Source organism: Burkholderia sp. MSMB0856 (genome assembly GCF_001524645.2).
GTDB classification, from domain to species: Bacteria; Pseudomonadota; Gammaproteobacteria; order Burkholderiales; family Burkholderiaceae; genus Burkholderia; species Burkholderia diffusa.
The window spans coordinates 1,320,365-1,376,124 of the sequence record NZ_CP013428.1 but is presented as its reverse complement, the minus strand read 5'-3'; the positions used below and the strand labels follow the sequence as shown (position 1 = coordinate 1,376,124).

Annotated in this window: 56 protein-coding genes (2 of these 56 running past the window's edge); 42 read left to right on the top strand and 14 right to left on the bottom strand. The window is 68.4% G+C overall.

The window, feature by feature from the left end:
- Positions 1-852, bottom strand: partial view of a helix-turn-helix transcriptional regulator gene (locus WS87_RS23700; protein WP_059819193.1) — the 5' portion only. It extends 324 nt beyond the left edge of the window; the window shows 852 of its 1,176 coding nt (coding positions 1-852); it begins with the start codon at positions 850-852; the stop codon falls past the left edge of the window.
- A 241-nt stretch (positions 853-1,093) separates the two neighbouring features.
- Between WS87_RS23700 and WS87_RS23695 the strand changes: the two genes are divergently transcribed.
- Positions 1,094-1,474 (top strand): DUF4377 domain-containing protein, encoded by a 381-nt coding sequence (locus WS87_RS23695; protein ID WP_059819192.1) that lies wholly within the window; start codon positions 1,094-1,096, stop codon positions 1,472-1,474.
- Positions 1,475-1,503: 29 nt separating this feature from the next.
- Here WS87_RS23695 and WS87_RS23690 read toward each other — a convergent pair whose 3' ends face one another.
- On the bottom strand, positions 1,504-2,892 hold the full coding sequence (locus tag WS87_RS23690) for a DHA2 family efflux MFS transporter permease subunit (protein ID WP_059819191.1): 1,389 nt from the start codon (positions 2,890-2,892) through the stop codon (positions 1,504-1,506).
- 282 nt (positions 2,893-3,174) lie between these two features.
- Positions 3,175-3,525 (bottom strand): VOC family protein, encoded by a 351-nt coding sequence (locus tag WS87_RS23685; protein WP_057925050.1) that lies wholly within the window; start codon positions 3,523-3,525, stop codon positions 3,175-3,177.
- 259 nt (positions 3,526-3,784) lie between these two features.
- Between WS87_RS23685 and WS87_RS23680 the strand changes: the two genes are divergently transcribed.
- The 9 genes from WS87_RS23680 to WS87_RS23640 all read left to right on the top strand — a co-directional run bounded on the left by WS87_RS23680 (position 3,785) and on the right by WS87_RS23640 (position 13,654).
- Entirely contained in the window at positions 3,785-4,924 is a 1,140-nt protein-coding gene (locus tag WS87_RS23680; protein ID WP_059537661.1) for an LLM class flavin-dependent oxidoreductase, read from the top strand.
- A 131-nt stretch (positions 4,925-5,055) separates the two neighbouring features.
- A complete protein-coding gene (locus WS87_RS23675; RefSeq protein ID WP_059819190.1) occupies positions 5,056-6,249 on the top strand; it encodes an acyl-CoA dehydrogenase family protein in 1,194 nt (397 codons plus the stop codon).
- Between the two features lie 10 nt (positions 6,250-6,259).
- Positions 6,260-8,017, top strand: coding sequence for an FAD-dependent oxidoreductase (locus WS87_RS23670; protein WP_059819189.1), 1,758 nt, complete (start codon positions 6,260-6,262; stop codon positions 8,015-8,017).
- Complete coding sequence (locus WS87_RS23665; RefSeq protein ID WP_059951051.1) at positions 8,017-8,535, top strand: flavin reductase family protein; 519 nt, start codon at positions 8,017-8,019, stop codon at positions 8,533-8,535. Before WS87_RS23670 ends, WS87_RS23665 begins: the two co-directional genes overlap by 1 nt.
- Positions 8,536-8,572: 37 nt before the next feature.
- Positions 8,573-8,764 carry a hypothetical protein gene (locus WS87_RS23660; protein ID WP_059819188.1) on the top strand — a complete coding sequence of 64 codons (192 nt, stop codon included), beginning with the start codon at positions 8,573-8,575 and terminating at the stop codon, positions 8,762-8,764.
- Positions 8,765-8,774: 10 nt separating this feature from the next.
- Positions 8,775-9,824: a ferredoxin--NADP reductase gene (locus WS87_RS23655; RefSeq protein WP_059819669.1), complete on the top strand. Its 1,050-nt coding sequence runs from the start codon at positions 8,775-8,777 to the stop codon at positions 9,822-9,824.
- Between the two features lie 46 nt (positions 9,825-9,870).
- Positions 9,871-11,457, top strand: a complete 1,587-nt coding sequence (locus tag WS87_RS23650) for a FadD3 family acyl-CoA ligase (RefSeq protein ID WP_059819187.1) — start codon at positions 9,871-9,873, stop codon at positions 11,455-11,457.
- 37 nt (positions 11,458-11,494) lie between these two features.
- Entirely contained in the window at positions 11,495-12,268 is a 774-nt protein-coding gene (locus WS87_RS23645) for an SDR family NAD(P)-dependent oxidoreductase (RefSeq protein ID WP_059819186.1), read from the top strand.
- 762 nt (positions 12,269-13,030) lie between these two features.
- Positions 13,031-13,654, top strand: a complete 624-nt coding sequence (locus WS87_RS23640) for a hypothetical protein (protein WP_373557217.1) — start codon at positions 13,031-13,033, stop codon at positions 13,652-13,654.
- A 10-nt stretch (positions 13,655-13,664) separates the two neighbouring features.
- Here WS87_RS23640 and WS87_RS23635 read toward each other — a convergent pair whose 3' ends face one another.
- Positions 13,665-15,251 (bottom strand): hypothetical protein, encoded by a 1,587-nt coding sequence (locus WS87_RS23635; RefSeq protein WP_159085703.1) that lies wholly within the window; start codon positions 15,249-15,251, stop codon positions 13,665-13,667.
- Between the two features lie 563 nt (positions 15,252-15,814).
- Between WS87_RS23635 and WS87_RS23630 the strand changes: the two genes are divergently transcribed.
- The 22 genes from WS87_RS23630 (at position 15,815) to WS87_RS23520 (ending at position 38,568) form a co-directional block, all read left to right on the top strand.
- A complete protein-coding gene (locus WS87_RS23630; protein ID WP_059819183.1) occupies positions 15,815-16,711 on the top strand; it encodes a VOC family protein in 897 nt (298 codons plus the stop codon).
- 9 nt (positions 16,712-16,720) lie between these two features.
- Positions 16,721-17,614: a CoA transferase subunit A gene (locus tag WS87_RS23625; RefSeq protein WP_059819182.1), complete on the top strand. Its 894-nt coding sequence runs from the start codon at positions 16,721-16,723 to the stop codon at positions 17,612-17,614.
- A gap of 10 nt (positions 17,615-17,624) precedes the next feature.
- Positions 17,625-18,422, top strand: coding sequence for a CoA-transferase subunit beta (locus WS87_RS23620; protein ID WP_059819181.1), 798 nt, complete (start codon positions 17,625-17,627; stop codon positions 18,420-18,422).
- 8 nt (positions 18,423-18,430) lie between these two features.
- Positions 18,431-19,357 (top strand): enoyl-CoA hydratase, encoded by a 927-nt coding sequence (locus WS87_RS23615; protein WP_059691345.1) that lies wholly within the window; start codon positions 18,431-18,433, stop codon positions 19,355-19,357.
- Complete coding sequence (locus tag WS87_RS23610) at positions 19,354-20,442, top strand: NAD(P)H-dependent flavin oxidoreductase (protein ID WP_059819180.1); 1,089 nt, start codon at positions 19,354-19,356, stop codon at positions 20,440-20,442. Before WS87_RS23615 ends, WS87_RS23610 begins: the two co-directional genes overlap by 4 nt.
- Positions 20,443-20,467: 25 nt before the next feature.
- Positions 20,468-21,277, top strand: a complete 810-nt coding sequence (locus WS87_RS23605) for an enoyl-CoA hydratase family protein (protein WP_059819179.1) — start codon at positions 20,468-20,470, stop codon at positions 21,275-21,277.
- Positions 21,274-22,443, top strand: coding sequence for an acyl-CoA dehydrogenase family protein (locus WS87_RS23600; protein ID WP_059691343.1), 1,170 nt, complete (start codon positions 21,274-21,276; stop codon positions 22,441-22,443). Before WS87_RS23605 ends, WS87_RS23600 begins: the two co-directional genes overlap by 4 nt.
- Positions 22,444-22,478: 35 nt before the next feature.
- Complete coding sequence (locus tag WS87_RS23595; RefSeq protein ID WP_059819178.1) at positions 22,479-23,546, top strand: acyl-CoA dehydrogenase family protein; 1,068 nt, start codon at positions 22,479-22,481, stop codon at positions 23,544-23,546.
- Positions 23,546-24,697, top strand: coding sequence for an acetyl-CoA C-acetyltransferase (locus WS87_RS23590; protein WP_059819177.1), 1,152 nt, complete (start codon positions 23,546-23,548; stop codon positions 24,695-24,697). The genes WS87_RS23595 and WS87_RS23590 overlap by 1 nt, the downstream gene beginning before the upstream one ends.
- Positions 24,698-24,738: 41 nt before the next feature.
- On the top strand, positions 24,739-25,617 hold the full coding sequence (locus tag WS87_RS23585) for an SDR family oxidoreductase (protein WP_059537721.1): 879 nt from the start codon (positions 24,739-24,741) through the stop codon (positions 25,615-25,617).
- Positions 25,618-25,620: 3 nt separating this feature from the next.
- Complete coding sequence (locus tag WS87_RS23580) at positions 25,621-26,862, top strand: acyl-CoA dehydrogenase family protein (RefSeq protein WP_059819176.1); 1,242 nt, start codon at positions 25,621-25,623, stop codon at positions 26,860-26,862.
- Positions 26,859-28,058 (top strand): acyl-CoA dehydrogenase family protein, encoded by a 1,200-nt coding sequence (locus WS87_RS23575; RefSeq protein ID WP_059819175.1) that lies wholly within the window; start codon positions 26,859-26,861, stop codon positions 28,056-28,058. Before WS87_RS23580 ends, WS87_RS23575 begins: the two co-directional genes overlap by 4 nt.
- Positions 28,055-28,855: an SDR family oxidoreductase gene (locus tag WS87_RS23570; protein WP_059819174.1), complete on the top strand. Its 801-nt coding sequence runs from the start codon at positions 28,055-28,057 to the stop codon at positions 28,853-28,855. Before WS87_RS23575 ends, WS87_RS23570 begins: the two co-directional genes overlap by 4 nt.
- The gene (locus tag WS87_RS23565) at positions 28,855-29,340 is read left to right on the top strand and encodes a MaoC family dehydratase (protein WP_059537737.1); all 486 of its coding nucleotides are present in this window, start codon (positions 28,855-28,857) and stop codon (positions 29,338-29,340) included. The genes WS87_RS23570 and WS87_RS23565 overlap by 1 nt, the downstream gene beginning before the upstream one ends.
- A gap of 17 nt (positions 29,341-29,357) precedes the next feature.
- Positions 29,358-30,563 carry an acetyl-CoA C-acyltransferase gene (locus WS87_RS23560; RefSeq protein WP_059819173.1) on the top strand — a complete coding sequence of 402 codons (1,206 nt, stop codon included), beginning with the start codon at positions 29,358-29,360 and terminating at the stop codon, positions 30,561-30,563.
- Between the two features lie 177 nt (positions 30,564-30,740).
- Positions 30,741-31,700, top strand: a complete 960-nt coding sequence (locus tag WS87_RS23555) for a WD40/YVTN/BNR-like repeat-containing protein (RefSeq protein ID WP_059819172.1) — start codon at positions 30,741-30,743, stop codon at positions 31,698-31,700.
- A gap of 103 nt (positions 31,701-31,803) precedes the next feature.
- On the top strand, positions 31,804-34,275 hold the full coding sequence (locus WS87_RS23550) for an efflux RND transporter permease subunit (protein WP_059819171.1): 2,472 nt from the start codon (positions 31,804-31,806) through the stop codon (positions 34,273-34,275).
- A 69-nt stretch (positions 34,276-34,344) separates the two neighbouring features.
- Entirely contained in the window at positions 34,345-35,424 is a 1,080-nt protein-coding gene (locus WS87_RS23545; RefSeq protein ID WP_059819170.1) for a Rieske 2Fe-2S domain-containing protein, read from the top strand.
- A 290-nt stretch (positions 35,425-35,714) separates the two neighbouring features.
- Complete coding sequence (locus WS87_RS23540; RefSeq protein ID WP_006751843.1) at positions 35,715-35,918, top strand: cold-shock protein; 204 nt, start codon at positions 35,715-35,717, stop codon at positions 35,916-35,918.
- A gap of 462 nt (positions 35,919-36,380) precedes the next feature.
- Positions 36,381-36,644 (top strand): translation initiation factor IF-1, encoded by a 264-nt coding sequence (infA, locus tag WS87_RS23530; RefSeq protein WP_059819169.1) that lies wholly within the window; start codon positions 36,381-36,383, stop codon positions 36,642-36,644.
- A gap of 413 nt (positions 36,645-37,057) precedes the next feature.
- A complete protein-coding gene (locus WS87_RS23525; protein ID WP_059819168.1) occupies positions 37,058-38,323 on the top strand; it encodes an alkaline phosphatase family protein in 1,266 nt (421 codons plus the stop codon).
- The gene (locus WS87_RS23520) at positions 38,320-38,568 is read left to right on the top strand and encodes a hypothetical protein (protein ID WP_059691331.1); all 249 of its coding nucleotides are present in this window, start codon (positions 38,320-38,322) and stop codon (positions 38,566-38,568) included. The genes WS87_RS23525 and WS87_RS23520 overlap by 4 nt, the downstream gene beginning before the upstream one ends.
- Before the next feature lie 97 nt (positions 38,569-38,665).
- Here WS87_RS23520 and dmpG read toward each other — a convergent pair whose 3' ends face one another.
- The 6 genes from dmpG to WS87_RS23490 form a co-directional block, all read right to left on the bottom strand.
- Positions 38,666-39,706, bottom strand: coding sequence for a 4-hydroxy-2-oxovalerate aldolase (dmpG, locus tag WS87_RS23515; RefSeq protein ID WP_059691330.1), 1,041 nt, complete (start codon positions 39,704-39,706; stop codon positions 38,666-38,668).
- Positions 39,707-39,722: 16 nt separating this feature from the next.
- Positions 39,723-40,622, bottom strand: coding sequence for an acetaldehyde dehydrogenase (acetylating) (locus WS87_RS23510; RefSeq protein ID WP_059819167.1), 900 nt, complete (start codon positions 40,620-40,622; stop codon positions 39,723-39,725).
- A gap of 13 nt (positions 40,623-40,635) precedes the next feature.
- The gene (dmpE, locus tag WS87_RS23505; protein ID WP_059697650.1) at positions 40,636-41,418 is read right to left on the bottom strand and encodes a 2-oxopent-4-enoate hydratase; all 783 of its coding nucleotides are present in this window, start codon (positions 41,416-41,418) and stop codon (positions 40,636-40,638) included.
- A gap of 98 nt (positions 41,419-41,516) precedes the next feature.
- Positions 41,517-42,899, bottom strand: a complete 1,383-nt coding sequence (locus WS87_RS23500) for a DUF1329 domain-containing protein (protein ID WP_059691327.1) — start codon at positions 42,897-42,899, stop codon at positions 41,517-41,519.
- A gap of 41 nt (positions 42,900-42,940) precedes the next feature.
- Positions 42,941-44,506, bottom strand: a complete 1,566-nt coding sequence (locus WS87_RS23495; RefSeq protein WP_059819166.1) for a DUF1302 domain-containing protein — start codon at positions 44,504-44,506, stop codon at positions 42,941-42,943.
- 149 nt (positions 44,507-44,655) lie between these two features.
- Entirely contained in the window at positions 44,656-45,435 is a 780-nt protein-coding gene (locus WS87_RS23490) for an SDR family oxidoreductase (RefSeq protein ID WP_059819165.1), read from the bottom strand.
- 138 nt (positions 45,436-45,573) lie between these two features.
- Between WS87_RS23490 and WS87_RS23485 the strand changes: the two genes are divergently transcribed.
- The 6 genes from WS87_RS23485 (at position 45,574) to WS87_RS23460 (ending at position 50,038) form a co-directional block, all read left to right on the top strand.
- On the top strand, positions 45,574-46,419 hold the full coding sequence (locus tag WS87_RS23485; protein WP_059819164.1) for an alpha/beta fold hydrolase: 846 nt from the start codon (positions 45,574-45,576) through the stop codon (positions 46,417-46,419).
- A gap of 62 nt (positions 46,420-46,481) precedes the next feature.
- Positions 46,482-47,270 (top strand): SDR family NAD(P)-dependent oxidoreductase, encoded by a 789-nt coding sequence (locus WS87_RS23480; protein ID WP_059819163.1) that lies wholly within the window; start codon positions 46,482-46,484, stop codon positions 47,268-47,270.
- 38 nt (positions 47,271-47,308) lie between these two features.
- Entirely contained in the window at positions 47,309-48,058 is a 750-nt protein-coding gene (locus WS87_RS23475) for an electron transfer flavoprotein subunit beta/FixA family protein (RefSeq protein ID WP_059819162.1), read from the top strand.
- Between the two features lie 16 nt (positions 48,059-48,074).
- Positions 48,075-49,025, top strand: a complete 951-nt coding sequence (locus WS87_RS23470) for an electron transfer flavoprotein subunit alpha/FixB family protein (protein ID WP_059819161.1) — start codon at positions 48,075-48,077, stop codon at positions 49,023-49,025.
- Positions 49,026-49,028: 3 nt separating this feature from the next.
- On the top strand, positions 49,029-49,559 hold the full coding sequence (locus WS87_RS23465; protein WP_059819160.1) for an acyltransferase: 531 nt from the start codon (positions 49,029-49,031) through the stop codon (positions 49,557-49,559).
- Positions 49,560-49,789: 230 nt separating this feature from the next.
- The gene (locus WS87_RS23460; protein ID WP_059690174.1) at positions 49,790-50,038 is read left to right on the top strand and encodes a hypothetical protein; all 249 of its coding nucleotides are present in this window, start codon (positions 49,790-49,792) and stop codon (positions 50,036-50,038) included.
- A gap of 23 nt (positions 50,039-50,061) precedes the next feature.
- Here the strand turns inward: WS87_RS23460 and WS87_RS23455 are convergent, their stop codons facing one another.
- A complete protein-coding gene (locus WS87_RS23455) occupies positions 50,062-51,228 on the bottom strand; it encodes an MFS transporter (protein ID WP_059819668.1) in 1,167 nt (388 codons plus the stop codon).
- 343 nt (positions 51,229-51,571) lie between these two features.
- Between WS87_RS23455 and WS87_RS23450 the strand changes: the two genes are divergently transcribed.
- The 3 genes from WS87_RS23450 to WS87_RS23440 are packed head-to-tail and all read left to right on the top strand — an operon-like array spanning position 51,572 to position 53,391.
- Positions 51,572-52,216: a DUF1326 domain-containing protein gene (locus WS87_RS23450; protein WP_059819159.1), complete on the top strand. Its 645-nt coding sequence runs from the start codon at positions 51,572-51,574 to the stop codon at positions 52,214-52,216.
- Positions 52,213-53,004 (top strand): DUF2182 domain-containing protein, encoded by a 792-nt coding sequence (locus WS87_RS23445; RefSeq protein WP_059819158.1) that lies wholly within the window; start codon positions 52,213-52,215, stop codon positions 53,002-53,004. The genes WS87_RS23450 and WS87_RS23445 overlap by 4 nt, the downstream gene beginning before the upstream one ends.
- Before the next feature lie 39 nt (positions 53,005-53,043).
- Positions 53,044-53,391, top strand: coding sequence for a copper-binding protein (locus WS87_RS23440; protein WP_059819157.1), 348 nt, complete (start codon positions 53,044-53,046; stop codon positions 53,389-53,391).
- 12 nt (positions 53,392-53,403) lie between these two features.
- Here the strand turns inward: WS87_RS23440 and WS87_RS23435 are convergent, their stop codons facing one another.
- Together WS87_RS23435 and WS87_RS23430 are read right to left on the bottom strand one after the other, a co-directional pair.
- A complete protein-coding gene (locus WS87_RS23435) occupies positions 53,404-53,814 on the bottom strand; it encodes a VOC family protein (protein ID WP_059819156.1) in 411 nt (136 codons plus the stop codon).
- Positions 53,815-53,877: 63 nt separating this feature from the next.
- Entirely contained in the window at positions 53,878-54,339 is a 462-nt protein-coding gene (locus tag WS87_RS23430) for an Lrp/AsnC family transcriptional regulator (RefSeq protein ID WP_059525614.1), read from the bottom strand.
- A 114-nt stretch (positions 54,340-54,453) separates the two neighbouring features.
- Between WS87_RS23430 and WS87_RS23425 the strand changes: the two genes are divergently transcribed.
- Positions 54,454-55,092 (top strand): LysE family translocator, encoded by a 639-nt coding sequence (locus tag WS87_RS23425; protein WP_059819155.1) that lies wholly within the window; start codon positions 54,454-54,456, stop codon positions 55,090-55,092.
- Positions 55,093-55,126: 34 nt separating this feature from the next.
- Here WS87_RS23425 and WS87_RS23420 read toward each other — a convergent pair whose 3' ends face one another.
- On the bottom strand, positions 55,127-55,760 hold the end of the coding sequence (locus WS87_RS23420) for a TonB-dependent receptor domain-containing protein (protein WP_059819154.1). Its footprint extends 1,295 nt past the window's final position; only the last 634 of its 1,929 coding nucleotides appear in the window; the start codon falls outside the window, past its right edge — the gene reads right to left on this strand; its stop codon occupies positions 55,127-55,129.

Sequence of the window (55,760 nt, the reverse complement as noted above, 5' to 3'; positions counted from 1 at the left end):
GCCGAGCGGTGGCTTGCCGGACGGACGCGGCACGGCGATCGCCTGCGCGACCGTCGGCGCGCCGCCCGCGCGCTCCGCGAGCACCTGCCGGATCAGCTTCTGCAGCTTGCGGTTCTCCAGCGGATACGCGGCTTCGAGCGTGCCGCCGCGCACGCGCAGGCCGTCGCATTCGGCGAAGATCTCGTCCGCGACGGAGTTGGTCTTCATGATCGTGCCGCGCTCGTCGAGGATCGCGGTCGCGACAAGCATGCGGTCGATCGTGCTCGCGTACAGCATGCGTTCCGATTCGACCATCCCGAACTTCGCATGCAGGCGCACCGCGCGCTTCAGGTGCGGCAGCAGCGCGTTGCAGACGGCCTTGTCGGTCACCGAGAACGCGCGGCCGTGATGCGAGCGGCACACGCGGAACCGGCATTCGATCCCGTCGGGCGTGCGCAGGTCCGCACCCATCAGGTAGCCGACGTCGAACGGCTCGAGAAACTCGCGATACATCGCGCTGTCGCGCCACACGCCGACGCCGAGCAGCTCGTCGACGGTGACGACGCGATCGCTCGGCAGGTTCACGAACGGATCGAGCGCGTAATAGTAGTTGTTGTACGATGCGACGCCCGGCAGCGGCGCGCCGTGCCCGGACGCATTGATCATCAGCCCCGTGTGGCCGCTGGCGGGCCAGCGCAGGATCATCGTCACGTAGTTCGCGTCCAGGTGCGCGCGGATCCGTTCGAGGGCGCCGCCCCATGGCACGTCCTCCAGCGGGCCTTCGTAGATTGTCGCGAGCAGCGCGTCGAACTGCTCGAGCGTCAGGCTCGATCGGGCAAGGCTCGGGGGAAGGGCCGGGGGCGCCGTGGTCATTGGGGTTGTCTCCTGTTGCCGCCGCCGGGTCGCGATGCGCCGGGCGTGCGGGTGCGTGCACGGGCGTATCCGGACCGCCGGCGGCGGCGCGCAGCGGCCTGCACCGGAATACGGTAGCGCGCCGGCGCACGCGCGACATCGCACGAATGAGGGTGGCGGCACGCCGTTGTAAGCAATTCGTGAACTTTCCCGAAACACCGTTCGTCTAATCGGCCCGCCAACGCTTCCCGAGGAACCCCCGATGATTCGCAAGACCAGAACGCTGCTCGGCGCGGCCATGATTGCAGGCGGCACGCTGCTCGCCGGATGCCAGACCGACGCGGCCGCGACGGACGCGCGCGCGGTGCGCCCGGCCGACGGCCGGCCCGTGACCCGGACCGTGTATGTCGCGCCGCAGGCGGCGCGCTGCACGGGCGTCGCGCCGATGGACTGCCTGCAGGTGCGCAGCAGCCCGACGGAGCCGTGGAGCCTGTGGTACGCCGGTATCGAGGGCTTTGCGTACCAGCCCGGCTATCAATATGTGCTGGAAGTCGATGAATACCGCGTCGCGCAGCCGCCGGCCGACGGTTCGTCGATCCGCTGGGTGCTCAAGCGGGTCGTCGAGCGCCGCCAGGTGAACTGACGGCCGGCCGTGCCCGCCCGCGGCGCCGCTTACGCGGACGGGCGCGGCGCGACCGGCCTCGGCGGCGCGGCGGCATCGATCCGCCGGAACACGACGGACGACAGCAGCGTGACCGAGCCCATGCAGACGAACGACAGCATGAAGCCGTTCGCCATCGAGCCCCAATGCGCGGCGAACACGTTCACGAGCCCGCCGCCGATCGACACGCCGAGCCCCATCGCCAGCATCTGCATCATCGTGAACAGGCTGTTGCCGCTGCCGGCGTCGGCGTGCGACAGGCCCTTCAGCGTCACGGCGTTCATCGCGGCGAACTGCATCGAGTTCGCGGCGCCGAACACGATCAGCAACGCAATCTCCAGCGCCGGCGCGGGCCGTGCCGAGACCAGCGCGAACCCCGCGATCGCGCAGCCGACGATCCCCGTGTTCACGACCAGGAACGTCGCATAGCCGAAGCGTTTCGCGAGCGGCGCGATCCAGCGCTTCGCGATCACGCCGGCGGTCGCGGCCGGTAGCATCATCATCCCCGACCGCAGCGGCGTATAGCCGAGCTGCACCTGCATCAGCAGCGGCAGCATGAACGGCACGGCGCTCGTGCCGATCCGGCACAGCAGGTTGCCGAGCAGCCCCGCACCGAAGTTCGGCTCGCGGAACAATCCGAGCCGGAACAGCGGCTGCGCACGGCGCCGCGCATGGGGCAGGTACGCGAGCGCGCTCGCCACGCCCAGCACGGCGAGCCCGATCGCCCAGCCGCTGCGGTGCGCGGGCATCGGCGGATCGATCGCGAGCGACAGCGCGATCATCGCGACCGACAGCAGCGCGCAGCCGACGAAATCGAACGGCGGCGGCTGCATCGCCTGATCGTGCGGCAGGAAGCGCTGCACCGCGAGGAAGCCGACCATGCCGACCGGCACGTTGACGATGAATACCCAGTGCCAGGAAATCGCCTGCGTGAGCCAGCCGCCGAGTGTTGGCCCGACGATCGGGCCGAGCTGCGCGGCGATCGACACGAACGCGATCGCCGCGACGTACCGTTCGCCCGGCACGCGGCGCAACACCGCGAGCCGCCCGATCGGCAGCAGCATCGAGCCGCCGATGCCCTGCACGGCGCGCGCGACGACGAGCTGGCCGAGCGTGTGCGACGCCGCGCAGCCGATCGACGCGAGCGAGAACACCAGGATGGCGAGCGAGAACACGCGGCGCGTGCCGAACCGGTCGGCGAGCCAGCCGGACGCCGGCGTGAGCATCGCCATCGTCAGCGTGTAGACGACCACGACCGGCTGCATCGCGAGCGGCGACGCATGCAGGCTTTGCGCGATCGACGGCAGCGCGGTGTTGACGATCGTCGTGTCGAGCGACTGCATGAAGAACGCGGCGGCGACGATCCACAGCAGCGCGGAGTGTGAGGGTTCGCGGGACATGACGAAACGGGAAGTGCGGCGACCGGCGCGGAGGCGACGTGACGGGCGACGCGGCCCGGCAGGCTCGCGCCGGCGCACGGCCGGTCTTCAAGCGTTCGATGGTACCGATTCCGGTGGCCATCGGGAAGCTGCCCGACGGCATTGACCGTCATCGAACGTGCCGACGACGCTGCGGGACGCTCGATCCCGTCTGGCTCATGACCCGACACCGACCGTTCCCGCGGCATCCGGCCGGGTTCCCGCCAGCCGGATCGCGTGGCACGCGCGCCACACGTGGCCGCGTCACGCGGCGCGTTTCTGCGAAATCACCAGCAGCGCGCCGTTGCGGTCCTCCAGCACCGCGCGGTATTCGTGCGGCCCCGCCTGCACCGGCACGCGCACCGACGCGCCGGCCTTCACGACCCGCGCCATCGCCGCGTACAGGTCGTCGTCCTCGTCCACGCGCAGCGTGAGCGCCGCGCGTTCGACGATCTGCTCGTCGCCGGCCACCAGCGCGATCGTCAGCGGGCCGCCGTCGAGCGCGCAATAGCGGTCGCCGTCGCGGAACTTCACGTTCAGGCCGAGCCCGTCGACGAACAGCGGCAAGGCCGTGTCGATGTCGTCGACCGGGTACAGCAGCATCGATACCTTCATTCCCTCTCTCCCTCGTCGTGATGTGTACGGTCCGCACCGGGCCGTCGTTCGATGCTAGCGCGCGGTGCCGGCCGCGACGCAGTCTGTTCGGATGACGGTGAAACCCCTCTGTCCCCGCATGCCTGCCGTTACTCCAAACAGACGATGCCCGTGCGGGCCCGCGCGCCGACACTCCCATCCGTGGACCGTCGCTATTCGTCCGTATCGTGCGGGCGGCTGCACGACCCCGACTCGTCCAACATACATGGAGACGCACGCAATGAAGTTTTCCCTCATCTACGAAGCCCAGACCACCGACGCATCGCGCGAGGGCGACCACCGGGTGTTCAAGGAGACGGTCGAGCAGGCGCTGCTGGCCGAGCAGGTCGGTTTCGACACGATCTGGTGCGTGGAGCACACGTCGCTGACCAACTATGCGCACATGAGCGCGCCGGAAACCTTCCTTGCGTACCTGGCCGGGCGCACGACGCGCATCGGCCTCGGTCACGGCGTCGTGTGCCTGCCGCCGGCGATGAACCATCCGATCAAGGTCGCGGAGCGCGTCGCGCTGCTCGACATCCTGTCGGGCGGCCGCGTGCATTTCGGCGTCGGCAAGGGCGGCAGCCAGCAGGAAGCGGGCGCGTTCGGCTACGACCTCAACGAACTGCAGCCGATGATCGACGAGTCGATGTACCTGGTGCCGAAGATGTTCGTGCAGGACGAGATCGAGCACGACGGCACGTACATCAAGATTCCGAAGCGTCCGATCCACCCGAAGCCGTTCCAGGATCCGCATCCGCCGATGTACCTCGCCTGCACGAACACCGACGCGCTGCTGCGTGCCGGACAGCGCGGGATGGGCGCGCTGGTGCTCGGCTTCGGCGGCCCCGACGAAGTCGCGAAGAAGAACGCGATCTATCGCGAGGCATGGGCGAACCGCAAGCCGGAAGACCAGGTCGGCTTCCGCCCGACCCAGCACCTCGCGGCGCTGTGCCCGACGGTCGTGATGGCCGACGGCCAGAAGGCCCGCAAGATCGGCATCCGCGGCCAGCGCTACTTCATGGAATCGCTCGCGTACTGGTACACGGGCGGCGAGCGTCCGGACCCGGCGAAGTGGGGCGACGACCTCGTGCAGGCCGATACCGGCGAGATGGTGATCCGTTCGCGCTTCGCGTCGGAGGAAGTCGTCGTGAACTTCGCCGATCCGGCGCTCGCGATGATGAACCCGAACCACGCGTACGGCACGGTGGACGACTGCATCGGCTACGTCGGCCGCCTGCAGGAGGCGGGCGTCGACGAAGTGCTGTTCCTCTGCCAGATGGGCACGGTGCCGCACGACGCGCAGATGGAGACGATCCGCAACATCGGCGAGCACGTGATCCCGTTCTTCAACAAGGAGAAGGAGCGCGCCTGCGCGTAAGGCGGGCCGGGCCGCGCGAGCCCGAGCATCGTCGGCAGGAGCCCTCGCTCGCGGCGCCGGCCGCGACGAACCACTTAGAGAGAGACCGGGATGAGCGCCGCCGCGCGCGCCCCGTATCACAGGAGACATTCGTGCACCGCGACAACGATTCGAACGCACTGGCCGCCACCCTGATCGCCCGGGCCGAGGCGCTGGCGCCGACGCTTGCCGGCCGCGCCGCGCAGGCGGAAACGCAGGGCCGCATCCCGGCCGAGACGATCGCCGACATGCAGGCCGCCGGCTTCTTCAAGGTGCTGCAGCCGAAGCGCTACGGCGGCTACGAGCTCGATCCGCAGACCTTCTTCGACATCCAGATGGCGCTCGCGCGCGGCTGCATGTCGACGGCATGGGTGTACGGCGTCGTCGGCGTGCACAACTGGCAGCTCGCGCTGTTCGACGAACGCGCGCAGCAGGACGTGTGGGGCAAGGATCCCGCGACGCTGATCGCGTCGACCTACATGCCGGTCGGCCGCGTGACGCCGGTCGAAGGCGGCTTCCGCCTGTCCGGCCACTGGAAGTTCTCGAGCGGCAGCGAACTGTGCGAATGGGTGTTCCTCGGTGCGCTGGTGCCGCCGGCCGTTGCCGGCCAGCCGCCGGAATACCGCACGTTCCTGCTGCCGAAATCCGACTACCGGATCCAGCAGGACTGGGACGTGCTCGGCCTGCGTGCGACCGGCAGCCACGACATCGTCGTCGACGACGCGTTCGTGCCCGCGTATCGCACGCACAAGGCGCTCGACGGGATGATGGGCACGAGCCCGGGCCTGGCCGTCAACGATGCGCCGCTGTTCAAGCTGCCGTTCGCGCAGATCTTCGTGCGCGCGGTGTGCACGTCGTGCATCGGCGCGCTGCAGGGCGCGCTCGACGATTTCACCGGCTATGCGGCCACGCGCGTGTCGGCCAACAGCGGCGCGAAGACGACCGACGATCCGGGTGCGCAGAACGCGTGCGCGAACGCGGCCGTCGCGATCGACGAGATGAAGGTGCTGCTCAAGCGCAATTTCGCGGAACTGATGGCGTCGGTGACGGGCGGGCCGGCCGTGTCGATCGAGCGCCGCGTGCATTTCCGCTACCAGTCCGCGCAGGTCGCCGAGCGCTGCGCGCAGGCCGCGAACGCGCTGCTGCGCTACGCGGGCGGCAACGGCATCTATCACCGCAATCCGCTGGTGCGCCGCTTCCTCGACCTGCACGCGGCCCGCGCGCACTACGCGAACAACGTCGACCGCTTCGGCCAGAACCTCGGCGCCGTGATGCTCGGCCGCGAGAACACGGACTATTTCATCTGACGAGGCCGCGATGAACGACACGCAAGCGCAGCAATACGTGTTCGACGTCGTGGTCGTCGGCTCGGGCGCGGGCGCGCTGCTCGCGGCATGCCGCGCGGCCGACCGCGGGCTGTCCGTCGTCGTGATCGAGAAGACGGCGCTGTACGGCGGCACGTCGGCGATCTCCGGCGGCGGCATCTGGATACCGTGCAACCACCATATCGCGGAACTCGGCGCGACCGATACGCGCGAGGCCGCGCGCCGCTATCTCGACGCGTGCACGGCCGGCGCATCGTCGCGCGAGCGGCTCGACGCGTATCTCGACCAGGCGCCCGCGATGTTGCGTTACCTCGAAACGAAGACGCCGGTGCGCTACCAGGCGCTGCCGAAGTACGCGGACTATTTCCAGAAGCTGCCGGGCGCGATGCCGGGCTATCGCGCGCTCGATCCGCTGCCGTTCGACGGTGCGCTGCTCGGCGACGAACTCGACCGGCTGCGTCCGCCGTCGCCCGGCACGCTGATCGGCGGCCGCGTGGCCGTGACGTCGAAGGAAGCGCACACGCTGTTCTCGCGCGGGCCGGGCTTCATGAAGCTCGCGATCGCGCAATTCGGCCGCTACTGGCTCGATGTCGGCGTGCGTCGCCGCACGCGGCGCGACCGGCGCCTGACGCTCGGCAATGCGTTGATCGGCGGGCTGCGCCGCGCGCTGCTCGAGCGCAACGTGCCCGTCTGGCTCGACACGCCGATGCGCGACCTGCTCGACGTCGACGGCCGCGTGACGGGCGTGCGCGCGCAGCGCTTCGGACAGCCGGTGACGATCGTCGCGCGGCGCGGCGTGATCCTCGGCGCGGGCGGTTTCGAGCGCAACCAGCCGATGCGCGAACGCTACCTGCCGCAACCGACGCAGATGCGATGGAGCGCGACGCCGCCGGCCAACACCGGCGACGCGATTGCCGAAGGCCACCGGCTCGGCGGCGCGCTCGCGCTGATGGAACACGTCTGGGGCGCGCCGACGGTCGGCGTCGCGGGCGAGGAGAAGCAGCGCGCGCTGTTCGTCGAACGCAACCTGCCGGGCTGCGTGATCGTCAACGGCCTCGGCAAGCGCTTCGTCAACGAAGCCGCGCCGTATTCCGAATTCGTGCCGGCGATGTATCGCGACCATGCGCGCACCGGCGCGTGCGTGCCGGCGTGGATGGTGTTCGACGCGCGCTTTCGCCGCAAGTATCCGTGCGGTCCGATCATGCCGGCGCCGATGATGCCCGATTCGCGGATTCCGGACGCGTTTCGCGACGTGCTCGTGAAGGCCGACACGATTGATGCGCTCGCCGCTCGGATCGGCGTCGACGCGGCCGGGCTGCACGACACGCTGCGCGACATGGCGCGTTACGCGGCAACCGGTATCGACGAAGCGTTCGGCAAGGGCGACAACCTGTTCGACACGTATTACGGCGATCCGAGGAACCAGCCGAATCCGTGTCTCGGGCCGGTCGACGAGGCGCCGTTCTATGCGGTGAGGATCGACGCGGGCGACATCGGCACGAAGGGCGGGCTCGTCACCGACGCGCACGCGCGCGTGCTGCGCGCCGACGGCGCGCCGGTCGACGGCCTGTACGCGATCGGCAACACCAGTGCATCGGTGATGGGCGCGAGCTACCCCGGCGCGGGCTCGACGCTCGGTCCGGCGATGACCTTCGGGTTCATCGCCGCCGACCACCTGGCCGCGCAAGCGGCCGACGCCGGCGGCCGATCAGACCGGCCGTCCACGACTGAACTTGACGGAGTCCAATGATGAGCGATCTCACTACCCATCCGCTGCGCACCGACATGCTGCTGGCGATGCGCCGCCTCGCGCGCTCTGTCACGGTCATCAGCAGCGCGCACGACGGCCGGCGCTACTCGATGTCCGCGACGGCGGTCGATTCGCTGTCGACCGAGCCGCCGTCGCTGCTGATCTGCATCAACCGCAATGCGTCGCTGTATCCGCCGCTCGACGCGGGCGCGCCGTTCTGCGTGAACGTGCTGTCGGCACGTCACGAAGGCATCGCGATCGACTGCAGCGGCCGCCTGAAGGGCGAGGCGCGCTTCACGACGGGCGAGTGGCGCACGTCGCCGCTCGGCGTCCCGTATCTGCACGATTCGCAGGCGAGCCTCGTGTGCGAGCAGGACGGCCGTTTCGAATACGGCACGCATACGGTGTTCATCGGGCGAATCCGCGAAGTGTTGATGAGCGGCGACGTCGATCCGCTCGTCTATCTCGACGGCGCATATACGACGCCGGGCGCGCCCGCGAACCGCGCGGCAGCGTGACGGCCGCGCGCTTTACCGCATCGGAAAGAGACGACTCATGACACGCAGACTGAACCGCAATATCGCGAACGATGCGGACACAACGATCATGCGAGCGCTTGTGCAGTTGATCGGCGCTGCGGCAACGCAGGTGCTGAACGCGTTCGCATGCATCGCGCCGGCGCTCGCGTCGAACCCGACACGGGGCAGCGCGGACGAAACCGGCCGGCATGCGGCCGGTGCGGCATGAGGAGCCGGCGATGAGCGATTCCCGTTTTCACCGGCTGACCGTTGCCGACGTCATTGCCGAAAGCGACGACGCATGCTCGTTCGTGTTCGACGTGCCCGCCGCGTTGCGCGATGCGTTCGCGTATCGGCCCGGCCAGTTCCTGACGCTGAACGTGCCGTGCGCCGACGCGACCGTCGCACGCTGTTACTCGTTGTCGAGCGCGCCGGGCATCGACGCGGCACCGAAGATCACCGTCAAGCGCGTGCGCGACGGCCGTGCGTCGAACTGGCTGTGTGACCGCATCCGTGCGGGCGATGCGCTCGACGTGCTGCCGCCGGCCGGTGTCTTCACGCCGCGCACGCTCGACGGCGACCTGCTGCTGTTCGCGGGCGGCAGCGGCATCACGCCGGTGCTGTCGATCCTGAAATCGGCGCTCGTGCACGGCCGTGGGATGCTGACGCTGATCTATGCGAACCGCGACGAGCGCTCGGTGATTTTCCGCGACGAACTGCAGCAGCTCGCGCACCGCCATCCGGGCCGCCTGCGTGTAATCCACTGGCTCGACAGCGTGCAGGGCGTGCCGCAGCAGCGGCATCTCGAGGAACTCGCGCGGCCGTTCAGCCAGCAGGAAACGTTCATCTGCGGGCCGGCGATGTTCATGGAGAACGCGCTCGCCGCGATGCTCGGCCTCGGGCTGCCGCGCGCGCGCGTGCATGTCGAGCGCTTCGCGTCGCTGCCCGACGCGCCGGCGCAGGGCGACGCGACGGCATCGTCCGCGGCGACTTCCGCGGCCGACTCCGGCGATGGCGCGGCGATCGAGACGGTGCTCGACGGCGAGGCGTTCGCATTCGACAGCGCGCCCGGCGAAACGCTGCTCGACGCTATGCTGCGCGCCGGCCTGCCCGCGCCGAATTCCTGCCGAATGGGGCAGTGCGGCGCGTGCATGTGCCGCGTCGAACGCGGGGCGGTGGCGCTCGACGATAACCATGTGCTCGACGACGACGAGATCGCGGCCGGCTGGACGCTCGCCTGCCGCGCGCGGCCCGCGAGCGACGCGCTGCGCGTGGTGTTCCCCGATTGAGCCGTGGCGCGCCGGCGGCGCGCGCGGCAATCCTGTTGCGATGCCTATGACGATGGACAATGAAATCCTCACCACGCCCGCGCTGATCGCGCGGGCTGCCGCGCGCCACGGCGCGCATCCGGCGATCGAGTCGGAGCACGGCCGGCTGACGTATGCGGAACTCGACGCGGCGCGTCTCGAGGCGGCGCGCGCGCTGCTCGCGAGCGGCATCGACGCGGGCGACCGGATCGCCGTATGGGCGCCGAACCTGCCGCAATGGATCGTCGCTGCGCTGGCGATCCATACCGTCGGCGCGATTCTCGTGCCGGTCAACACACGGATGAAGGGCATGGAGGTGGGCGGCATCCTGCATGACGGCGGCGCGCGGCTGCTGTTCTGCTGCGGCACCTTCCTCGGCGAATCCTATCCGGCGATGCTCGCGCCGCATCGGCCCGCGACGCTCGAACGCGTCGTCGTGTTCGACGGCGAACCGCCGTCCGGCGCGCGCGACGAAACCTGGAACGCGTTCCTCGCGCGCGGCGCGGCGGTGCCGCTCGCCGCCGTGCACGAGCGGGAGGCGCAGGTGACACCGGATACCGTGATGGACCTGATGTTCACGTCCGGCACGACCGGCCGCCCGAAGGGCGTGATGACCGCGCACGGCCAGAACCTGCGGGCCGCACAGGCGTGGGCCGCGATCACCGGCGTGCGCCAGGACGACCGCTACCTGATCGTCAATCCGTTTTTCCATACGTTCGGTTACAAGGCGGGCTGGCTCGCCGCACTGTCGAGCGGTGCGACCGTGCTGCCGCATCTCGTGTTCCAGCCCGCCGACGTCTTGCGGCGCATCGCCGACGAACGCGTGTCGGTGCTGCCCGGCCCGCCGACGCTGTATTACGCGCTGCTCGACGCGCCCGATCGTGCGACGCGCGACCTGTCGTCGCTGCGGATCGCGGTGACGGGCGCGGCCGCGATCGCGCCGAGCCTGATCGAGCGGATGCGCGCGGAGCTCGGCTTCGAGACCGTGCTGACCGGCTACGGGCTGACCGAATCGTGCGGGTTCGCGACGCTGTGCCGTCATGGCGACGACGCGGAGACGGTCGCCTTTACATCGGGCCGGCCGATGCCGGGCGTCGAGCTACGCATCGCGGGGCAGGACGGCGCGGCGCTCGGGCCGGACGAGACCGGCGAGATCTGGGTGCGCGGCTACAACGTGATGCGCGGCTATTTCAACCAGCCGGACGCGACCCGCGAAACCGTCGACGCGGACGGCTGGCTGCATACCGGCGACCTCGGCTGCGTCGACGCGAACGGCAACCTGAAGATCACCGACCGGATCAAGGACATGTTCATCGTCGGCGGCTTCAACTGCTATCCGGCCGAGATCGAGCGGCTGCTGGCCGCGCACCCGGCGATCGCGCAGGTTGCGCTGGTCGGCGTGCCCGATACGCGGCTCGGCGAAGTCGGGCATGCATATGTCGTGCTGCGTCCCGGCGCGCACACCGACGCCACCGCGCTGAACGACTGGGCGCGCAGCAACATGGCGAACTACAAGGTGCCGCGGCATTTCACGTTCGTCGAGCAACTGCCGACGAGCGCGGCCGGCAAGGTGCTGAAGTACCGGCTGCGCGCGGGCACCGAAGCGGCGGCCTGACCGCCGGCGCGCGATACGTCACCAACGGGATGAACGCATGAACGACAACGGATTTCCGCAGGGCGCGGTGCTCGTGTTCGGCGGCAGCGGCGGGATCGGGCAGGGCGTCGCGCGCGAATTCGCGTGCGCGGGCGTGCCGGTCGCGCTCGGTTATCGCAGCAAGGCCGACGTGGCCGAGCGTGTCGCGCGCGATCTGCGCGGCACGGGTGTCGCGGCCACCACGCATCGCGTGGACGTGACCGATCCCGCGCAGATCGATGCGGCGCTTGCGGCCGCGATCGACGCGCACAGTCGCGTGCATACGATCGTGTGGGCGGCCGGCCCGTTCGTGAACCAGCGCCATATCGGCGACATGACGCACGACGACTGGCGGCGCGCGATCGAGGTCGAGACGGTTGGCTTCTTCAATGCGGCGAAGGCCGTGTTGCCGCATTTGCGCGCGTCGGGCGGCGGGTCGTTCGTGACGCTCGGCTCGGCCGGGCATCTGCGCTGGCCGGATCGGGATGGATTGTCGGTCGCGCCGAAGGCGGCGAACGAGGCGCTCGTGAGGGGGCTCGCGCGCGAGGAGGGCCGTCACGAGATCCGCGCGAATTCGATTCTGGTCGGCGTGATCGAGGCCGGGATGTTTCCGGTGCTGCTCGAACAAGGACAGTTCGACCAGGCGTGGATCGACGAGACGCAGAACATGCTCGCGCTCAAGCGCTGGGGGAAGGCGCACGATATCGGCCGCGCGGCGGTGTTTCTCGCGTCGGACCACGCGAATTACATCACGGGGCAGCAGTTGAATGTGTCCGGTGGATACGGGTTGTAGCGGATGCATGGGGCCCGCTCGGGCGAGCGGGATCGTCGGCCCACATTGCATGCATCGACGCGCATGACCGGCCATCTCACCAGCGACTGGTTGCGCACGCACCGTCCTCGGTATTCACCCTGACCCGCACCGCACGATCTCGCATCCCAGACCACGCACGGCTGGCGCGAAGTCACGTCGATGAAACATTTTCTTCCGGGCGTGGCGACACACGCGCTTGCCGGCCGTCGCGACTTCGCGTCTGCCGACCGCCGCGCACGCTTGCACGGCGCGCTTCGCTCTGCCAGATGCGCTGCCTCCCGACATCGGGCACGACGCCGAAGCCCCAAAAACAGATGCGTTCCTGAAACATTTCCGTCGATTCCCTCCCGCGTAACCCCGCACGTCAGGCCGCGACGCTTGCCCCGCGCCGATCCGCGCCGCATGGCACATCCCTTGCGGTTAGGCCGGGGCTGCTCGACATAACCGCGATCGATGGCAACCACGAATCGCGGGAGCGGCACGCAACGACATCGAAATATCGGGGATCGGATCGCGCCGCGGGATGGCGGCCGGTCGTGTCGGACGCGCGATGCGTCGTATCGGCGACACGAACGGACACCGCACGTGCGATCCGTCAAACAGCAAGCTTGCTTGCAAGATGTCGTGCCGGGGGACCCGCTGCGCGTGGCGGCATGCGCTGCACGCGGCGGGTCGGCTCGCCCGGCACATGTCGGGGAGACGCCCGTGAAAACGACAGTGAACCAATGGGCAGCGCTGGTGATGGTGTTCGCGGCTGGCGCGCACGCGCAGGAAATCTACCTGCAGGGCGGCACGCAAGGCGTCGGCATCGGCGCGGCCGTGAGCTTCAACTCGGTGCTGGGCGCACACGCGGATTTCAATGCGATCAATCTGACGCATGACTTCACCGTGGCCGGCAATCGCTATCAGGACGACATCAAGCTGCGGCAAGGCGGCCTGTATGCGGACATCTTTCCATGGCGCGGCAGCGGCTTTCGCGCGACGATCGGACTGCGCTTCAACGACGACGAAATCCGCGGCGTGTCGGTGCCGACCAACGGCACCTACGTGTTCGCCGGCAAGCGCTACCCGGCGCTGCCCGGGATGTACGCGGTCGCGGAGGCGCGCTATCCGACCGTGATGCCGTATGTCGGGATCGGTTACGGGCATCGGCCGGCGTCGAAAGGGCTCGGCTTCGTCGCCGACATCGGCGTCGCATACGGAATCCCGCGCTGCTCGTACACGCTGTCGCCGGAACTCGCCGCCGCGGCCGGACCGCAGAAGAGCCAGGTCCTGGCCTCCAGCGGCCTCGACGAACTGAACCGGATGATGTCGCGGTATCGCTGGTATCCGGTGCTGCAGATCGGGATCTCGTACCGGTTCTGAGCCGGACGTGCTACTGGATGCGAATCAGCGCGGCGCTCACCGGTGCCACCTTCACGGTCACCTGCCGATTCGCCACGGCAAGCGTCTGCTGCGGCGTGCCGTTCCATGCGCCATTCAGCGCGACCGCCTGCCCGCCGAACGTGATCGGTGTCCCGCCGTTGTAAATGCCCGGATTGGCGAGCTGGGCGCCCGTTGCGTCACCTGACGAAGCGAGCGTCATCACCGTCGCGCGCGACGCCTGCGAACCGAGCGTGACGGTAACGTTTGCGGTGCTGACCGTATCCTTGTTGTTGATGATGACGTAGGTGGCGCCCTGACTGGTCGCGACCGCGAATGCGCTCACGGCCGCCGTGCTCGCGCTCAGCGTCGTATTCAGGAATTCACCTGCGCCGCCGCCCGCGAAGATTTGCGAAAAGAACAGCAGCGCGTAATAGAGCGGCTGCACGGCCGTGACTTCGCCTTGCGAATCGGCGATCGCGGTATAGCTCGCGACCGATCCGTTGTTGTGGAAATTCAGGCCGCTCGCGCCGTACTGCGCATGCGTGAAGATGAAATCGATCGCCCACAGCGCGCTCGCGAACACGTTGCTGACGCCGGCCGGCTTCGTGCTGTTGAAATACGAATTGGTCTCGTCCATCCGGAACGGCACGCCGGCCTTCTGCGCGGCGGACCGCATGTTTTGCAGGGCCGTGACGAGATTCGCATCGGGGTAGGCGAGCATCCCGGCGATCGAGGGCGCGTTTTCGTTGTAGTTGCTGATGTAGTAGTGCTCGGTCAGCAGTGCGATGTTCCTGCCCTGGCTCGCCGCGAACGACTCCGCCCAGCCCGGCGTGTCGCTGGCGGCGGCCGGCCCGCTGAACACGGCGCCGCTGACGGCGCCCGCGATCGCCTGCGCGAACTGGTTCCATCCCGCGATCGTGCCCTGGGCGACCGTGCCGCCGTTCAGGAAGATGCCGTAGGTGATTCCGGCCAGGTTCGGCGTCCTGCTGTCGCCGTATTGATCGGGCTCGTTGCCGATCTCGAACGCGAGCAACTGTCCGCCGAGCTGCTGCGACACATACAGCGCTTCGTCGGCCGCTTGCGCCGGCGATGCCACCGAGCCGCGCGCACCGGCGAAATTGATCCCGTAGATCACTTTCCATGCGGGACATTGCTTGAGGCACGCGACGAATCGCGCCACGTCGACACGCGACACCTGCCCGCGGATCTGCCCCGGCCCGTTGGGCGCCCACGTCATGCGGTCGACGCTGTTTCCGCCGATGCGCAGCACGCCGCCGCCGAGCGCGTTGAGCAGCCCGATCAGGTTCGTGTTGTCTCCGCGGAAGTAGTTGTTGTTGATGTCGGCTTTCTCGAAGCTGAGGCTCGCGAAGTGGGCATCGAGCGCGGCGGTGCCGGAGGCGGGCTGCTGCACGGCGAGCGTCAGCGAGACGCCGTCAGGGTGCGGGTCCGGCGGCGGTGCGTCGGATCCGCCGCCGCCGCATGCGGCCAGCATCGATACGGCTGCATACGCGCCGAGGCGAATGAAGTCGCGCCGGTTCATCGCCGCCGATGCCTCGTACAGGTCGGACAGCGAAAGCGGGTTTTTTGTAGTTTTCAATTTGTCATCCTCGTAGGCCGTTATTGATATTTATGAAAGACATTAAACGCCGCCTGCGTAACATACCCGTTACAAGGATCGAAGTCCATGATGCGCGTGTCGAAGTTTGTCTCGACGCTTCGCAGTGCGATTCCAGAAAACCGGCGGAAGGCCGGGGCGCTTGTCCCGACAGGGCAGACGCCATGACGCCGGGTTATCGACGACGATTCCCGGTGAGCGGGTAAATGGTTGATTTCTACGCAGAAGAAATAAGCATTCCGGCCGATTTTTTCAGGCATTCCTGACGTTTAGACCGTAAGAAAGATAATCCGCCGGACCGGTTATTCCGGCTGAGCCGAACGCATGTTGTCGGCGTTGTCGCCGATGCCCACGCGTCGTTGCGGCCACGCGTTACCGACGTCGTTTGCGGCGCCGCAGCAACGCGGCATCGTTTCGCTGTGCGTACCCGCCGCGCCACGCTCCCGCTCCCCGCCGGCTCTCGTCCCAACAGACGATGTGACGCCATCCCCGACCGGCCAGAATCCTTTCACGAACAACGGAATCTGAACCTGGAGGAGGCCGACATGATCGATGTCCGTGCGCTCGGCTACGTCGTCGTCGAGGCGACCTGCGTCGATGCGTGGCGCCGCTACGCGGAAGACGTGCTGGGCATGCAGGCGCTCGACGCACCCGACGGCGCGCTGTACCTGAAGATGGACGAGCGCGATTTCCGCTACGTGATCGTCCCCGGCGCGACCGACCGCTATTTCGCGTCGGGCTGGGAGCTGCCCGACGGCGCCGCGTTCGACGCCGCGCTCACGGCGTTGCAACGTGCGGGCGTCGAAACCGTGCGCGCCACGCGTGACGAAGCCGCGCTGCGCCGCGTGCAGGCCATGGCGTGGTGCACCGACCCGTCCGGCAATCGTCACGAGCTGTACTGGGGCGCGCGCTGCGATTTCCGCCGCTTCGTGTCGCCGCTCGGCGTCGCGCGCTTCGTCACCGGCGACATGGGGCTCGGCCACGCGGTGCTGCCCGCGCCGCAGTTCGACGCGACCGACGCATTCGTGCGCGGCGTGCTCGGCTTCGAACTGTCCGACATCTACCGCGTGAAGTTCACGCAGGACCCCGCCGAACCCGAGAAGCGCATTCACTTCATGCACTGCCGCAACGCGCGCCATCACAGCCTCGCGCTGTTCGAGATGGCCGTGCCGTCGGGTTGCGTGCACGTGATGGCCGAAGTCGACTCGATGGACGAAGTCGGCCGCGCGCTCGATCGGGTCGCCGCGCACGACGTGAAGATGTCGGCGACGCTCGGCCGGCACTGCAACGACCAGATGATCTCGTTCTACATGAAGACCCCCGGCGGCTTCGATCTCGAATACGGCTTCGGCGGCCTCACGGTCGACTGGTCTAAGCATGCGGTGTTCGAGGCCACCAAGGTGAGCCAGTGGGGCCACGATTTCAGCATCGGATACCGGTAAGCCAGCACGATGACGATGAAACCTCTCGACAAGACGATGTCCGCGCGCGACGTGGTCGCGCAACTCGCCGACGGCATGACGATCGGCATCGGCGGATGGGGGCCGCGGCGCAAGCCGATGGCGCTGGTGCGCGAGATCGCGCGCTCGAACCTGAAGGACCTGACGGTCGTCGCCTACGGCGGCGCCGACGTCGGCCTGCTGTGCGCGTCGGGCAAGGTGCGCAAGGTGGTGTTCGGCTTCGTGTCGCTGGACGTGATCCCGCTCGAACCGCATTTCCGCCGCGCCCGCGAACAGGGCCGCGTCGACGTGCTCGAACTCGACGAAGGGATGCTGCAGCTCGGCCTGCGCGCGGCCGCCGCGCGCCTGCCGTTCCTGCCGACCCGCGCCGGGCTCGGCACCGCGCTGCTCGATCACGCGCCGGAGCTGCGCACGGTCAGGTCGCCGTACGACGACGGCGAGACGCTGCTCGCGATGCCGGCGCTCGAGCTCGACGTCGCGCTGCTGCACGTGAACGCGGCCGACCGGATGGGCAACACGCGCATCGACGGCCCCGATCCGTTCTTCGACGCATGGATGGCGCGCGCCGCGCGGCGCTGCTACGTGTCGGCGGAAACGGTCGACGCGTCGCTCGCGACCGAAGACCTCGACGCCGCGAAACGCAACCCGTTCGAGCGCTCGCTCGTCACCGGCGTCGTGCCTGCGCCGGGCGGCGCGCACCCGACGTCGTGCGGGCCGGCCTACGGCTGGGACCTGCCGCACCTGCGCGCGTACTGCGCGAGCGCGGAAGACGATGCGAAGACGGCGGCGTACCTGCGCGACGTGGTCGGCCAGGACGAACGCCAGTATCTCGAAGGCGTCGGCGGCCTGCCGCATGTGACGACGCTGCCGTTGCCGATTCTGTAAAGGAGCGCCTGTGAGCGAATCTCTCGACCATTCCCTTGCGGAACTGATGATCGTCGCGTCCGCGCGACTCTGGCGCGACGACGGCGAAGTGCTGGCGACCGGCATCGGCACGGGCCCGCGGCTCGCGGCCGGCCTCGCGCGGCTCGTCTACAACAACGGGCTGATGCTGACCGACGGCGAGGCGTATCTCGTCGAAGAGCCGGTCCCGCTCGGCCCCCGTCCCGACGGCTATCGCGTGAAGGCGAGCGGCTGGATGACCTACGAACGCGTGTTCGACTGCCTGTGGCACGGCCGCCGCCACGCGCTGGTGATGCCGACGCAGATCGACCGCTTCGGCCAGGCGAACATCTCGTGGCTCGGCGACGACTACGCGCGCCCGAAGACGCAGCTGCTCGGTGCGCGCGGTTTCCCCGGCAACTCGACGAATCACGCGAATTCGTTCTTCGTCAGCGGCCACGGCAAGCGCACGTTCGTCGAAGGCGAAGTCGACATGGTCTGCACGGTCGGCTACAACCCGGCGCGCCGGCTGCCCGGCATGAAGACCTTCGTCGACCTGCGCAGCATCGTCACCGACCTGTGCGTGATGGATTTCGGCGGCCCCGACCATGCGATTCGCGTGCGTTCGCTGCATCCGGGTGTGAGCTTCGACGAGGTGCAGGATGCGACCGGCTTCCCGCTGGTTGCCGCACCGGAACTCGGCACGACGGCCGCGCCGAGCGCGGAAGACCTGCGCATCGTGCGTGCGCTCGACCCTCACAACCTGCGCGCGACGATCGTGCGCAACAATCCGGCGCCGCGCCGCGGATGAGGTCCGACATGGAAGCGACCCAGATGACGTTCGGCGACGGTGTCGTCGACTACGCGGTCGAGGACGGCATCGCGACGATCACGATGAACCGTCCCGAGTATCACAACGCGCAGAACTCGAAGATGACGTATGCGCTCGACGCGGCGTTCCGGCGCGCGTCGCACGACGACGCGGTGAAGGCGATCGTGCTCGCGGGCGCCGGCAAGCATTTCTCGGCGGGCCATGACATCGGCACGCCAGGCCGCGACATTCACGAGTCGTTCGATCGTGCGTCGCTGTGGTACGACCACGTCGACAAGGAGGGCGGCGAATTCCTCTATGCGCGCGAACAGGAGGTGTACCTCGGGATGTGCCGGCGCTGGCGCGACCTGCCGAAGCCGACCATCGCGATGGTGCACGGCGCATGCATCGCGGGTGGGCTGATGCTCGCATGGGTATGCGACCTGATCGTCGCGTCGGAGGACGCGTTCTTCGCGGATCCGGTCGTGCGGATGGGCATTCCGGGCGTCGAGTATTTCGCGCATGCGTACGAGCTGAACCCGCGCATCGCGAAGGAGTTCCTGTTCCTCGGCGAACGGATGCCGGCCGAGCGCGCGTATCAGATGGGCATGGTCAACCGCGTCGTGCCGCGCGAGCGGCTGCGCGACGCGACCTACGCGATCGCCGCGAAGATCGCGACGATGCCGCGGCTCGGCCTCGCGCTGACCAAGCAGGCACTGAACCACGTCGAGGAACTGCAGGGCAAACGCGCGGCGATGGACGCGGCCTTCGCATGGCATCACTTCGCGCATGCGCACAACGAGCTCGTCAGCGGCGACCGCCTCGGCGGCTACGACGCGCGCAAGATGGCCAGCTCGCAGCGCAGGCCGGAGCAGGCGGAAGGCGAAGGGCGGACCGATGCGGCAGCGGCCGCCGTCAACGGAGCCGCCGCATGAGCACGCCACTGCATACCCCGTTGTGCGACCTGCTCGGCTGCCGCTACCCGATCGTGCAGACCGCGATGGGCTGGGTGGCCGACGCGCGGCTCGTCGCGGCCACCGCCAACGCCGGCGGCTTCGGCTTCCTGGCCGGCGCGACGCTCGAACCGGAGCAGGTCGAGGCCGAGATCCTGAAGGTGAAGGCGCTGACCGACAAGCCGTTCGGCATCAACTTCCACATGTTTCAGAAGAACGCCGCGCAGGTGGTCGATCTCGCGATCGAGCATCGGCTGCGCGCGGTCAGTTACGGGCGCGGGCCGGATGCGAAGACGATCCGCCGCTTCAAGGACGCCGGCATCGTCTGCATGCCGACCGTCGGCGCGCCGAAGCACGCGGCGAAGGCGGTCGAGCTCGGCGCGGACATCGTGACGGTGCAGGGCGCGGAAGGCGGCGGCCATACGGGCTCGGTGCCGACCACGCTGCTGTTGCCGAAGGTGCTCGACGCGGTGCGGGTGCCGGTCGTCGCGGCCGGCGGGTTCTTCGACGGGCGCGGGCTGGCTGCCGCGCTCGCGTACGGCGCGGCCGGCATCGCGATGGGCACGCGCTTCCTGATGAGCGCCGAATCGCCGGTGCCGCGCGCGACGCTCGAGCGCTACGTCGCGGTGGGCGATCCGGCGCGGATCCGCGTGTCGGACGCGCTCGACGGGCTGCCGCAACGCATGATCGACAACCCGTATCTGCTGAAGCTCGAACGCTTCGGCCCGCTGCGCCGCACGCTGTTCGCGCTGAAGACGGCCGAAGCGTGGCGCCGTCAGAACGGGTTGCGCACGACCGACATGCTGGGCCTCGCGATCAAGGCGCTGCGCTCGCACGACTACACGGCGAGCCAGACGCTGATGGCCGCGAACGCGCCGTTCCTGATTCAGCGCGCGATCGTCGAGGGGCGGCCGGACGAGGGCGTGCTGCCCAGCGGCCAGGCAGCCGCGATGATCGGCGCGATCGAATCGTGCGACGCGCTGATCGCGCGGATCGTCGCGGAGGCCGGCGACCGGCTCGACGCGCTGGCCGCGTTGCGAGGCGCGGCGGCGGCCCACGCGGCTTGAAAGACATCACAGGGAGGCAGTGGAGATGACTACATCCAAACAACCGGGCGGCGCGATGCCGTTCCGGATCGAGCGCGCCGACGGCATCGCCGAACTGGTGATCGCCCATCCGCCCGTGAACGCACTCGATGCGCAAGGCTGGCACGCGCTCGCGCGGGCGCTCGACGCGCTCGGCGAGGACGACGACGTGCGCGTGATCGTCGTGCGCGGCGAAGGCCGCGGCTTCTGCGCGGGCGTCGACATCAAGGAGCTGGCCGCGCATCCGGAACGGATCGTGTCGGTCAACGCGGGCAACTACGAGACGTTCCGCGCGGTGCACCGCAACCCGAAGCCGGTGATCGCGGCCGTGCACGGCTTCGTGCTCGGCGGCGGGATCGGCATCTGCGGCGCGGCGGATATCGTCGTCGCGGCCGACTGCGCGCGCTTCGGCGTGCCGGAGATCGACCGTGGCGCGATGGGCGGCGGCGCACATCTGCAACGACTGTTCGGTGTGCAGAAAGTCCGCGCGATGTACTTCACCGGCGAGATGATCGACGCGGCCGAAGCGTACCGCCTCGGCGCGGTCGAGCAAGTCGTCGCGCGCGATGCGCTGCGCGACGCGGCGCTCGCGATCGCCCGCAAGATCGCGGAAAAGAGCCCGGCGATGGTGCGGCTCGCGAAGGAGGCGCTGAACGGCGTCGAGGACGGCGATCTCGAGGACAAGTACCGCTGGGAGCAGGGCTTCACGCTGCAGGCGTACATGACCAACGACTCGACGGAGGCGCGTGCCGCGTTCGTCGAGAAGCGCGACGCGCATTTCGACGCACGGACCAGCGTCGAGGAGGCTGGCGCATGAACCTGACCTATACGCCGCAACAGCAGGCGTTCCGCGCGGAAATCCGCGAATGGCTCGCCGCGCACGTGCCGCGCGAGCGGCTGCCGAGTTTCGACACCGAGGAAGGCTTCATCGCGCACCGCGAATGGGAGCGCACGCTGCATTCGGGCCGCTGGAGCATGGTCACGTGGCCGCGCGAGCTGGGCGGGCGCGGTTGCGACCTGATCGAGTGGCTGATCTTCGAGGAAGAGTACTGGCGCGCCGACGCACCGATGCGCGTGAACCAGAACGGCATCTTCCTGCTCGGCCCGACGCTGATGGATTTCGGCACGGCGGAGCAGAAGGCGCGCTTCCTGCCGGCGATGGCGGCGGGCGAGCACGTGTGGGCGCAGGGCTGGTCGGAGCCGAACGCGGGCTCGGACATGGCCGCGATCCGCACGACGGCGATCCGCATCGGCGACGAATACGTGCTCAACGGCCAGAAGATCTGGTCGACCCGCGCGGTGTGGGCCGACTGGCTGTTCGGGCTGTTCCGCAGCGATCCCGAATCGTCGCGTCACCACGGGCTCACGTTCCTGATGGTGCCGCTGTCGACGCCGGGCATCACCGTGCGCCCGATCCGCCAGCTGAACGGGCAGACGGGCTTCGCGGAAATCTTCTTCGACGACGTGCGCGTGCCGGTCGAGAACCGCCTCGCGGCCGAAGGCGCGGGCTGGCAGGTCGCGATGGCGACGGCCGGCTTCGAGCGCGGGTTGATGCTGCGATCGCCCGCCCGTTTCCAGCGCACCGCGCAGGCGCTGCGCGACCTGTATCTCGCGCACCGCGACAGCGCGGATCGCGACCCGACGCTGCGCGAACGCGTGGTCGCCGCATGGATGGACGCGCAGGCATACGCGCTGTCGACCTACGCGACCGCGAGCCGGCTGCTGAAGGGCGGCCATATCGGCGCGGAGTCGAGCACCAACAAGGTGTTCTGGTCGGAACTCGACCTGCGGATGCACCAGACCGCGCTCGACATTCTCGGCGCGCACGGCGAGGTCGTCCCGCAGACGGCCGCGCAGCACGCGACGCTCGGCCACTGGCTCGACGGCTTCCTGTTCGCGCAGGCCGGCCCGATCTACGCGGGCACCAACGAGATCCAGCGCAACATCGTCGCCGAACGGATGCTCGGCATGCCGCGCGCGTAAGCGCGCCGGCGCCAACCTCACTGAACGGACATCGTATGGATTTCGTATTCGATGAAGACCAGGAGGCGCTCGCGGACAGCGTGAAGCGCCTGCTGATGACCGAGATGACCCCGGAACTGATTCGCGAGCTGTGGGCCACGCCGACGGGCCGCTCCGACGCGCTGTGGTCGTTGTTCGCGTCGCAGGGGCTGACCGCCGTGTCGGTGCCCGAGGCGCACGGCGGTCTCGGCCTGACCGAAGTGGAATGGGCGCTGCTCGCGCAGACCTACGGCTACTTCGGCAGCCCCGAGCCGTTGCTCGACACGGCGCTCGTATCGGCCGGCGTGCTCGCGCGGCTGCCTGCCAGCGACTGGCGCGACGCGCTGCTGCGCGACATCGCCGAAGGACGCGCGCGTGTCGCGCTCGTGCATCCGGTGAACCCGTATGCGGCCGACGTGCACGTCGCGCAAGCGCTGCTGTGCGAGCACCGCGGCGAGCTGCACCGCGTGGATCCCGCTCAGTGCGCGTGGCGCGCGGTCGACAGCGTCGACCCGTCGCGGCGCCTGTTCACGCTCGACTGGGAGCCGTCGACGGCCACGCGCATCGCGAGCGCCGACGAAGCCGCGCCGCTGCTCGATCGCGCGCTCGACCACGGCGCGTTCGCGGTCGCGGCGCAACTGCTCGGCCTCACGCAGCGCGTGCTCGACGTTGCGATCGACTACAGCGCGCAGCGCAAGCAGTTCGGCAAGGCGATCGGCTCATACCAGGCGCTCAAGCATCTGCTCGCCGACGTCGCGATCCGCTACGAGTTCGCGCGGCCGGTGGTCGCGCGCGCAGCGCAGGCGATCGCCGACGATCACCCGCGGCGCGCGGTGCTGGTGTCGCACGCGAAGCTCGCGGCGACCGCCGCCGCGCAACTGGCCGCGCGCCACACGATGCAGGTGCACGGCGCGATCGGCTACACGTGGGAGCTCGACCTGCAGATCTTCATGAAGCGGATCTGGGCGCTCTCCGGCAGCTGGGGCGACAACGCATTCCACAAGGCCCGCGTGGCCGACGCGATCCTCGGCGACGCGTTGCCGATCGGCCCCGCGCAGACCTTCGACTTCGAGGAAACCCACTGATGAAACAAGCCTATATCGTCGACGCGTTACGCACGCCGACCGGCCGCCGCAAGGGCGGGCTCGCGCACGTGCATGCGGCGGACCTCGGCGGCTTCGTGCTCAAGACGCTCGTCGAGCGCAACGCGATTCCGGCCGACGAATACGACGACGTGGTATTCGGCTGCGTCGATACGATCGGCCCGCTTGCCGGCAACATCGCGCGCACCTGCTGGCTCGCGGCCGGGCTGCCGCTGCAGGTGCCGGGCGTGACGGTCGATCGCCAGTGCGGCTCGTCGCAGCAGGCCGTGCACTTCGCCGCGCAGGCCGTGATGAGCGGCGTGCAGGACGTGGTGGTCGCGGGCGGCGTGCAGACGATGACGCAGATCCCGATCTCGTCCGCGATGACGAGCGCAGCGCCGCTCGGCTTCAACGATCCGTTCTCGGGCAGCGCCGGCTGGCGCGCGCGCTTCGGCGACGCGCCGGTGTCGCAGTTCGTTGCCGCGCAGCGGATCGCCGATCACTGGAACCTGTCGCGCGACGCGATGGAGCGCTACGCGCTGGAAAGCCACCGCCGCGCGGTCGCGGCGATCGAGGCAGGCCATTTCAAGCGGGAAATCGTGCCGCTCGAAGGCGTGATGCATGACGAAACGCCGCGCCCCGACACGTCGCTCGAAAGGATGGCGACGCTCGAACCGCTGATGCCGGGCGGCTCGCTGACGGCCGCAGTCGCGAGCCAGACCTGCGATGCGGCCGCCGCGTTGCTGATCGTGTCGGAGGATGCGCTGAAGCGGTACGGGCTCACGCCGCGCGCACGCATCCATCACCTGAGCGTGCTCGGCGACGATCCGCTGTGGATGCTCACCGCGCCGATTCCGGCGACCCAGGCCGCGTTGAAGAAGAGCGGGCTCGACTGGTCGCGGATCGATGTCGTCGAGATGAACGAGGCGTTCGCGTCGGTCGCGCAGGCGTGGCTCGCGGACACGCGCTTCCCGCACGAGAAGACCAACCCGAACGGCGGCGGCATCGCGCTCGGCCACCCGCTCGGCGCGACCGGCGCGCGGCTGATGACGACGCTGCTGCACGAACTGGAACGCACCGGCGGTCGTTACGGATTGCAGACGATGTGCGAAGGCGGCGGTCTCGCGAACGTCACGATCATCGAGCGCCTGTGAGCGCGGCACTTTCACGATCTCTCGATCCAGGAGGCACAAGCATGGGAATCTGTAACGGACGCACCGCCATCATCACCGGCGCGGGCGGCGGCCTCGGGCGCGAATACGCGCTCGCGTTCGCGGCCGAAGGCGCGGCGGTCGTCGTCAACGACATCCGTCACGAGGCCGCGCAGGCCGTGTGCGACGAGATCGCACGACGCGGCGGCCGCGCGCTCGCGAATGCCGACGACATCACGCGGATCGACACCGCGCAGCGGATCGTCGATGCCGCGCGCGAAGCGTTCGGCGACGTGCACGTGCTGGTCAACAACGCGGGCATCTGCCGCGACAAGATGTTCACCAGCATGACGGAAACCGATTGGGACGACGTGATGCGCGTGCATCTGCGCGGCCACTTCTGCCTGTCGAGCGTGCTGGCGCGCGTGTGGCGCGACGCCGCGAAGGCCGGTCACGCGGTCGACGCGCGGATCGTCAACACGAGTTCCGGCGCCGGGCTGCAAGGGTCGATCGGTCAGTCGAACTATGGCGCGGCGAAGGCCGGCATCGCGGCGCTCACGCTGATGCAGGCGGCCGAGCTGCAGCGCTACGGCGTGCGCGTGAACGCGCTCGCGCCGGCCGCGCGCACGTCGATGACCGAAGGCGTGTTCGCCGACATGATGAAGAAGCCCGAGGACGGCGGCTTCGACTATTTCGATCCGGCCAACGTCGCGCCGCTCGTCGTGTGGCTGGGTAGTGCGCTGTCGGCCGACGTGACGGGCCAGGTGTTCGAGGTCGCGGGCGGGATGATCGCGGTCGCCGAAGGTTGGCGCACCGGCCCGAGCGTCGACCGCGGCGCGCGCTGGGCGCCGGCCGAGGTCGGCCCGGCGGTCGCGCGGCTGATTGCCGACGCGCGTCCCGCGCAGCGCGTGTACGGGAGCTGACGCATGGATCTGGCGCTCACCGACGAACAGGCGATGATCCGCGACGCGGCGGCCGACGTGCTCGCCGAGCGCAGCGCGTCCGCCGACGTGCGATGCGCGCTCGAGCAATCGGCCGGCCGCGACGACACGCTGTGGGCCGCGCTTGCGGGCGAACTCGGCTGGAACGCGCTGTCGCTGCCGGAGGCGGCAGGCGGGATGGGGCTCGGCGCTGTCGAGCAGACGTTGTTGATGGAGCAGCTCGGCCGGCGCGTCGCGTGCGTGCCGTATTTCTCGACCGCGTGCCTGGCCGCGACCGCGCTGGCGAGCTGCTCCGACGTGCCGCTCGCGACGCGCTGGCTCGCGAAGATCGCCGAAGGTGCGTGCAGCGCGACGCTGGCATTGCCGTTCGAGCTGCCCGCAGGTTCATGGCAGTTGCCGGTCGTCGCGGAAGAAGCAGCGGGCGGCTATGCGTTGTCCGGCACGATCGAACAGGTGATCGACGGCGCGCGCGCCGACCTGCTGCTGATCCCCGCACGGATCGCGAACGAGGGGAAGTCGATCGGCCTTTTCGCGATCGACGTCGCGATGGCGCCCGGCCTGAGCATCGCGCCGCTCGACACGCTCGACGCGACGCGGCCGATCGCGCGCATCGTCCTCGACGAAATCCGCGTGAACCGCGACGCGCAGTTCGCCGGCGGCACCGTTGCCGCGCAGGTGCTCGAACGCGCCGGATGGTTCGCGGCGCTCGCGCTGGCCGCCGAACAGCTCGGCGGCGCACAGCAATGCCTCGACCTGACGCTCGACTATACGGGCCAGCGTGTGCAGTTCGGCCGCGCGATCGCGTCGTTCCAGGCCGTCAAGCATCGTTGCGCGCAGATGATGGTGCTGATCGAATCCGCGCGCTCGGCGGTGCTCGGCGCGGCGCACGCATGGGATGCAGAAGCGGGCGGGGCGGTGCCGGGCGCGGCGTTGCGCGCCGACGTCGCAGCCGCGAAAGCCGCCGCGAACGACGCATATGCGTTCTGCGCGCAGGAAGCGATCCAGCTGCACGGCGGCGTTGGCTTCACGTGGGAATACGACCCGCATCTCTACTTCAAGCGCGCACAGGCGTCGGGCTCGCAGTTCGGCAGCACGCCGCAACTGCTCGAATGGATCGCACGCCATGCGATCGACGGCGACACGTCGCGGCGCGAGGCGGCACTGGCGTCGCCGCAAGCGTCGATGGCCACGCGTCCGTCCGCCGCGCGCACCGGAGCACTCCAATGAACAGCGAAACGCGCGAACAGCAATTGCGGCACGAAGTCGCCGACTGGGTGCAGTCGCACCTGACCGGCGAATTCGCGTGCCTGAAATACCGCGGCGGCCCCGGCGACGAGGAAGCGTTTCCGGAACTGCGCAAGGCGTGGGAACGGGAACTGGCGCACGGCGGCTGGACCGGCCTCGGCTGGCCGACCGACGCGGGCGGCCGCGGCTTCACGGTCGCCGAGCAGGTGATCTTCCACGAGGAATATGCGCGTGCCGGCGGCCCGGGCCGGATGGGCCATATCGGCGAAGGGCTGCTCGGGCCGACGCTCGTCGCGTGCGGCACCGACGACCAGCGCGCGCGTTTCCTGCCCGGGATTCTCGCCGGCACGCAGTTCTGGTGTCAGGGCTACTCGGAGCCGGGCGCGGGCTCCGATCTCGCGAACGTGCGCACGCGTGCCGAGCAGGACGCCGACGGCACCTGGCGCGTGTTCGGCCAGAAGGTGTGGACGTCGCTCGCGCACGATTCCGACTGGATCTTCGTGCTCGCGCGTACCGATCCGGCATCGAAGGGCAACAAGGGGCTGTCGTTCCTGCTGCTGCCGCTCGACCAGCCGGGCATCGAGATCCGCCCGATCAGGCAGCTCAACGGCGGCGCCGAATTCAACGAAGTGTTCTTCGACGGCGCGCGCGCGGCAGCACGCGACCTGGTCGGCGCGCCGGGCGACGGCTGGCGCATCGCGATGACGCTGCTCGGCTTCGAGCGCGGGATGTCGACGCTCGGCCAGCAGATGCAGTTCGTCCGCGAGCTCGAATGGGTGATCGACGCCGCGCGCGAGTCGGGCGCCGATCGCGACCCGGTGCTGCGCCAGCGGATCGGTCGCGCGTGGGCCGGGCTGCGCGTGATGCGCTACAACGCGCTGCGGATGCTGTCGGGCGCGGACGACGCGAACGGCGCCACCGCGCCGCTGCGCCGCGAGGCGCTGATCTACAAGTATTTCTGGTCGAACTGGCACCGCGACCTCGGCCAGCTCGCGATGGACGCGCTCGGACCCCGCGCGAACGTGATCGATCCGGCCGACGAAAAGCTCACCCATCTGCAGCGCGTATTCCTGTTCTCCCGTGCGGACACGATCTACGCCGGCACCAACGAAATCCAGCTCAACATCATGGCCGAGCGCGGGCTCGGCATGCCCAGGGAACCACGAGGCACAGCATGACCGAACCCCAGATCCAGAAAGCGCCGGCCTACGTGCCGGGCCACCAGCTGCTCGCCGGCAAATCGGTGCTGATCACGGCCGCCGCCGGCGCCGGCATCGGCTTCGCGGCCGCGCGCCGCTGCGCGGAGGAAGGCTGCCGCGCGCTGTTCATCTCTGACATCCACGAGAAGCGCCTCGAACAGGCAGTGGAGACGCTGCGCGCCGAAACGGGGCTGCAGCAGATCTACGGCCGCCTGTGCAACGTCGCGGTCGAGGACGACGTGCAGGCGCTCGTGGCCGACGCGCAGGACAGGCTCGACGGCGTCGACGTGCTGATCAACAACGCCGGGCTCGGCGGCGCCAAACGCATCGTCGAAATGGACGATGCCGAATGGTCGCGGGTGATCGACATTAGCCTCACCGGGACGTTCCGGATGACGCGCGCGATGCTGCCGCACATGCAGGCCCGCGGCCGCGGCGCGATCGTCAACAACGCATCGGTGCTCGGCTGGCGTGCGCAGGCGGAACAGGCGCACTACGCGGCGGCAAAGGCGGGCGTGATGGCGCTCACGCGTTGCGCGGCGCTCGAGGCGTCGCCTTACGGCGTGCGCATCAACGCGGTCGCGCCGAGCATCGCGATGCACGATTTTCTGAAGAAGTCGGCTCCGGCCGACCTGCTGAATCAACTGGCGTCGCGCGAAGCCTTCGGGCGCGCCGCCGAAGTCTGGGAGGTCGCGAACGTGATGGTGTTTCTTGCAAGCGATTACGCGTCGTACATGACGGGCGAAGTGCTGTCGGTCAGCAGCCAGCACGCATGATGGAGACGACCCTCGACCCCGTGCGCGCGACGCCCCGCGTGTTCGCGCATCCCGCTGAGCTCGCGGCGGCCGTCGGCGACACGCTCGGCGCGAGCGCGTGGCTCGCGATCGACCAGATCCGCATCGACGGCTTCGCCGACGCGACGGGCGACCACCAGTGGGTGCACGTCGACCCGGTGCGCGCGAAGGACGGCCCGTTCGGCGCGTGCATCGCGCACGGCTACCTGACGCTGTCGCTCGTCAACCATTTCCTGCCGCAGATCGTGCGCATCGACGGCGCGCGGCTCGGCGTCAACTACGGCTGCGACAGGATCCGCTTCCCGGCACCGGTGAAGGTCGGCGCGCGCGTGCGCGGCGTCGGCGAGCTGCTGCGCGTCGAGCCGCTCGACGGCGGCGTGCAGGCATGGATTCGCGTGACCGTCGAGATCGAAGGCGACGCGAAACCCGGCTGCGTGGCCGACACGATCAGCCGTTACTACTTCTAGATTCAGAGAGCCAGCTCATGGAAGACGCAGTCATCGTTTCCGTCGCACGCACGCCGATCGGCAAGGCGTTTCGCGGCATGTTCAACGACACCGAGGCGCCCGCGCTGGGCGGCCACGTCGTGCGCACCGCGCTTGAACGTGCAGGCGTCGCGCCGGCCGACATCGACGACGTGCTGATCGGCTGTGCCGCGCAGCAGGGCACGCAGGGCTACAACATCGGTCGCCTGTCGGCCGCGGCGGCGGGGCTGCCGGCGTCGGTGCCCGGCATGTCGATCGACCGCATGTGTTCGTCGGGCCTGATGTCGATCGCGAGCGCCGCGCGCAGCATCGGCGCGGGCGACGCGCGGATCGTCGTCGCGGGCGGCGTCGAATCGATCTCGCTCACGCAGAACAAGCACAAGAACGGCTACCGCGCGCGTTCGCAGGCCGTGCTTGACCACCAGCCGGCCGCGTACATGGCGATGATGGAAACCGCCGAGATCGTGTCGCGCCGCTACGGGATCTCGCGGGCGGCGCAGGACGAATTCGCGTTGCAGAGCCACCAGCGCACGGCCGACGCGCAGGCGGCCGGCCGCTTCGACGCGGAAATCGCGCCGCTCGACGTGACGCGCGCGCTGTTCGACAAGGAAGGCAACCCGGCCGGTCACGAGGCCGTGCGCGCGGCGCGCGACGAAGGCGTGCGCGCCGATACGACGGCCGAGCGGCTTGCGGGGCTCAAACCGTCGTGGAGCGGCGGCAAGGTCGTCGAGCAGGGCGAGTTCGTGACGGCCGGCAACGCGTCGCAGCTGTCGGACGGCGCGGCGGCGGTGGTCGTGATGTCGCGCGCCGAGGCCGCGCGTCGCGGGCTCGCGCCGCTCGGCACGTTCCGCGGGCTGGCCGTGGCCGGCTGCGAGCCGGACGAGATGGGCATCGGCCCGGTGTTCGCGATTCCGAAGCTGCTGGCGCGCTTCGGGATGACCGTGCGCGACATCGGGCTGTGGGAGCTGAACGAGGCATTCGCGTGCCAGGCGCTGTATTGCCGCGACACGCTCGGCATTCCCGACGAGCGGTTGAACGTCGACGGCGGCGCGATCGCGTTGGGCCACCCGTTCGGGATGTCGGGCACGCGGATGACGATGCATGCGCTGCTCGAGGGCGCGCGCCGCGGCGTACGGCATGCGGTCGTGACGATGTGCATCGGCGGCGGGATGGGTGCCGCCGCGCTGTTCGAAGTCGGCGCGTAACGGCATGTAACCGCGTTCGACGCAGCCGCACCGGCGGCCGGACCGACAGTCCGGTTCGGCCGCCATCCATTCGGAACCATGCGAGGCCGCGGCGACGACCGACGGCCCGGAGACTTGCAGCGGCAGGGCGAGCGCGTCGGCGCGGCCCGGGCCGCTTGCCAGGACAGGAGACAACCGATGAAACGTACCTTGCCAGGACTCGCGATGTCGGCGCTCGTGCTCGGCGCCGCGCTGTTCGCGTTCTCGCCGCGCCCGCTGCCGGCGTTCCCGGTCACCGCGATCCATGCGGACCGCCTGCAGATCAATGGGCTCGCCCGCGCCGGCGCGCGCATCGTCGCGGTCGGCGAGCGCGGCGTGATTCTGCTCAGCGACGATGCGGGCCGCCGCTGGCGGCCGGCGTCGGTCACGCCCGACCAGGGCTCGACGCTCACGCAGGTGAGCTTCGTCACGCCGACGCTCGGCATCGCGGTCGGCCACGACGGCCGGATCGTGCGCAGCGACGATGCGGGCGTGCACTGGCGCGAGGTCCACAGCGACAACGCGCATTCCGATCCGCTGCTGTCCGTCTGGGGCAGCGCGAACGGCGCGCTGTTCGCGGCCGGCAGTTTCGGCCAGTTGCTGCGCTCGGACGATGCCGGGCTCACGTGGCAGCCGCTGAAGACGCCGGCGGGCGACCGCCACCTGAACGCGATCGTCGGCGACGGTCACGGCAATTTGCTGATCGCAGGCGAGAGCGGCACGCTGCTGCGCTCGACCGACAACGGCGTGACCTGGGACAAGCGCCCGTCGCCGTACGCAGGCTCGCTGTTCGGCGCGCTGATGCTCGCGAACGGCGACTGGATCGCGTACGGCATGCGCGGCAACGTGCTGCGCAGCACCGATCGCGGCGCGACCTGGACGCACGTCGACAGCCACGTGCCGGTGTCGTACTTCGGCGCGACCCAGCTTGCCGACGGCGAGCTCGTGCTGGTCGGCCAGGGCGGCGCGATCGTCGCGTCGCGCGACGGCGGCCTGACCTTCGACGTGCGCAAGCTCGGCGGCGTGCAGAGCCTCGCGGCGGTGCTCGACATGGGCCGCGGCGCGCTGCTGCTCGGCGGCGAGGCCGGCGTCGCGCCGCTCACCGCGTCGCCGTCCTGATGCGCGGCGGCGGCGCTTGCCGCCGCCGCGCATCCGTTCGCGTCGCTGCGCCGACCCGTACCGCCCGCATCGTCCGTCCCGTCCGTTCCGACCCGAGAAATCCATGAACGACCTGTCACGCCCCACCGAAGCCGTTCCCGCATCGCGCCTCGCCGCGTTTGTCGAGCGCTGCGCCGACACGATCATCCGGCAGCGCCGGCTGCTGATGCTGCTGTGCATCGCGGCGACGCTCGCGCTCGGCCTGTCCGCGACGCGCCTGAAGCTCGATCCGGGCTTCAACAAGATGATTCCGATGCAGCACCCGTACATGCAGGTGTTCGAGCGCTATGCGGGCGCGTTCCCCGGCGCGAACACGATCCTCGTCAGCCTGCGCTGGAAGGGCGACGGCGACATCTACAACCAGACGTTCATGGACGCGCTGCGCCACGCGACCGACGACGTGTTCTTCATCCCCGGCGTGAACCGCTCGCGCGTGTTCTCGCTGTTCACGCCGAACGTCCACTACACCGAAGTGACCGAGGCCGGCTTTCGCGGCGACGTGGTCGTGCCCGGCCAGTTCTCGAGCGCGAACCCGGACGATCTCGCGAAGGTGCGCCGCAACGTCGCGCGTTCCGGGCAGATCGGCCGGCTGGTCGGCAACGACCTGAAGTCGGCGCTGATCCGCGCGGAACTGCGCGAGACCGATCCGGCCACCGGCAAGCGGCTCGACTACAGCGCGGTCGCGCGCCAGCTCGAGGAAATCCGCGCGCGCTACGCAAGGCAGGGCATCGACGTCAACATCATCGGCTTCGCGAAGCTGGTGGGCGACGTCGAGGCCGGAATCGCCGGCGTGATGGCGTTCTTCGCTCTGGCGTTCCTCGTGACGGCCGCGCTGCTGTTCGCCTATACGCGCTCGCTGAAGACCACCGTGCTCGCGCTCGTCGTCGCGCTGCTGCCGGTCGTCTGGCTGCTCGGCGCGCTGCCGCTGCTCGGGCTCGGCATCGACCCGATGTCGATCCTCGTGCCGTTCCTGATCTTCTCGATCGGCGTGTCGCACGCGGTGCAGATGACCAATGCGTGGAAGCAGGCGCTGGTGCGCGGCGCGTCGTCGGTCGAGGCCGCGCGCGACGCGTTCCGCAAGCTGTTCGTGCCGGGCACGGTCGCGCTGCTGACCAACGCGCTTGGCTTCATGGTGATCATGCGGATCAAGATCGACATCGTGCGCGAACTCGGCATCACCGCGTGCCTCGGCGTGCTGCTGATGATCGTCACCAACAAGGTGTTCCTGCCGATCCTGCTGTCGTACACGCGCCTCGAGCGCGGCACGCTCGCGCGTGCCCAGCGCACGGCGGCGGCCGGCGGCAGCGGGAAGTGGTCGCGCTTCGCGGTGTTCGCGCGGCCGGCGCCGGCGCTCGGCGTGTTCGCGGTGGCGCTCGCGCTGCTCGCATACGGCACGCTCGAGTCGCGCAAGCTGGAGATCGGCGACATCGGCACCGGCGCGCCGGAGCTGCGCGCGAACTCGCGCTACAACATCGACAACGCGGCCATCACGCACCAGTACAACATCGGGGTCGACGTGCTGTCGGTGATCGTCGAGACGACCGGTTTCGACGATGCGTGCCTGCATTACCCGGTGATGAGCGCGATCGAGAAGTTCGAGATGAACATGCGCGGCGTGGCCGGCGTGCAGTCGGTGACGAGCGTGTCGTCGCAGGGCAAGGTGTTCATCGCCGCGTTCAACGAAGGCAACCCGCGCTGGGCCGCGCTGCCGCGCTCCAGCGACGGGCTCACGCAGGGCTCCAATGCGTTCGATCCCGACAACGGGATGAACACCGCGAACTGCAAGGCGATCCAGGTGCTGATCTACACGCAGAACCACGAAGGCACGACCATCGCGCACATCGTCGACGAGATCAAGCGCTTCGCGGCCGAGAACCCGACGCCGAACGTCGCGTTCCGGCTCGCGGGCGGCAACGTCGGCGTGATGGCCGCGACCAACGAGGCGGTGGGCGACGCGGAGATCGCGATGCTGCTGTCGATCTTCGGCGCGATCGCGCTGCTCTGCGCGGTCACGTTCCGCTCGTGGCGCGCGGTGCTGTGCATCATCGTGCCGCTCACGCTGGTGTCGATCCTGTGCAACGCGGTGATGGCGCGGCTCGGCATCGGGCTGAAGGTCGCGACGCTGCCGGTGATCACGCTCGGCGTCGGGGTCGGCGTCGACTACGGGATCTACCTGTACGAACGCCTGCAGCACGACATCCGCCAAGGCGCGACGCTGCCGGACGCATTCGCCGACGCGATGCGCCAGCGCGGCACCGCGGCGTTGTTCACGGCGGTCACGATGTTCATCGGCGTCGGCACCTGGGCGTTCTCCGCGCTGAAGTTCCAGGTCGACATGGGCGTGCTGCTCGCGTTCATGTTCCTCGTGAACCTGTTCGGCGCGGTGTTCCTGCTGCCCGCGCTGGCCGCATGGCTCGGCGTCGAGCGGGCGGAGCGCCGCGTGTCGCGCGAGCCGCAGCCGGCGTCGCCGCAGGCCGCGCCGGCCCCCGCGCTCAAGCCGACACACACGCTCGAACCCGGCAATCCGGTGCGCTGAGCGACGCAACCCCCGTTACCCCGGTGCGCGGCGGGCCGCCGCGCGTCCCCCAAAGAGGAGTCAACCCACATGTCCGCACGCCCTTACAAGATCGAAGCCCAGCCGCTCGCGCAGCGCTATGCGCGCGGCTGGCACTGCCTCGGGCTCGCCCGCGACTACAAGGACGGCAAGCCGCACACGCTGAACGTCTTCGGCCGCAAGCTCGCCGCGTTCGCCGATTCGACCGGCAAGATCAACGTCGTCGACGCGTATTGCCCGCACATGGGCGCCGACCTGAGCCTCGGCACGGTCGAAGGCGACAATCTCGTCTGCCCGTTCCACGGCTGGGCGTGGAACGGCGACGGGCAGTGCGCGTCGATCCCGTACTGCAAGCGGATTCCGCCGAAGGCGCGCATCGGCGCGTGGCCGACCTGCGAGGAAAACAACCTGCTGTTCGTGTGGAACGATCCGGAAGGCAATGCGCCGCCGCCGGAAGTCGCGATTCCGCGCCTCGACGTGTGCTTCTCCGGCGAATGGTCGGACTGGGTCGTCGACAAGATGGTGATCCAGGCGAACTGCCGCGAACTGGTCGACAACATCTCGGACGTCGCGCACTTCGCGACCGTGCACCACGCGCCGATCGACTATTTCGCGAACCTGTTCGAGGATCACAAGGCGACGCAGCTGATGGTTGGCCGCAGCGAGAAGCTCGGCGGCGACAGCCTGACCGCGTTGTCGACGTATTTCGGGCCGGCCGTGCACATCACGCAGATGACGGGGCAGAGCGGCGGACAGCCGATCCATTCGGTGCTGCTGAACTGCCACGTGCCGATCGACATGAACAGCTTCGAGCTGCGCTACGGCGTGATCGTGAAGAAGGTGGCCGGCCTGAGCGACGCGCAGAACATGGAGATCGCGAACGCATATGTGAAGGAAGCGCAGCGCGCGTTCTACGAGGACGTCGACATCTGGCACAGCAAGACGCGCATCGACAACCCGCTGCTGTGCGAAGGCGACGGGCCGCTGTACCAGATGCGCGACTGGTATTCGCAGTTCTACCTGGACGCGGCCGACGTGCGGCCGTCGAGCGTCGCGCGCAAGACGTTCGAAATCAAGATCCGCGACGGTGCGGCGCCGCCGGCGCTGCATCACGTGTTCGAGCCGCGGTGACGGGCAGTAACGGCGAAGCGCGGCGAAAATAGGGGGCGCATCGTTTCGTGTCCCGATCGCCGCCGACGCCCGCCAGGCAAGGCGCGCGCGCCGCCGCGCGCCTGCAACGCTTCGAAAGAGCTTGACGGATCGGCCGGCACCGCGTAGTGTCCGAGACCGAAGTCTTCAAGAAGTTCGATTGCTCATCATTGGCCGCACGGCGTGCGGCAGTCGTTGGTCTCTCCCTCTTTTGATTCTTTCTGTGCCCGTCACGGGGCGCATGTTCAATTATTCGTATTAAGGAAGTATTTGTGGATACCGGTACCGTCAAGTGGTTCAACGAAACCAAGGGCTTTGGTTTCATTTCCCCGGACAACGGCGGCGACGATCTGTTCGCCCATTTCTCGGAAATTCGCGGCACGGGCTTCAAGACCCTGGCCGAAGGCCAGAAGGTCAGCTACGAAGTGAAGCGTGGCCCGAAGGGTCTGCAAGCGTCGAACATCACGCCGCAGTAAGCCGCTTCGGCACCGGCCGTCGAATGGCGGCCGCTGCCGGTCGGATTTCGCGCGGAAGCCGGCCCGAGCCGGCGTCCTGCGCGTTTCGACGCACACGACCGATGCATCGCGGAATTCACGATGCATCGGTCGTGTGCTTCCCTCATCCATCGCAGGTCCGTACGACGTGCGATCCAACGCCCTCGCGACGCGCTCGCCGCATCGCCAGCGGCCCATGCTTCAACCCGAGTAGACCGTCGCCATGCCGCACGCGGCGCGGTCCCGACTTTGCGCGGTGCCGATCGCATCGCCGCCACCGACCGCCCGACCGCCGCATTGCGCCGGGCTCCGATTGCAAGACGGGCGCGTCGCCCGTCTGAACGAATTGATCCCCGGCATCCCGCCGGCCGCCGTCCCGTTGCGGGGCACGGCGCCGGTGAGTTCGCCGCGGCCGCGGTCATCACCTTGTCTGGAGGAATTGGTTTGGCAAAAGAAGAACTGCTGGAACTGGACGGAACCGTCGACGAAGTGCTGCCGGACAGCAAATACCGTGTCACGCTGGAAAACGGCGTCGTGGTCGGCGCGTATGCGTCGGGCCGCATGCGCAAGAACCACATCCGCATTCTCGCGGGCGACCGTGTGACGCTGGAACTGTCGGTGTACGACCTGACGAAGGGGCGCATCAACTTCCGCCACAAGGACGCGAATTCGCCGCGTCCGCCGCGCAGCGGGCAACCGCGTCGCTAAAGCAGTAGCGATCGGGCAGCGCAACGCCGCACCGATCGAAATCCGTCCGGCCCGTTCATGCGGCCGGGCACACCGGATGGACGGCGCGGTTCGCGCCGTTCGACGGTCGCCGGCGGCGGGGCAGTGCCGCGGCGGCCGAGGCCGCATTCTCTCCGGTCGAATCGCCCGATTCGTCTCGTTTTCCCCGCACTCGCCGATTCGCCGCGCATCGCTTTTCCGTCCCACGTTGGTCGTCGGCTGAATGCACGCGTCTTGCCGCGCGCCGTAACCGGCTTTACGCGCGGGCCGGCGTAGCCGTACACTCGTCGGCAATTCGCGGCCCGCGCACGTTGCAGCGCCTTTCCTTTCAGTTTTTTTGCGTGCCGCCGCGATCGTGCCAGCCGGATATCCGTCGCGCGACGCCAGGAGGCGCCATGAGTGCAGACGCAACCCCCGCAGCTCCTTCCGTTCCCGCAGTTCAGTCGGTTCAGGACCGCATCCGGCACGTGTTCGTGCTGATGCTCGAGAACCGCTCGTTCGACCATCTGTTCGCGCTCTCGGGCATCGCCGGCATCACGGCCGCGACGCCGGGCGACAGCAACGCATACGGCGGCACCGTCCATCCGTTCGGCGGCGGCGCGCCCGACCGGATGCCGACCGATCCGTGCCACGAATTCACCGACGTGCTCGAACAGTTGTGCGGCGCGGGCGTGCCGTTCGTCAAAGGGCGGCCTTATCCGAGCGTCGACAATTCGGGATTCGTGTCGAATTACGCGACGTCGCATTCCGAAGGCACGCCGCCGCAACCGGGCAGCGTTGGCGCGATCATGCAGGGTGTGGATGTGCGCACGCAGGCGCCGTCGCTGTATGCGCTCGCGAACGCGTTCGTGCTGTGCGACCGCTGGCACGCGTCGATGCCGGGGCCGACCTGGCCGAACCGCTTCTTCCTGCACGGCGCGTCGTCCGCCGGCCTCGACCATTCGCCGACCCGCGAAGAAATGGCCGGATGGGATACGTTCGACGGCTTTCCCTATCCGAAAGGCTCGATCTTCGCCGCGCTCGGCGACGACAACTGGCGCATCTACCAGGACCAGTCGGGCGATCCGCTCGGCCACGTGCCGCAGGTGGCCTCGCTGAAGGGCGTGAGCTTTTTCGACGTCGACGATCTGGCCCACTTCGAAGCCGATCTCGCGGCCGGCTATACCGCGCGCTACACGTTCATCGAGCCCGGTTACGGCGACATCGTGCACGGCACCTACCAGAACGGCAGCTCGCAACATCCGATGGACGGCCTTGCCGGCGGCGACCAGCTCGCCGCGCGCGTGTACGACGCGATCCGCAATTCGCCGGTGTGGGAGCACAGCTTGCTCGTGATCGTCTACGACGAGCACGGCGGCTTCTACGATTCGGTCCGGCCGGGCGCGGCGCCGCCGCCGAACGACGGCGCGGCCGCGACGCTGAACGCGAGCGGTTTCGGCTTCGACGTGTATGGCGTGCGGGTGCCCGCGATCGTCGTGTCGCCGTGGGTTGCGGCAGGGCACGTCGATCACACGCCGTACGATCACAGCTCGGTGGTCGCGACGCTCGGGCGCCTGTTCGGTCTTGCGCCGCTGACCGACCGCGATCGCGCCGCGAACGACCTGCTGTCGCTTGTGACAACGACCTGCCGCACCGACTGCCCGACGAGGATCGGCTCATGAACACGACTTCGGCGACGGACCCGCGCGATGCGCTGCCCGTGCGTGACGGCACCAGCCTGATCGCGTATCTGCACATCCTGAAGAAGGCGCATGCGGCGCTGGTCGGGCATGACCACGCGCATCGGCGGTTCAGCGAGATCGTCACGCGCGGACAGGCGCGGCAGTACATCGAGGAGCTGATGCCGACGCTGCTGCAGGCGCGCGCGGCGCATCGACGACGCAGGCATGGCGGAAAGCACCGCTGATGCGGTGCGTGGGTGACGGCTGACGGCAACGGGGCGCATCGCGCCCCGGTCCGCAGATTCGCCGGCGTATCGGGCGATGGCGGCCCGATATCGTCGATCACGCCGGTTGCGCCGCGACCTCCCGCGCGCGAACCATCGTCAGCGCCGCATCCTCGATCATGTCCTCTTGCCCGCCGACGAGCCGCTGGCGACCCAGTTCGACGAGGATGTCGCGCGCCGGAATCCCGTATTTCGCTTCCGCACGCTTCGCGAACAGCAGGAACGACGAGTAGACGCCCGCATAGCCGAGCGTCAGCGCATCGCGGTCGAGGCGGATCGGCGCGTCCATGATCGGCACGACGAGATCCTCGGCGACGTCGGAAATCGCGAACACGTCGACGCCCGTCTCGATCCCCATCCGGTCGCACACGGCGACGAACACTTCCATCGGCGTATTGCCCGCGCCCGCGCCGAGGCCGGCCGCGGCCGCGTCGATCCGGTTCGCGCCGGCAGCGACCGCCGCGACCGAATTTGCGACACCCATCGCGAGGTTGTGGTGGCCGTGGAAGCCGAGTTCCGTCTCCGGCTTCAGCGCGGCGCGCACCTGGCCGATCCGCGCGGTCACGTCGTCGGGCAGCATGTGGCCTGCCGAATCGGTGATGTAGATGCAGTTCGCGCCGTACGACTCCATCAGCTTCGCCTGCACGACGAGCTGCTCGGGCGACGACATGTGCGCCATCATCAGGAATCCGACCGTATCGAGTCCGAGTGTGCGGGCCAGGCCGATGTGCTGTTCCGACACGTCCGCTTCGGTGCAGTGCGTGGCGACGCGGATCGTGCCGACGCCGAGTTCGTGCGCCATGCGCAAGTGCTCGACGGTGCCGATGCCCGGCAGCAGAAGCGCCGACACCTTCGCCTGCTTCAGCTCCGGGATCACGGCGCTCAGGTACGCCTCGTCGGTATGCGCGGGAAAACCGTAGTTGACCGATGCGCCGCCGAGCCCGTCGCCGTGCGTGACCTCGATCAGCGGCACGCCGGCCGCATCGAGCCCGCGCGCGATGTTGCGCATCTGGTCGAGCGTGATCTGATGACGTTTCGGGTGCATCCCGTCGCGCAACGACATGTCGTGGACGGTGATCTTCTTGCCTGCAAGTGACATCGTGTGACTCCTCGACTCAAGCGGTGGCGGCCGTCGCGGCCAGCATCTGTTCGGCGAAACGCTCGGCCGTGGCGGCCGCGGCGGCGGTCATGATGTCGAGGTTGCCCGCGTACTTCGGCAGGTAGTCGCCGAGCCCCTCGACTTCCATGAAGACCGACACGCGGTTGCCGTCGAACACCGGGCCGTTCTTCAGCGTGTAGCCGGGCACGTAGCGCTGCACTTCCTTGACCATCGCGTGCACCGACGCGGTGATCGCGTCGACGTCGGGCGGGCCGTCGGTCAGGCAGTGGATCGTGTCGCGCATGATCAGCGGCGGTTCGGCCGGATTGATCACGATGATCGCCTTGCCCTTGCGAGCACCGCCGACCTGTTCGATCGCGCCGGACGTCGTGCGCGTGAATTCGTCGATGTTCTTGCGCGTGCCGGGGCCGACCGAGCGCGACGATACCGTTGCGACGATCTCGCCGTACGCGACCGGCTGCACGCGCGACACCGCGTACACCATCGGGATCGTCGCCTGGCCGCCGCAGGTCACCATGTTGACGTTCATCTGCGCGCTGTCGAGGTGCGCGTCGAGGTTCACCGGCGGCACGCAATACGGCCCGATCGCGGCGGGCGTCAGGTCGATCATCTTCACGCCGAGCGCGGTGAGCTTGTCGGAGTTGTCGCGATGCACGTACGCGGAGGTCGCGTCGAATGCGATGCGGATGTCGTCGGCGGCGACGTGCGGCAGCAGCCCGTTGACACCCCGGTCGGTGGTCTTCAGGCCGAATTCGCGGGCACGCGCGAGGCCGTCGGATGCCGGGTCGACGCCGACCATCCACACGGGTTCGAGCACCGTCGAGCGGCGCAGCTTGTACAGCAGGTCGGTGCCGATGTTGCCGGGCCCGATCAGTGCGCATTTGATTTTCTTCATCAGGTTCGTTCCTTTAGATAAAGCGGACGTCGCAACTGCCGATGCCGGAAATGTGCATCGACAGCGCGTCGCCGGCCGTGACCGGAATCAGTTTCGCGAGCGAGCCGGACAGCACGATCTCGCCGGCAAGCAGCGGCACGTCGTATTCGGCGAGGGTGTTCGCGAGCCACGCGACGGCGTCGGCGGGATGGCCGAGCGCCGCGTCGCCGCGGCCTTGCGCGACGCGCTCGCCGTTCTTCTCGATCGTCATCTCGCACGCCGCGAGGTCGAGCGTGCGCGGGTCGACGCGCGCATCGCCGAGCACGTACACGCCGCACGACGCGTTGTCGGCGACGGTGTCCTCGATACGGATCGCCCAGTCGCGGATGCGCGAATCGACGATTTCGAAGCAGGGCGCTACGGCGGCCGTCGCGGCGATCACGTCGGTGCGGTCGATGCCGGGGCCGCGCAGGTCGCGCGCCAGGATGAACGCGATTTCGCCTTCGGCGCGCGGCGCGATCAGCGATTCGGTGGCGATTGCCTCGCCGGCCGCGTAGTGCATGCCCGACAGCAGGATGCCGAAATCGGGCTGGCGCACGTTCAGCATGTCCTGCACGGCCTGGCTCGTCACGCCGATCTTCTTGCCGACCACCGATTCGCCGCGCTCGACGCGGCGTTCGATGAAGCGTTGCTGGATGCGGTAGGCATCGTCGAGGGACAGCCGGCGCGGGCGGCTCGACAGCGGCGCGACCGGTGCGCGTGCGTGCCACGCGGCGTACAGCTCGTCGCCGAGCGTCGTATGCAAGCGGGAAGACATGAAAGGGCCCTCGAATGGAAAAGGCCGCCGTTTCGGGCGGCGTCGGGCGCCGGAGCGCGGCTCCGGCGCGTGGGGCGCGGGCGTGTCGCGCCGGATGCTTAGTTACCCGAACTGCGGATCGCGTCCGGCGAGAAGTACGCCTCGCTGAACTGCGGGCTGCTGTCGAGTTTCGGCATCGGCCCTTCGTTGGTCAGGCGGTCGGCCATGTACGCGCCGGAGATCAGGTCGTGGAAGAACACGACGCCGGGGTAGAACGTCTTCGCGTCGTATGCGTACAGCGTCGTCGCGACGTTGGTGCGCCACAGCTGGCCCCGTGCGTCGTAGTTGTCGGCGAGCAGCGTCATCCACGAATCCTCGTCGATGTACAGCACGCGCTTCGCATACTGGTGGCGATAGCCGCTCTTCAACGTGGCCTGCAGCACCCATACGCGATGCAGCTCGTAGCGGATGTACGACGGGTTCTCGTGGCCCTTGGTCAGCAGGTCCGCATACTTGACCGAGCTGTCCATCGCCTTGTAGTTGTCGTACGGCACGTAGATTTCGCGCTTGCCGACGATCTTCCAGTCGTAGCGGTCGCCGGGGCCGTTGTACAGGCGGTCGTCGTCGACGGTGCGGAAGCCGCCGGGGCCCTGCGGCTGGTCATAGCCGTATTCGGGCGCCTGGCGCACGCGCCGCGTGCCGGGGTTGTACATCCACGTGCGCGACGAGTTGTCGGCGCCGGCCTTGTCCCAGTTCGTGAAGCCGACGATCAGCGAGCCGCGGTCCGACAGCGGCAGCTCCGTCGCGTTGCGGTAGAACGTGCGGTTGTTCAGGTCGCTCTTCACGTCGTACTTGCCGACATTGCGCGGCGAGTAGATGTCGTAGCGCACCTTGCCCCACGCGATGTTGCCGTCGGAGTACACGACCGCCTGATCGTAGGTCGCCTGCTCGGTGCCGATCGCCGACGAGAAGCGCTGGTTCCACAGCAGCTCGGCGGCCGTCTTCGGAATCGGGTAGGGCACTTGCGGCGGCGCATTGGTCAGCCCGTTCGCGTCGGACGTCATCGTCGAGTCGGGCGCGTACGTGCGGATGTCCTTGTAGACGGAATCCGCGTAGCGGAAGTCGCGATGGCTCGGGTAGACGTTGATCTTGAACGTGGCCGGGTAGCGCTTGAACATCGCCTTCTGGCCGTCGGTCAGGTGCTCCGCGTACTGCGCCATGTTCTCCGCGGTGATCGTCGCGACTGGCTTCTCGCTCGCGAACGGATCGGGGTAGCGGCCGCCACGCTTGTACTGCACGTCGGGCGGCGTGCCGAGCCACTTGCCCGACCACTCCGGCACGCCGCTGTCCTTGCTCGCGGCGCGCACCGCGCCCATCGGCGTGAGCGGGCCGTCGAGCGCCTTCAGGTCGTCCGGCGTGACCTTCGGGAACGACGCCGTCGCGACGAGTGCGCACGCGGCCATCACCGACGCGCGCAGGAGGGGGAGACGAGTTCGTTTCATGACAAATCCTCTTCTTGCTGAGTGACGAGCGGCCGAGCCGCTCAGAAGTGGTAGGTCGCCGTGGCCAGCACGTAGTCCCGATCGGCGAGCGGACGTGTGACGGGATTCGGCGAGCCGAGGAACTTCGCGTAGACGAGCGACAGCGACAGGTTGCTCAGGCGCGTGAACGTGACGCCGGCGGTCACGCGGTGGTCGCCCTGGCCCGTCAGCGAGCCGAGCGCGCCGGCCAGCGGCGACGTACCCGCCAGGTCGTGCGTGTACGTTAGCGGCACGTCGAGATCCCAGCCGTTGAACACGTTCTTGTAGCTGAGCGTCCAGGCCAGCTCGAGGGCGAGCGCGTTGCGCGAGTTCGTGAGGGTGGTCGAGCCGTCGACGGCCGAGATGCCGCCCGCGTGCACGTACGTGATTTCACCGACCAGCGACTGCGAATTCGCGAGGAAGCTCGGCCCGATCGAGTAGATGCCGGACAGGTTGAGCTGCGTGACGTTCGCGCGCGTCGCCTGCGCGCCGGTCGTCGTGTTGACGAGCACGGCCGCGCCCTGGCGGTATGACGCTTCACCCGCGACGTTGACCGGACCGACCTGCGTCGAGAAGCTCGCGCCGGTCAGCTTGATGTTGTTGAAATAGGTCTGCCGGTACTGGAGAACGGGATAGAACGACGTGACGACGCTCGGGTTCATGTCGTTGTAATGCAGGTGATACACGCCGAGCTCGGTATCGCCGAACACGCGCAGGCGTGCGCCGATACCCCACTGGTTGTGAGCGCTCGGCTTTTCGTCTGCGCCGCGCGGAATGATCATCCCGCCCGGGCCGATGATGAACTGCGCGCCCGGGCCGACCACGTCCGAATAGCTCCAGTACGTGCCGGGCGCGGTCAGGCGGTTCTGCTGGAACGAGAACTGGTAGTAGCCGAGCAAGCTGAAGTTCGGCGTGATCTGCCACTGCGTCGAGATCTGCGGGACGGGCAGCAGGATGTCCTTCACCTGAGCGCCCGCGACATAGGATTTGGTGGCGTCGGCCGGGCCTTGCGCGCCCGCGATGTTCGGGAAGAACAGGCTTTCGCCCCAGGCGACCACCTGGTCGCCGACCTTCACGTTCAGGCTCGTCGCGCCGATCTTGAAGGTGTTGTACGCGTAGGCGGCGAGCAGCGTCGTGTGGCCGCCCGACCAGTAGCGGGCATCGCTCGTGAAGTTGTTGTACTGGCCCGACTGGTTCACGGTGCCCGGCGCGTCGTTGTAGTTCGGGCGGTGATAGGCCTGATCGTAGAACGTGCTCGCGCGGACGAACACACCCCAGTCGTCGTGCTTCAGGTTCACTTCGCCGAGCAGGCTCACCTGATTCTCGATCAGCTTGTTCTTCGCGAAGTTGCGATCGCCGTCGTCGCCATTGATGTTCGCGGGCGTCAGCAGATTGCCGCTCGGCGCACGCGTGCGCATGCCGAGGCCGTAACTCAGCGTGAACGTGTAGTCCAGCGTCGTGTCGGCGCCAAGCTCGATCGTGCTGCCTGCGTGCGCGTTGGGAACGGCGCACGTCAGCAGCGCGGCGGCCAGCGTCGACAGCGTGGCGGTGGCCCGCTTGTCGGTACGGCGCGAAATCCGTTGATGCATGGTGTCTCCTCTGGGGTATCGACGACGGTCGACTGTGGTTGTCGTGAGAGGCAGAGTAGGGAGATCGCGGTAGCAGGGAATCGTCGAAATGAACTAGATGACTTCCCTAGGACTGGAAACGATCGGGGCGCGCCGGTCGCGTTCGCGCGTCAGCGTGGTTCCGTTCGTGCCGCCGCGAGGAACGCCGGCCGTTCGCCGCCCCCGTCGAGCCGCAGGTTCGCGCCCGACGTGTACGACGCATCGGGCGACGCGAGGAACAGGCACGCCGACGCGACGTCGTCGGGCGTCGCGAGCCGTCCGGCGGGAATCGTCGCGCGGATCGCGTCGAGCGCGGCGTCGTCGCCGTAGTGGCCTTCGGTTGCGGATTCCGTCTGCACGAGGCTCGGGCTGATCGCGCACACGCGCACGCGCGGCGCCCATTCGACCGCGAGCGACGTGACCGCGTTGACGAGACCCGCCTTCGCGGCGCCATAGGCGGCCGTGCCGGGCGAGGGCCGCGATGCGCTGACGCTCGCGATGAACAGCATCACACCGCCGTGCGCTTGCGGCTGCATGATCGCGTTCACGCGCTGCGCGAGCTGCAGCGGCGCGATCAGGTTCAGCCGCACGATCGATTCGGTGAAGCGCGGCGACGCGTCGGCCGCGAGCACGAACGGCGAGCCGCCCGCGTTGTTGACCAGCACGTCGAGGCAGCCGGTGGCGTCGCGGATCGTCGCGAGCATCGCGTCGACCTGCTCGATGTCGCGCAGGTCGGCCGCAATGAAGGTGGCCGTGCGGCCGCCGCCTGAGGGCGGCGTGTCGGGCGCGCTGCGCCCGCACACGAACACGCGCGCGCCCGCCGCGAGAAACCGCTCGGCGATGCGCCGCCCGATGCCCTTGGTGCCGCCCGTCACGAGCACCGTCCTGCCGCTGTAGTCGAATCCGTTCATCGTCTGCCTCCGTTTCGGTGGCCCGATGATAGGAACAAGCGCGCGCGGTTTCGTAGTCTGAAAGGATGATGCCGGCCGGCGCCGGCGGCGCAATCATCGTGGCAGGCATCCATCGACCGACGAAGGAGACAACCCGCGATGACGACCCCCACGACGCCGCCGGCCGGCATCTTCACCGACGTACCGGGCGGCCTGCGCCTGCATCACTTCGAGGCGGGCGACGGCCGCCCGGTGGTGTTCATCCACGGCAGCGGCCCGGGCGCCAGCGGCTTCAGCAACTTCAAGCACAACTACCCGGCATTCGCGGCCGCGGGCCATCGCGCGATCGTCGTCGACCTGCCGGGCTACGGGCAATCGTCGAAGCCGTCCGACGTCGCCTATACGCTCGATTTCTTCGTCGATGCGCTGCACGCGCAGCTGTCCGCGCTTGGCATCGGGCCGGCCGTGCTGCTCGGCAATTCGCTCGGCGGCGCGATCGCGCTGAAATACGCGCTCGATTATCCCGACGAAGTCGACGGGCTGATCATGATGGCGCCGGGCGGCGTCGAGGATCGCGACACCTATTTCCGGATGGAAGGGATCCAGCGAATGGTGAAGCTGTTCACCAATCGCCAGATGAATGACGACACCATGCGCGAGCTGCTGACGCTGCTGGTGCACGATCCGGCGATCGTCACCGACGCGCTCGTCGCCGAGCGGATGAAGGTGTGCGTCGAGCAGCCGACCGAAGTGCTGTCGACGATGAGCGTGCCGAACCTGACGGGGGCGCTCGGCGACCTGCGCTGCCCGGTGCTCGGCTTCTGGGGCACGGACGATCGCTTCAATCCGGTCGGCGGCGCGCTGACGTTCCTCGAACGCTGCCGCGACGCGCGCTTCGTGCTGCTGAACCGCTGCGGCCACTGGGTCATGGTGGAGCACGCGGCGTATTTCAATCGCGAATGCATCGATTTCCTGGCGGCGCCTGCCGCGATCGCCTCACGATAACGCCCGATGCCCCTGATGACCGGCCCGTTCGAGGCCGGTTCGCCTGACTACACGGAGACACAATGAAACTCATCGAAGACCTGTTCGACCTGCGCGGCAAGGTGGCCGCGATCACCGGCGGCGCGCGCGGCATCGGCGCGGAAACGGCACGCACGCTGGCCGCGGCCGGCGCGAGCGTGGCGATCCTCGACGTGCTGTCGCAACCGGCGGAAGCGCTCGTCGAGGAGATCCGCGCGCAAGGCGGCCAGGCCGCGTTCTGGTCGCTCGACGTGACGCGCGAGGCCGACGTGGCGCGCGTGTTCGACGAGATCGTCGCGCGCTTCGGGCGCCTCGACGTGCTCGTGAACAACGCGGGCATCGAAGGGCACAACGTGCCGACGCACGAACTCACGCTCGCGCAATGGCAGCGCGTGCAGGACGTGAACGTCAACGGCGTGTTCCTGTGCACGCGCGCCGCGATTCCGCACCTCGAGGCGGCCGGCGGCGGCTCGATCGTGAACCTGTCGTCGATGTACGGGATCGTCGGCGGTCCCGACGTGCCCGCGTATCACGCGTCGAAGGCGGCGGTGCGGATGATGGCGAAGGTCGACGCGATGCTGTATGCGACGAAGAACATCCGCGCGAACTCGGTGCATCCGGGCTACATCCGCACGCCGATGCTCGAGGACGCATTCCGCCAGATGGGCCAGGATCCGGACCGCGCGTTCGAATACATGCAGACGCACGTGCCGATGGCGAAGATCGGCAGCCCGCGCGACATCGCGGCCGGCATCCTGTATCTCGTGTCGCCGGCGGGGCGCTACGTGACGGGTGCGGAGCTGGTGATCGACGGCGGATACACCGCGCGCTGATTGGCCGCGGCGGTCGAAACGAAACAGGAGACACGCAGTTGAAAGCGCTCGTGGCAGTGAAGCGCGTGGTCGACGCGAACGTGAAGGTCGGCGTGAAGTCCGACCGCACCGGCGTCGATATCGCGAACGTGAAGATGTCGATGAATCCGTTCGACGAGATCGCGGTGGAAGAGGCCGTGCGATTGAAGGAGGCCGGGGTCGTGGCGGAGGTGATCGCGGTGTCGGTCGGTGTGACGCAAGCGCAGGAAACGCTGCGCACGGCGCTGGCGATCGGTGCGGATCGCGCGATCCTCGTCGAGTCGAACGACAGCGTCGAGCCGCTGGCCGTCGCGAAGATCCTGAAGGCGCTGGTCGACAAGGAACAGCCGCAGCTGGTGATCCTCGGCAAGCAGGCGATCGACGACGATTCGAACCAGACGGGCCAGATGCTGGCCGCCCTGGCTGGTTTGCCGCAAGCGACGTTCGCGTCGAAGGTCACGATCGCCGATGGTCGTGCCACGGTCGCTCGGGAAGTCGACGGCGGCGCGGAAACGCTGTCGCTGCAACTGCCGGCAGTCGTGACCACGGACCTGCGCCTGAACGAGCCGCGCTACGTGACGCTGCCGAACATCATGAAGGCGAAGAAGAAGCCGCTGGAAACGGTGAAGCCGGAAGACCTGGGCGTGGACGTCGCGCCGCGTCTGAAGACGCTGAAGGTGGCCGAGCCGCCGAAGCGCGCGGCCGGCGTGAAGGTGCCGGACGTGAAGACGCTGGTCGAGAAGCTGAAGACCGAAGCCAAGGTGCTGTAAGAGGGAGCGGACGGACATGACGATTCTGGTAATCGCCGAGCACGACGCGGCATCGGCAGGCGGCGCTTCGCCGATCAAGGCCGCGACGTTGAATACGGTGGCGGCTGCTGCGAAGATTGGCGGCGACATTCACGTGCTGGTCGCGGGGCACAACGCGCAGGGCGCTGCCGATGCGGCAGCGAAGATCGCAGGCGTGTCGAAGGTACTGCTGGCCGATGCGCCGCAGCTTGCCGACGGTCTCGCCGAGAACATCGAAGCGACTGTGCTGACCATCGCGAAGGATTACTCGCACATCCTCGCGCCGGCAACCGCCTACGGCAAGAACATCGCACCGCGCATCGCCGCGAAGCTGGACGTCGCGCAGATCTCCGACATCACGGCTGTTGATAGTGCCGACACGTTCGAGCGTCCGATCTACGCGGGTAACGCGATCGCGACGGTGCAGTCGAGCGATCCGATCAAGGTGATCACGGTGCGTACGACCGGTTTCGATCCGGTTGCAGCGGAAGGCGGCAGCGCGGCGGTCGAGAAGATCGAAGCGGCGGCCGATGCAGGCAAATCGCAGTTCGTAAGCCGTGAAGTGACGAAGCTGGATCGTCCGGAGCTGACGTCGGCGAGCATCATCGTGTCGGGTGGCCGCGGCCTGGGCAGCGGCGAGAACTACACGAAGGTGCTGGAGCCGCTGGCCGACAAGCTGTCGGCAGCACTGGGCGCATCGCGCGCGGCAGTCGATGCCGGCTACGTGCCGAACGACTACCAGGTCGGCCAGACCGGCAAGATCGTCGCGCCGCAGCTGTACATCGCGGTCGGCATCTCGGGTGCGATCCAGCATCTGGCCGGCATGAAGGATTCGAAGGTGATCGTCGCGATCAACAAGGATCCCGAAGCACCGATCTTCAGCGTGGCCGACTACGGCGTGGTCGGCGATCTGTTTACGCTCGTTCCCGAAGCGGCCGCGGCGCTCTGAGCGATGCCGTTGTTCGAATTCAACGGCATGCGGCCCCGCGTCGATCCGTCCGCGTACGTTCATCCGAGCGCCGTCGTGATCGGCGACGTGACGATCGGCGCGGGCTGCTACATCGGCCCGCATGCCAGCCTGCGCGGCGACTTCGGCGCGATCGTCGTCGAGGACGGCAGCAACGTGCAGGACGGCTGCGTGCTGCACGTCGGCATCGGCGAGACGTGCCGGCTCGGCGCGAACAGCCACATCGGCCACGGCGCGATCGTGCACGGCGCGACGCTCGAGCCGGACACGATGATCGGGATGAACGCGGTCGTGATGGACGGCGCGACGATCGGCGCGACGACGATCGTCGCGGCCTGCGCGTTCGTGAAGGCCGGCTACGTCGTGCCGCGCGGCGTGCTGCTCGCCGGCGTGCCGGGGCGCGTGGTGCGGCGGCTGAGCGCCGCGGAGGTCGACGCGAAGGCGAACGGCACGCGGGTCTATCAGCAGCTCGCGGTGGATTGCCTGAGGACGCTCAGGCAGATCGACGGCGCGTAGGCGATGCGCGTCATCGATCCGGCGGCGGATGCTTGCCGGCCAGAAAGCCGTCGTCGTGCGGCGTGAATACTGCGTCTCCGTGCACGGAGCGACGGCTTTTCTCGGGGTTTGTGCGGATGGCGATTCGTCTTCGCGCATGCCGGTCGTGACGTTCGCGCGGGATCGATTGCCTGATGCGGCGTCGTTGTCTTAAGATCGGCGTCAGACCATCCCTCCGCCTCCGGCGCCGAATGAAAACGACCACACGCCTGCGCGTCGCCATCATCGCTTCGGCTTTCGCCGTCTATCACATATTCATGCACGTCCAGTGGGTCGCCAGCGGTTGCATCGCGTTCCTCGGCAGCCGGCATTGCAGCTTCGAGAACAGTGCGAATTTCGAAGGAATGATGGACCTCGACCTGCTGCTGACCTGCGCGTGGGTCGCGGGCGCGGTGATGGGGTGGTTCGCCGTCGCCCGCGCGCCGAAGAAACCCGGTTAGCCGAGCGGGCGACGCGCAGCCGCCTATTGCGTGCGCACCGGCGCCGGCCGGTCGTGCAGGAACGCGAGCGACAGCGCCGCGAGACCACAGCTCGCGATGAGCATCAGCAACGCGCCCTTGCCGGCATGTACCATGACCCAGCCGCCGACCGACGGAAAGCCGAACGTGCCGATGAAATACGACGCGACGAACCACGTCAGCACGCCATGCCGTTGTGTATCCGCGCAATCGTTGAGCGCCTGCGCCTGGATGACCGGATACATGAGCCCGTAGCCGGCGCCGAGCAGCACGGCCGCGACGGCCTGTAGCGATGCATGCTGGGCGGCGCCGAACATGGCGAGCGCACCGAGCATCATCATCATCATGAGCAACCCCTTGGTCGCGGTTTCGGGGCGCGCCATCCTGACCCATTTCCCAAGCAGCCAGCGCGCACTCAGCACCGTCATCGTGTAAAGGCTGAAGAATGTGCCGGCGCGCGCCTGCGTGCCTTGCATGAACGACATCTGGAACGTCATCAGGCCGGAGAACACGCAGGTGCCGAGCGCGATCATCGCGATCGGCGCGGCCGCGCGCGTGCGCGAGATGGCCCGGAGTTCGCGCACCCAGCGGCCACCGGATGCAACGGCGGGCGGGTGCGGACACAGGCGACCGAACGCTTCGAACATCAGCGAGGCGACCGCACATAGCGCGCCGACCGCATAAAGCGTGTCGTCGATCGACCAGTGGAGCATGCGCATCGCATACGAGGCGAACGCCGGGGACGCGCCGATCCCCGTCATCTGGAAAGTCGCCGAGCGGAAGAACCACACGTTCCGGGCGGCGCCGCTGGTCCGCTCGGCCAGCGACATCGGCGCGGCCAGATGAAACGCGCCCCAGCCGAAGCCGACCAGGAAGCCGGACGGCAAATCGGCGGCCGGCGCGCGCCCGACGAGTGCGAAGCCGACGATGCCGGCGCCGATGCACAGCGACGACAGCGCGGCGATCCGCGCGGCGCCGATCTGCCGCGAGAACCAGCCGACCACCGCCAGACCGGCGAAGGTGCCGACGGTCGCGGCGGCCAGTGCGGCTCCGGTATCGAGATCGCTGCCGCCGATCGCGCGAAAACGCATCGACAGCAGGAAGGTTGCGCCGTAGCCGCCCGCGGTGAGCAGGGTGCCGACGAGAAAGAGCAACGCAGTTTGAACGCGCATGACAGCCATCCGGGGCGGCAGAGACGGTCAGAAATCGTCGATTGCGAGACAGTATGGACCAGGACCGATGCGGGATGCCCGCATTTGCGATGACGTGATCGCGCCATCGGCTCTTGTCGGACGTGGCTCGAACATGGTCCACCGGACGCGCCGTCTCGGGCGGTGCGGCCTGCGCCCGGAGGCGCCGCACGACGACAACGCATTCGTCCGATCAGCGTCGTCGCACGACGCCGCCGGCGGCGCTTACCTCGCTCGCTCGCGCGTCTCGCGCGGCCTTTGCTTTCCCCTGTGCGCTGCACTAGATTCGAAGCATTACGTGCCACCGAACGCGCGAGGTGAAGCCATGACGCCTTGGGAGATTCAGGGAACCGAACTAATGAACTGCAATTGCTCATACGGTTGCCCCTGCCAGTTCAATTCGTTGCCGACGCACGGCAACTGCGAAGCGATGGGTGCGATTTCGATCGACAGCGGCCACTACGGCGACGTGGTGCTCGATGGCGTCCGGATCGCAGTCGTGTTCCAGTGGCCGGGGCCGATTCACGAAGGCCACGGACGGTGCCAGCCGATTGTCGACGAGCGCGCGAGTCCGGCGCAGTGCGAGGCCGTGCTGAAGATCATGACCGGTCAGGACACCGATCCGTTCGCGACGATGTTCTCCGTGTTCGCGTCGACGCTCGAGCACGCATACGATCCGATCTTCGCGAAGATCGATTTCGACGTCGATGTCGATGCGCGGCGCGGCCGAATCGGCGTCGAGGGCGTGTTCGACATCGTCGGCGAGCCGATCCGCAATCCGGTGACGGGCGCCGAGCATCGCGTGCGGATCGACCTGCCGCACGGCTTCGAATACGAGCTGGCCGAGATCGGTTCGGGCACCGGCCGGTCGCGTGGCCACATCGAGCTGAATCTCGAGCGGAGCTACGCGCAGTTCGCGCGGCTGCACCTGAACAACCATGGGCTGATCCGGCATCGCGTCGCGGCATGATCCCCGTCGGCGATTTTCTCGGACGCGAGCGCGTCGTCACGCTGCTCGGCATGACCGCGCTCGTCGGCGCGTGCTGGGTCTACCTGTGGACGGGCGCGGGCACCGGCATGTCGGCGCTGGACATGACGGCGGTGGCGTTGTTTCCGCATCGGCTGGCCGACGACACGGGGGCCATGGATCCATCGCTGGCGACCGTGGTCCTGATGTGGTGGGTGATGATGATCGCGATGATGACGCCCGGCGCGGCGCCGCTCGTGCTGTTGTACCGGCGCGTGCTGAGGCATCGCGGTGCGCAGGGCGACGGGGCGGCCGTGACGTCGGCGTTCCTGCTGGCAGGCTACCTGGCCGCGTGGTTGGCGTTCTCGGTCGCCGCGGCCATGCTGCAGATGCTGCTGCAGCCTGCCGGCCTGATCTCCGGAATGATGCTGTGGTCGAAGAGTGCCGCGCTGTCCGCGATCGTCCTCGCGCTGGCCGGCGCCTATCAATTCTCGCCGCTGAAACAGGCGTGCCTGCGGCAATGCCGGTCGCCGGTCCGGTTTCTCACGACGTACTGGCGCCCGGGAGTCGCGGGCAGCTTCCTGCTCGGCGTGCGGCACGGTGCGTATTGCGTGGGTTGCTGCTGGCTGCTGATGGCGCTGCTGTTCGTCGGCGGCGTGATGAACGTCGTGTGGATCGTCGCGTTGTCGCTGTTCGTGCTCGTCGAAAAGGTGCTGCCGGGCGGCGAGCGCATGGGCCGCGCACTGGGCATCGTGCTGATCGCGTGGGCGGTCGCGACGTTGCTGGTGTAGCGGGCGCGTTCGTCTTTGGCTCAACAACGGAGTGTCTCGATGAAAATCCGATGCCTCGCCATCACAGTCCTCGGTGCGATGGCCGTCGTCGCGACGCCGGTGCGTGCGGGCGGGAGCATGTCCGACATGAGCATGGGCGACATGAAGATGTCGGCGCCGGATTCGGCGTTGACCGATGCCGAAGTGAAGCGGATCGATGCCGCGCACGGCATGGTGACGCTGAAGCACGGCGCGCTCGAGAACGTCGGGATGGCGCCGATGACGATGGCGTTCAAGGCCGGCGACCCGGCGATGATCGAGTCGTTGCACGTGGGCGACAAGGTCAGGGTCCGGGTCGAGCGCGTGGCGGGCACGCTGACGATCGTGAAGCTCGTGCAACGGCAGTAGCGATCGCCGGTGCTAACCCGGTCCGTCGCCGGAGTCACCCTCGGTTTCAGCAAAATTCAACTCGACGCCATTGCCGGCCGGATCGGTGAAAAACAGCTGAAGCTGGCGCGTGAGCGGCACGTACGTGCGCGAGTACCGGACCTGCGCGTCGGCCAGGCGCCGTTCCATGTCGGCCGCGTTCTCGCATGAAAACGCCATATGGTCGAACGTGTTGACGACGTGCGCCGGCCGAACCTCGCCCGGCCGCGCTTCCGACAGATGGAGGATCGCCTGCCCGCCCGCGTAGAGCCAGTAGCCGTTGCTCTGGAACGGCGGTCGATAGCCCGGCTGGAGGCCCACGACGTTCACGTAGAAATCGCGCAGCGTATCGAGCGTGGTGCGATCCGCGCGCAGGTTGTAATGATTGAGTCCGATCACTGACATGGCAGGTTGTCCGGTTCGTGCAAGGTGCGTCGCGCACAGCATCGCGCAACGCGGGGCGTCCTGTCACCCCCGCATGCCTTTGACCGCCGCGGCCGGCCGCGCGAGCCCGCGCGCCGGCAGCGGCGTCGACATCACGATCGACGTGCGCGTTTCGCCGTACAGGTTGATGCGCTCGATCAGTTGCTCGAGGTGCGCCATGCTGACGGCGACGAACCGCATCACGTAGGAATCCGCGCCGGTCACGTGATGGCACTCGACCACTTCGGGAATCGTCTCCAGCAGTTTCAGGAATTTCGCCTTCGCCGGCTGCGGCACCGTGATGCCGATCAGCGCGCTCACCGGATAGCCGGCCGCGGCCGGATTGACCCGCGCCGTGTAGCCGTCGATCACGCCGGCCGATTCGAGGCGCTTCACGCGTTCCGTCACCGCCGGCACCGACAAGTGAACCTGGCGCGCCAGCTCCGTGTAGCTGATGCGGCCGTTGGCCTGCAGCAGCGCGAGTATCTTCCAGTCGAGTTCGTCCATCGCGGCGGAGTTTTTAAGGTGAAGGCCCCATTTTTCCTTAAAAACCGTCTTCAGCGGCGACCGGACTTTCCCTACGATGTGGTTCATGTCATTGCATGTCGCGAGGAGCCGGCCATGCTGTTCATCAAGTCCGTCGTGATGGGGTTGTCGATCGCCGTGCCGGTCGGCCCGATCGGCATGCTCTGTATCCAGCGCAGCCTGAGTCGCGGCTTTCACGCGGGGTTCGCGACGGGCATCGGCGCCGCGTGCGCCGATGCGATCTACGGGCTGCTCGGCGCGCTGGGCGTCGCCGGCATCGTTACCGCGTTTCCGATGCTGACCGTCGCGCTGAAAATCGTCGGCGGTGCGTTCCTCGTATGGCTGGCCTGGTCCATCGCGCGGCAGGCGCCGGCCGCGTCGGCTGCGGTGCAGGACGTGCCGCGCACGACCGTGCTGCGCGATTTCCTGACGACCTTCGGCCTCACGCTGTCGAACCCGATGACGATCCTGTCTTTCGTCGGGATCTTCGCGGCGCTCGGCCCGCTGGCGGGCACGCATGCCGGCACGATGGGGCCGACCGTGGCGTCGATGGTCGCGGGCGTGTTCCTCGGATCCGCGACGTGGTGGCTGTGCTTGAGCAGCGCGACCGCCGCGTTGCGCACGAAGATGCCGCTCACGTTCATGCACGGGCTGTCGCGCGTGTCGGCCGTCGTGATCGCGGTGTTCGGCGCGATCCAGTTGATCGCGGGCATGCGCGGCGTCGTCTGGTCATGACGCAAGCCGCGGCACCGGCACACCGCGCGCGCGGTCAGAACGTGTAGCTGACCTTGCCGAACGCGGTGCGGCCGAGCGTGTTGTAGCCGTACGCGGTCATGTACTGACGGTCGAACAGGTTCGACAGCGTCGCCGACACCGTCAGGTGCGAATTGATCCTGTACGACGCGCGCAGGTTCACGGTCAGGTACGACGGCAGATACGTCGTGTTGGCCGGGTCGTCGAACGTCGTGCCGCCGTAGTTCAGCGACGCGCCCGTGCTCAGTGCGTGCAGGTTGAATTCGTCCCACGTGTGGTCGACGTTGACGCTGACCGTCTGGCGCGGCCGGCGGTTGAGCCAGCTGTCGTTGGTTTCGTCCTGGGGATTCAGGAAACCGACCGCGACGCTCACCGGCGTATAACGGCCGATCGTGCCCTTGTACGACAGGTCGATGCCGCGAATATGCGAGCGACCGATGTTCATCGGCGAGCGCGTCGCGGGGTTGTAGGCAACCAGGTTGTTGATGCGCGTGTCGTAGATCGCGGCGCTGAACGTGCCGTACGCCGTGTTCGCATCGAGCGCGGCCTCGACCGAATCGCTGCGTTCCGGGTTCAGGTCCGGGTTGCCGTAGCCCGGGTAGTACAGATCGTTGAACGAGGGCAGGCGGAACGCGTTGCCGTACGACACG

Excerpts from the sequence above, each read along its gene's own strand:
- WS87_RS23695 (WP_059819192.1), top strand. The coding sequence starts at position 1,094 with ATGATTCGCAAGACCAGAACGCTGCTCGGCGCGGCCATGATTGCAGGC.
- WS87_RS23690 (WP_059819191.1), bottom strand. The coding sequence starts at position 2,892 with ATGTCCCGCGAACCCTCACACTCCGCGCTGCTGTGGATCGTCGCCGCC.
- WS87_RS23685 (WP_057925050.1), bottom strand. The coding sequence starts at position 3,525 with ATGAAGGTATCGATGCTGCTGTACCCGGTCGACGACATCGACACGGCC.
- WS87_RS23680 (WP_059537661.1), top strand. The coding sequence starts at position 3,785 with ATGAAGTTTTCCCTCATCTACGAAGCCCAGACCACCGACGCATCGCGC.
- WS87_RS23670 (WP_059819189.1), top strand. The coding sequence starts at position 6,260 with ATGAACGACACGCAAGCGCAGCAATACGTGTTCGACGTCGTGGTCGTC.
- WS87_RS23665 (WP_059951051.1), top strand. The coding sequence starts at position 8,017 with ATGAGCGATCTCACTACCCATCCGCTGCGCACCGACATGCTGCTGGCG.
- WS87_RS23660 (WP_059819188.1), top strand. The coding sequence starts at position 8,573 with ATGACACGCAGACTGAACCGCAATATCGCGAACGATGCGGACACAACG.
- WS87_RS23655 (WP_059819669.1), top strand. The coding sequence starts at position 8,775 with ATGAGCGATTCCCGTTTTCACCGGCTGACCGTTGCCGACGTCATTGCC.
- WS87_RS23650 (WP_059819187.1), top strand. The coding sequence starts at position 9,871 with ATGACGATGGACAATGAAATCCTCACCACGCCCGCGCTGATCGCGCGG.
- WS87_RS23645 (WP_059819186.1), top strand. The coding sequence starts at position 11,495 with ATGAACGACAACGGATTTCCGCAGGGCGCGGTGCTCGTGTTCGGCGGC.
- WS87_RS23640 (WP_373557217.1), top strand. The coding sequence starts at position 13,031 with ATGGTGTTCGCGGCTGGCGCGCACGCGCAGGAAATCTACCTGCAGGGC.
- WS87_RS23630 (WP_059819183.1), top strand. The coding sequence starts at position 15,815 with ATGATCGATGTCCGTGCGCTCGGCTACGTCGTCGTCGAGGCGACCTGC.
- WS87_RS23625 (WP_059819182.1), top strand. The coding sequence starts at position 16,721 with ATGACGATGAAACCTCTCGACAAGACGATGTCCGCGCGCGACGTGGTC.
- WS87_RS23615 (WP_059691345.1), top strand. The coding sequence starts at position 18,431 with ATGGAAGCGACCCAGATGACGTTCGGCGACGGTGTCGTCGACTACGCG.
- WS87_RS23610 (WP_059819180.1), top strand. The coding sequence starts at position 19,354 with ATGAGCACGCCACTGCATACCCCGTTGTGCGACCTGCTCGGCTGCCGC.
- WS87_RS23605 (WP_059819179.1), top strand. The coding sequence starts at position 20,468 with ATGACTACATCCAAACAACCGGGCGGCGCGATGCCGTTCCGGATCGAG.
- WS87_RS23600 (WP_059691343.1), top strand. The coding sequence starts at position 21,274 with ATGAACCTGACCTATACGCCGCAACAGCAGGCGTTCCGCGCGGAAATC.
- WS87_RS23595 (WP_059819178.1), top strand. The coding sequence starts at position 22,479 with ATGGATTTCGTATTCGATGAAGACCAGGAGGCGCTCGCGGACAGCGTG.
- WS87_RS23590 (WP_059819177.1), top strand. The coding sequence starts at position 23,546 with ATGAAACAAGCCTATATCGTCGACGCGTTACGCACGCCGACCGGCCGC.
- WS87_RS23585 (WP_059537721.1), top strand. The coding sequence starts at position 24,739 with ATGGGAATCTGTAACGGACGCACCGCCATCATCACCGGCGCGGGCGGC.
- WS87_RS23580 (WP_059819176.1), top strand. The coding sequence starts at position 25,621 with ATGGATCTGGCGCTCACCGACGAACAGGCGATGATCCGCGACGCGGCG.
- WS87_RS23575 (WP_059819175.1), top strand. The coding sequence starts at position 26,859 with ATGAACAGCGAAACGCGCGAACAGCAATTGCGGCACGAAGTCGCCGAC.
- WS87_RS23570 (WP_059819174.1), top strand. The coding sequence starts at position 28,055 with ATGACCGAACCCCAGATCCAGAAAGCGCCGGCCTACGTGCCGGGCCAC.
- WS87_RS23565 (WP_059537737.1), top strand. The coding sequence starts at position 28,855 with ATGGAGACGACCCTCGACCCCGTGCGCGCGACGCCCCGCGTGTTCGCG.
- WS87_RS23560 (WP_059819173.1), top strand. The coding sequence starts at position 29,358 with ATGGAAGACGCAGTCATCGTTTCCGTCGCACGCACGCCGATCGGCAAG.
- WS87_RS23555 (WP_059819172.1), top strand. The coding sequence starts at position 30,741 with ATGAAACGTACCTTGCCAGGACTCGCGATGTCGGCGCTCGTGCTCGGC.
- WS87_RS23550 (WP_059819171.1), top strand. The coding sequence starts at position 31,804 with ATGAACGACCTGTCACGCCCCACCGAAGCCGTTCCCGCATCGCGCCTC.
- WS87_RS23545 (WP_059819170.1), top strand. The coding sequence starts at position 34,345 with ATGTCCGCACGCCCTTACAAGATCGAAGCCCAGCCGCTCGCGCAGCGC.
- WS87_RS23525 (WP_059819168.1), top strand. The coding sequence starts at position 37,058 with ATGAGTGCAGACGCAACCCCCGCAGCTCCTTCCGTTCCCGCAGTTCAG.
- WS87_RS23520 (WP_059691331.1), top strand. The coding sequence starts at position 38,320 with ATGAACACGACTTCGGCGACGGACCCGCGCGATGCGCTGCCCGTGCGT.
- dmpG (WP_059691330.1), bottom strand. The coding sequence starts at position 39,706 with ATGTCACTTGCAGGCAAGAAGATCACCGTCCACGACATGTCGTTGCGC.
- WS87_RS23510 (WP_059819167.1), bottom strand. The coding sequence starts at position 40,622 with ATGAAGAAAATCAAATGCGCACTGATCGGGCCCGGCAACATCGGCACC.
- dmpE (WP_059697650.1), bottom strand. The coding sequence starts at position 41,418 with ATGTCTTCCCGCTTGCATACGACGCTCGGCGACGAGCTGTACGCCGCG.
- WS87_RS23500 (WP_059691327.1), bottom strand. The coding sequence starts at position 42,899 with ATGAAACGAACTCGTCTCCCCCTCCTGCGCGCGTCGGTGATGGCCGCG.
- WS87_RS23495 (WP_059819166.1), bottom strand. The coding sequence starts at position 44,506 with ATGCATCAACGGATTTCGCGCCGTACCGACAAGCGGGCCACCGCCACG.
- WS87_RS23490 (WP_059819165.1), bottom strand. The coding sequence starts at position 45,435 with ATGAACGGATTCGACTACAGCGGCAGGACGGTGCTCGTGACGGGCGGC.
- WS87_RS23485 (WP_059819164.1), top strand. The coding sequence starts at position 45,574 with ATGACGACCCCCACGACGCCGCCGGCCGGCATCTTCACCGACGTACCG.
- WS87_RS23480 (WP_059819163.1), top strand. The coding sequence starts at position 46,482 with ATGAAACTCATCGAAGACCTGTTCGACCTGCGCGGCAAGGTGGCCGCG.
- WS87_RS23470 (WP_059819161.1), top strand. The coding sequence starts at position 48,075 with ATGACGATTCTGGTAATCGCCGAGCACGACGCGGCATCGGCAGGCGGC.
- WS87_RS23465 (WP_059819160.1), top strand. The coding sequence starts at position 49,029 with ATGCCGTTGTTCGAATTCAACGGCATGCGGCCCCGCGTCGATCCGTCC.
- WS87_RS23460 (WP_059690174.1), top strand. The coding sequence starts at position 49,790 with ATGAAAACGACCACACGCCTGCGCGTCGCCATCATCGCTTCGGCTTTC.
- WS87_RS23455 (WP_059819668.1), bottom strand. The coding sequence starts at position 51,228 with ATGCGCGTTCAAACTGCGTTGCTCTTTCTCGTCGGCACCCTGCTCACC.
- WS87_RS23450 (WP_059819159.1), top strand. The coding sequence starts at position 51,572 with ATGACGCCTTGGGAGATTCAGGGAACCGAACTAATGAACTGCAATTGC.
- WS87_RS23445 (WP_059819158.1), top strand. The coding sequence starts at position 52,213 with ATGATCCCCGTCGGCGATTTTCTCGGACGCGAGCGCGTCGTCACGCTG.
- WS87_RS23440 (WP_059819157.1), top strand. The coding sequence starts at position 53,044 with ATGAAAATCCGATGCCTCGCCATCACAGTCCTCGGTGCGATGGCCGTC.
- WS87_RS23435 (WP_059819156.1), bottom strand. The coding sequence starts at position 53,814 with ATGTCAGTGATCGGACTCAATCATTACAACCTGCGCGCGGATCGCACC.
- WS87_RS23430 (WP_059525614.1), bottom strand. The coding sequence starts at position 54,339 with ATGGACGAACTCGACTGGAAGATACTCGCGCTGCTGCAGGCCAACGGC.
- WS87_RS23425 (WP_059819155.1), top strand. The coding sequence starts at position 54,454 with ATGCTGTTCATCAAGTCCGTCGTGATGGGGTTGTCGATCGCCGTGCCG.